This window comes from Nonomuraea wenchangensis, assembly GCF_900111685.1.
Lineage (GTDB): Bacteria > Actinomycetota > Actinomycetes > Streptosporangiales > Streptosporangiaceae > Nonomuraea > Nonomuraea wenchangensis.
Genome location: NZ_FOHX01000008.1, coordinates 273,787 through 329,240, shown reverse-complemented (window position 1 = coordinate 329,240; position 55,454 = coordinate 273,787). Strand labels below are relative to the sequence as shown.

General features: G+C 74.0%; 54 protein-coding genes and 2 pseudogenes (2 of these 56 only partly in view). 34 read left to right on the top strand and 22 right to left on the bottom strand.

All coding sequences use genetic code 11. The annotated features are described in order from the left end of the window. Both BMW85_RS25755 and BMW85_RS25750 read left to right on the top strand, forming a co-directional pair. Positions 1-270 carry the end of a GMC family oxidoreductase gene (locus BMW85_RS25755; protein WP_091086087.1) on the top strand. 1,158 nt of this gene lie to the left of the window's left edge, so only the last 270 of its 1,428 coding nucleotides appear in the window; its start codon lies beyond the left edge, outside the window; the stop codon is at positions 268-270. A 54-nt stretch (positions 271-324) separates the two neighbouring features. Further along, on the top strand, positions 325-2,223 hold the full coding sequence (locus BMW85_RS25750) for a DUF2264 domain-containing protein (protein WP_245775058.1): 1,899 nt from the start codon (positions 325-327) through the stop codon (positions 2,221-2,223). On the opposite strand, the gene BMW85_RS25745 is transcribed toward BMW85_RS25750, so the two are convergent. Beyond that, positions 2,163-2,864, bottom strand: coding sequence for a hypothetical protein (locus tag BMW85_RS25745; RefSeq protein WP_177240883.1), 702 nt, complete (start codon positions 2,862-2,864; stop codon positions 2,163-2,165). The genes BMW85_RS25750 and BMW85_RS25745 overlap by 61 nt on opposite strands. An 81-nt stretch (positions 2,865-2,945) precedes the next feature. After that, positions 2,946-3,584 carry an HNH endonuclease family protein gene (locus BMW85_RS25740; protein WP_091086085.1) on the bottom strand — a complete coding sequence of 213 codons (639 nt, stop codon included), beginning with the start codon at positions 3,582-3,584 and terminating at the stop codon, positions 2,946-2,948. Between the two features lie 84 nt (positions 3,585-3,668). On the opposite strand from BMW85_RS25740, the gene BMW85_RS25735 reads away from it, so the two are divergent. Both BMW85_RS25735 and BMW85_RS25730 read left to right on the top strand, forming a co-directional pair. Then, a complete protein-coding gene (locus BMW85_RS25735) occupies positions 3,669-4,034 on the top strand; it encodes a hypothetical protein (RefSeq protein WP_245775057.1) in 366 nt (121 codons plus the stop codon). Then, entirely contained in the window at positions 4,034-5,125 is a 1,092-nt protein-coding gene (locus BMW85_RS25730) for a bifunctional WXG100 family type VII secretion target/C40 family peptidase (RefSeq protein WP_218155924.1), read from the top strand. The genes BMW85_RS25735 and BMW85_RS25730 overlap by 1 nt, the downstream gene beginning before the upstream one ends. Here the strand turns inward: BMW85_RS25730 and BMW85_RS25725 are convergent. Next, positions 5,118-6,068 (bottom strand): cation diffusion facilitator family transporter, encoded by a 951-nt coding sequence (locus tag BMW85_RS25725; protein ID WP_091086079.1) that lies wholly within the window; start codon positions 6,066-6,068, stop codon positions 5,118-5,120. The genes BMW85_RS25730 and BMW85_RS25725 overlap by 8 nt on opposite strands. Before the next feature lie 150 nt (positions 6,069-6,218). Here BMW85_RS25725 and BMW85_RS25720 point away from each other — a divergent pair, with 150 nt between their 5' ends. Together BMW85_RS25720 and BMW85_RS25715 are read left to right on the top strand one after the other, a co-directional pair. Next, on the top strand, positions 6,219-7,439 hold the full coding sequence (locus BMW85_RS25720) for a cytochrome P450 (RefSeq protein WP_091086076.1): 1,221 nt from the start codon (positions 6,219-6,221) through the stop codon (positions 7,437-7,439). A 63-nt stretch (positions 7,440-7,502) separates the two neighbouring features. Next, entirely contained in the window at positions 7,503-8,183 is a 681-nt protein-coding gene (locus BMW85_RS25715) for a TetR/AcrR family transcriptional regulator (RefSeq protein ID WP_091086073.1), read from the top strand. A gap of 50 nt (positions 8,184-8,233) precedes the next feature. On the opposite strand, the gene BMW85_RS25710 is transcribed toward BMW85_RS25715, so the two are convergent. Further along, positions 8,234-10,339: a hypothetical protein gene (locus BMW85_RS25710; RefSeq protein WP_177240882.1), complete on the bottom strand. Its 2,106-nt coding sequence runs from the start codon at positions 10,337-10,339 to the stop codon at positions 8,234-8,236. A gap of 226 nt (positions 10,340-10,565) precedes the next feature. Between BMW85_RS25710 and BMW85_RS49715 the strand changes: the two genes are divergently transcribed. The 4 genes from BMW85_RS49715 (at position 10,566) to BMW85_RS25690 (ending at position 12,321) form a co-directional block, all read left to right on the top strand. After that, positions 10,566-10,934: an STAS domain-containing protein gene (locus BMW85_RS49715; RefSeq protein ID WP_177240881.1), complete on the top strand. Its 369-nt coding sequence runs from the start codon at positions 10,566-10,568 to the stop codon at positions 10,932-10,934. 112 nt (positions 10,935-11,046) lie between these two features. Continuing rightward, positions 11,047-11,445: an ATP-binding protein gene (locus tag BMW85_RS25700; RefSeq protein WP_177240880.1), complete on the top strand. Its 399-nt coding sequence runs from the start codon at positions 11,047-11,049 to the stop codon at positions 11,443-11,445. A gap of 101 nt (positions 11,446-11,546) precedes the next feature. Then, positions 11,547-11,912 carry a winged helix-turn-helix domain-containing protein gene (locus BMW85_RS25695; protein ID WP_091086067.1) on the top strand — a complete coding sequence of 122 codons (366 nt, stop codon included), beginning with the start codon at positions 11,547-11,549 and terminating at the stop codon, positions 11,910-11,912. Positions 11,913-11,931: 19 nt separating this feature from the next. After that, on the top strand, positions 11,932-12,321 hold the full coding sequence (locus BMW85_RS25690) for an STAS domain-containing protein (RefSeq protein ID WP_091086065.1): 390 nt from the start codon (positions 11,932-11,934) through the stop codon (positions 12,319-12,321). Positions 12,322-12,354: 33 nt separating this feature from the next. On the opposite strand, the gene BMW85_RS25685 is transcribed toward BMW85_RS25690, so the two are convergent. Then, a complete protein-coding gene (locus tag BMW85_RS25685) occupies positions 12,355-13,821 on the bottom strand; it encodes an AAA family ATPase (protein WP_218155923.1) in 1,467 nt (488 codons plus the stop codon). Positions 13,822-13,985: 164 nt separating this feature from the next. Between BMW85_RS25685 and BMW85_RS49710 the strand changes: the two genes are divergently transcribed. Further along, positions 13,986-14,141 carry a hypothetical protein gene (locus BMW85_RS49710; RefSeq protein WP_177240879.1) on the top strand — a complete coding sequence of 52 codons (156 nt, stop codon included), beginning with the start codon at positions 13,986-13,988 and terminating at the stop codon, positions 14,139-14,141. A gap of 72 nt (positions 14,142-14,213) precedes the next feature. On the opposite strand, the gene BMW85_RS25680 is transcribed toward BMW85_RS49710, so the two are convergent. The 6 genes from BMW85_RS25680 to BMW85_RS25655 all read right to left on the bottom strand — a co-directional run bounded on the left by BMW85_RS25680 (position 14,214) and on the right by BMW85_RS25655 (position 20,237). Continuing rightward, on the bottom strand, positions 14,214-14,468 hold the full coding sequence (locus BMW85_RS25680; protein WP_020540236.1) for a hypothetical protein: 255 nt from the start codon (positions 14,466-14,468) through the stop codon (positions 14,214-14,216). A gap of 56 nt (positions 14,469-14,524) precedes the next feature. Next, complete coding sequence (locus tag BMW85_RS25675; protein WP_091086063.1) at positions 14,525-15,574, bottom strand: AF_0692 family protein; 1,050 nt, start codon at positions 15,572-15,574, stop codon at positions 14,525-14,527. A 62-nt stretch (positions 15,575-15,636) separates the two neighbouring features. Further along, complete coding sequence (locus BMW85_RS25670; protein WP_091086360.1) at positions 15,637-16,230, bottom strand: response regulator transcription factor; 594 nt, start codon at positions 16,228-16,230, stop codon at positions 15,637-15,639. A 32-nt stretch (positions 16,231-16,262) separates the two neighbouring features. Continuing rightward, positions 16,263-17,351, bottom strand: a complete 1,089-nt coding sequence (locus tag BMW85_RS25665) for a sensor histidine kinase (protein ID WP_091086060.1) — start codon at positions 17,349-17,351, stop codon at positions 16,263-16,265. 112 nt (positions 17,352-17,463) lie between these two features. Beyond that, positions 17,464-18,465, bottom strand: coding sequence for an endo-1,4-beta-xylanase XynA (locus BMW85_RS25660; protein ID WP_091086057.1), 1,002 nt, complete (start codon positions 18,463-18,465; stop codon positions 17,464-17,466). A 227-nt stretch (positions 18,466-18,692) separates the two neighbouring features. Continuing rightward, positions 18,693-20,237 carry an MDR family MFS transporter gene (locus BMW85_RS25655; RefSeq protein ID WP_177240894.1) on the bottom strand — a complete coding sequence of 515 codons (1,545 nt, stop codon included), beginning with the start codon at positions 20,235-20,237 and terminating at the stop codon, positions 18,693-18,695. 168 nt (positions 20,238-20,405) lie between these two features. Here BMW85_RS25655 and BMW85_RS25650 point away from each other — a divergent pair, with 168 nt between their 5' ends. From BMW85_RS25650 to BMW85_RS25630, 5 genes are all read left to right on the top strand, one after another. Further along, positions 20,406-20,990, top strand: a complete 585-nt coding sequence (locus BMW85_RS25650) for a TetR/AcrR family transcriptional regulator (RefSeq protein WP_091086052.1) — start codon at positions 20,406-20,408, stop codon at positions 20,988-20,990. Between the two features lie 29 nt (positions 20,991-21,019). After that, the gene (locus BMW85_RS25645) at positions 21,020-21,466 is read left to right on the top strand and encodes a GNAT family N-acetyltransferase (protein WP_218155922.1); all 447 of its coding nucleotides are present in this window, start codon (positions 21,020-21,022) and stop codon (positions 21,464-21,466) included. A 171-nt stretch (positions 21,467-21,637) separates the two neighbouring features. After that, a complete protein-coding gene (locus BMW85_RS25640; RefSeq protein ID WP_091086049.1) occupies positions 21,638-22,441 on the top strand; it encodes a DUF1275 family protein in 804 nt (267 codons plus the stop codon). 58 nt (positions 22,442-22,499) lie between these two features. After that, positions 22,500-23,660: an FAD-dependent oxidoreductase gene (locus BMW85_RS25635; protein WP_091086046.1), complete on the top strand. Its 1,161-nt coding sequence runs from the start codon at positions 22,500-22,502 to the stop codon at positions 23,658-23,660. A gap of 68 nt (positions 23,661-23,728) precedes the next feature. After that, positions 23,729-25,132 carry an MFS transporter gene (locus BMW85_RS25630; RefSeq protein ID WP_091086045.1) on the top strand — a complete coding sequence of 468 codons (1,404 nt, stop codon included), beginning with the start codon at positions 23,729-23,731 and terminating at the stop codon, positions 25,130-25,132. A gap of 199 nt (positions 25,133-25,331) precedes the next feature. Here BMW85_RS25630 and BMW85_RS25625 read toward each other — a convergent pair whose 3' ends face one another. After that, positions 25,332-26,618 carry an AI-2E family transporter gene (locus tag BMW85_RS25625; RefSeq protein ID WP_091086042.1) on the bottom strand — a complete coding sequence of 429 codons (1,287 nt, stop codon included), beginning with the start codon at positions 26,616-26,618 and terminating at the stop codon, positions 25,332-25,334. Positions 26,619-26,787: 169 nt separating this feature from the next. Between BMW85_RS25625 and BMW85_RS25620 the strand changes: the two genes are divergently transcribed. Then, positions 26,788-27,303 (top strand): XdhC family protein, encoded by a 516-nt coding sequence (locus tag BMW85_RS25620; protein ID WP_091086041.1) that lies wholly within the window; start codon positions 26,788-26,790, stop codon positions 27,301-27,303. A 95-nt stretch (positions 27,304-27,398) separates the two neighbouring features. On the opposite strand, the gene BMW85_RS25615 is transcribed toward BMW85_RS25620, so the two are convergent. Beyond that, on the bottom strand, positions 27,399-30,116 hold the full coding sequence (locus BMW85_RS25615) for a hypothetical protein (RefSeq protein WP_091086038.1): 2,718 nt from the start codon (positions 30,114-30,116) through the stop codon (positions 27,399-27,401). A 131-nt stretch (positions 30,117-30,247) separates the two neighbouring features. Here BMW85_RS25615 and BMW85_RS51320 point away from each other — a divergent pair. The 5 genes and pseudogenes from BMW85_RS51320 to BMW85_RS25595 all read left to right on the top strand — a co-directional run. Then, positions 30,248-30,367: pseudogene (locus tag BMW85_RS51320) on the top strand (early set domain-containing protein); the annotation flags it as partial. After that, positions 30,367-31,998 carry a malto-oligosyltrehalose trehalohydrolase gene (gene treZ, locus BMW85_RS25610; protein WP_245775056.1) on the top strand — a complete coding sequence of 544 codons (1,632 nt, stop codon included), beginning with the start codon at positions 30,367-30,369 and terminating at the stop codon, positions 31,996-31,998. The pseudogene BMW85_RS51320 and the gene treZ, both read left to right, overlap by 1 nt. A 4-nt stretch (positions 31,999-32,002) precedes the next feature. Continuing rightward, positions 32,003-33,844 (top strand): 4-alpha-glucanotransferase, encoded by a 1,842-nt coding sequence (gene malQ, locus BMW85_RS25605; RefSeq protein WP_091086036.1) that lies wholly within the window; start codon positions 32,003-32,005, stop codon positions 33,842-33,844. A 234-nt stretch (positions 33,845-34,078) separates the two neighbouring features. Continuing rightward, positions 34,079-36,028, top strand: a complete 1,950-nt coding sequence (locus BMW85_RS25600; protein ID WP_091086034.1) for a glycoside hydrolase family 71 protein — start codon at positions 34,079-34,081, stop codon at positions 36,026-36,028. A gap of 96 nt (positions 36,029-36,124) precedes the next feature. Next, entirely contained in the window at positions 36,125-36,415 is a 291-nt protein-coding gene (locus BMW85_RS25595; RefSeq protein ID WP_218155921.1) for a hypothetical protein, read from the top strand. Positions 36,416-36,487: 72 nt separating this feature from the next. Here BMW85_RS25595 and BMW85_RS25590 read toward each other — a convergent pair whose 3' ends face one another. Continuing rightward, positions 36,488-37,513, bottom strand: coding sequence for an ArsR/SmtB family transcription factor (locus tag BMW85_RS25590; protein ID WP_091086031.1), 1,026 nt, complete (start codon positions 37,511-37,513; stop codon positions 36,488-36,490). 170 nt (positions 37,514-37,683) lie between these two features. On the opposite strand from BMW85_RS25590, the gene BMW85_RS25585 reads away from it, so the two are divergent. Further along, positions 37,684-38,664, top strand: coding sequence for an endonuclease/exonuclease/phosphatase family protein (locus BMW85_RS25585; RefSeq protein ID WP_091086029.1), 981 nt, complete (start codon positions 37,684-37,686; stop codon positions 38,662-38,664). 676 nt (positions 38,665-39,340) lie between these two features. Continuing rightward, on the top strand, positions 39,341-39,907 hold the full coding sequence (locus BMW85_RS25575; protein ID WP_091086025.1) for a hemerythrin domain-containing protein: 567 nt from the start codon (positions 39,341-39,343) through the stop codon (positions 39,905-39,907). Positions 39,908-39,937: 30 nt separating this feature from the next. Here BMW85_RS25575 and BMW85_RS25570 read toward each other — a convergent pair whose 3' ends face one another. Next, positions 39,938-40,882: a TauD/TfdA dioxygenase family protein gene (locus BMW85_RS25570; RefSeq protein ID WP_091086023.1), complete on the bottom strand. Its 945-nt coding sequence runs from the start codon at positions 40,880-40,882 to the stop codon at positions 39,938-39,940. A 134-nt stretch (positions 40,883-41,016) separates the two neighbouring features. On the opposite strand from BMW85_RS25570, the gene BMW85_RS25565 reads away from it, so the two are divergent. From BMW85_RS25565 to BMW85_RS49705, 5 genes are read left to right on the top strand one after another with little or no spacing between them, the layout of a single operon-like run. Then, on the top strand, positions 41,017-41,307 hold the full coding sequence (locus tag BMW85_RS25565) for a hypothetical protein (RefSeq protein ID WP_091086020.1): 291 nt from the start codon (positions 41,017-41,019) through the stop codon (positions 41,305-41,307). Positions 41,308-41,309: 2 nt separating this feature from the next. Next, the gene (fdh, locus tag BMW85_RS25560; protein WP_091086355.1) at positions 41,310-44,555 is read left to right on the top strand and encodes a formate dehydrogenase; all 3,246 of its coding nucleotides are present in this window, start codon (positions 41,310-41,312) and stop codon (positions 44,553-44,555) included. Then, positions 44,555-45,385 (top strand): 4Fe-4S dicluster domain-containing protein, encoded by an 831-nt coding sequence (locus BMW85_RS25555; RefSeq protein WP_177240878.1) that lies wholly within the window; start codon positions 44,555-44,557, stop codon positions 45,383-45,385. Before fdh ends, BMW85_RS25555 begins: the two co-directional genes overlap by 1 nt. Beyond that, positions 45,382-46,467, top strand: coding sequence for an NrfD/PsrC family molybdoenzyme membrane anchor subunit (gene nrfD, locus BMW85_RS25550; RefSeq protein WP_091086018.1), 1,086 nt, complete (start codon positions 45,382-45,384; stop codon positions 46,465-46,467). Before BMW85_RS25555 ends, nrfD begins: the two co-directional genes overlap by 4 nt. A gap of 25 nt (positions 46,468-46,492) precedes the next feature. Then, positions 46,493-46,636, top strand: a complete 144-nt coding sequence (locus tag BMW85_RS49705; RefSeq protein WP_177240877.1) for a hypothetical protein — start codon at positions 46,493-46,495, stop codon at positions 46,634-46,636. Positions 46,637-46,657: 21 nt separating this feature from the next. On the opposite strand, the gene BMW85_RS49700 is transcribed toward BMW85_RS49705, so the two are convergent. Next, on the bottom strand, positions 46,658-46,828 hold the full coding sequence (locus BMW85_RS49700) for a hypothetical protein (protein WP_177240876.1): 171 nt from the start codon (positions 46,826-46,828) through the stop codon (positions 46,658-46,660). 218 nt (positions 46,829-47,046) lie between these two features. On the opposite strand from BMW85_RS49700, the gene BMW85_RS25545 reads away from it, so the two are divergent. Continuing rightward, a complete protein-coding gene (locus BMW85_RS25545) occupies positions 47,047-48,960 on the top strand; it encodes a cytochrome c biogenesis protein CcsA (RefSeq protein WP_091086010.1) in 1,914 nt (637 codons plus the stop codon). A 21-nt stretch (positions 48,961-48,981) separates the two neighbouring features. Here the strand turns inward: BMW85_RS25545 and BMW85_RS25540 are convergent, their stop codons facing one another. Together BMW85_RS25540 and BMW85_RS25535 are read right to left on the bottom strand one after the other, a co-directional pair. Then, positions 48,982-49,380 carry an STAS domain-containing protein gene (locus tag BMW85_RS25540; RefSeq protein WP_177240875.1) on the bottom strand — a complete coding sequence of 133 codons (399 nt, stop codon included), beginning with the start codon at positions 49,378-49,380 and terminating at the stop codon, positions 48,982-48,984. A 126-nt stretch (positions 49,381-49,506) separates the two neighbouring features. Next, a complete protein-coding gene (locus BMW85_RS25535) occupies positions 49,507-49,872 on the bottom strand; it encodes an STAS domain-containing protein (RefSeq protein ID WP_143082400.1) in 366 nt (121 codons plus the stop codon). On the opposite strand from BMW85_RS25535, the pseudogene BMW85_RS52350 reads away from it, so the two are divergent. Beyond that, positions 49,775-50,197, top strand: a pseudogene (locus BMW85_RS52350) (hypothetical protein); the annotation flags it as partial. The gene BMW85_RS25535 and the pseudogene BMW85_RS52350 overlap by 98 nt on opposite strands. On the opposite strand, the gene BMW85_RS52345 reads toward BMW85_RS52350, so the two are convergent. Next, entirely contained in the window at positions 50,161-51,261 is a 1,101-nt protein-coding gene (locus tag BMW85_RS52345) for a glycosyltransferase family 2 protein (RefSeq protein ID WP_143082399.1), read from the bottom strand. The pseudogene BMW85_RS52350 and the gene BMW85_RS52345 overlap by 37 nt on opposite strands. 133 nt (positions 51,262-51,394) lie before the next feature. On the opposite strand from BMW85_RS52345, the gene BMW85_RS25520 reads away from it, so the two are divergent. Beyond that, positions 51,395-51,904 carry a GNAT family N-acetyltransferase gene (locus BMW85_RS25520; RefSeq protein WP_177240874.1) on the top strand — a complete coding sequence of 170 codons (510 nt, stop codon included), beginning with the start codon at positions 51,395-51,397 and terminating at the stop codon, positions 51,902-51,904. Here the strand turns inward: BMW85_RS25520 and BMW85_RS25515 are convergent. The 3 genes from BMW85_RS25515 to BMW85_RS25505 all read right to left on the bottom strand — a co-directional run bounded on the left by BMW85_RS25515 (position 51,894) and on the right by BMW85_RS25505 (position 54,225). Beyond that, positions 51,894-52,598 (bottom strand): DUF4097 family beta strand repeat-containing protein, encoded by a 705-nt coding sequence (locus tag BMW85_RS25515; protein WP_091086004.1) that lies wholly within the window; start codon positions 52,596-52,598, stop codon positions 51,894-51,896. The two genes, BMW85_RS25520 and BMW85_RS25515, sit on opposite strands and share 11 nt — an antisense overlap. A gap of 102 nt (positions 52,599-52,700) precedes the next feature. Then, positions 52,701-53,618 carry a GlxA family transcriptional regulator gene (locus BMW85_RS25510; protein WP_091086002.1) on the bottom strand — a complete coding sequence of 306 codons (918 nt, stop codon included), beginning with the start codon at positions 53,616-53,618 and terminating at the stop codon, positions 52,701-52,703. Between the two features lie 7 nt (positions 53,619-53,625). Then, complete coding sequence (locus BMW85_RS25505) at positions 53,626-54,225, bottom strand: cysteine hydrolase family protein (protein ID WP_091086000.1); 600 nt, start codon at positions 54,223-54,225, stop codon at positions 53,626-53,628. A 123-nt stretch (positions 54,226-54,348) separates the two neighbouring features. Between BMW85_RS25505 and BMW85_RS25500 the strand changes: the two genes are divergently transcribed. Beyond that, on the top strand, positions 54,349-55,149 hold the full coding sequence (locus BMW85_RS25500) for an aminotransferase class IV family protein (protein WP_091085997.1): 801 nt from the start codon (positions 54,349-54,351) through the stop codon (positions 55,147-55,149). Between the two features lie 56 nt (positions 55,150-55,205). After that, positions 55,206-55,454 carry the 5' portion of an alpha/beta fold hydrolase gene (locus BMW85_RS25495; RefSeq protein WP_091085995.1) on the top strand. 621 nt of this gene lie beyond the right edge of the window, so 249 of the gene's 870 nt are visible here — the first part of the coding sequence; the start codon lies at positions 55,206-55,208; its stop codon lies off the right edge, out of view.

Below are 55,454 nucleotides of genomic sequence, written 5' to 3'. Positions count from 1 at the left end.
GAGGCGGTCGCCGCGCCCGGCGGTGACGCGGAGCTGGACGAGCTGCTGCGGGCGGGCACGTTCAGCCGCCTCGCGCTGCTCGGCGGGGCCGCGATGGGGCCGGAGGGCGACGCGGCGGCCGTGGTGGGGGAGGACTGCCGGGTGCGCGGCGTCGAGGGGCTGCGGGTCGCCGACCTGTCGATCGTGCCGGTGCCGCTGCGCTCGCCCACCGCGCTCGACGCCATGATGATCGGCGAGCACGCCGCCGGCCTGATCCTGGCCGGGCCGTGACCGGTCCGGGGGCTCGGAAACCGCTTTCCGCCGAACGGCGTAGGATCCCGTTCCATGCCTCTCCCGCCCCCCGACCTCCGCCTGTCCCCGCGTACCGGCTGGACCCGCGCGCACTGGGAGGCCATGGCCGACCGCCTGCTCGACGCCGTGGTCCCGTACGCCACCGACGGCTTCGCCCAGTACCGCCTGCCCGGCAGCCCGAGCCGGTCCGGGCCGGTCAGCGACGGCCTGGAGGGCTTCGCCAGGACGTTCCTGCTGGCCGCCTTCCGTATTGCGGGGGCCGGCGGCGACGTCCCGCCCGTGCTGCTGGAACGCTACGCCGAGGGGCTGGCCGCGGGCACCGACCCCGCCCACCCCTGCGCCTGGCCGCCGCTGGCCGACATGTCCCAGCCGCTGGTGGAGGCCGCCTCCATCGCGCTGGCGCTGCACGAGACCCGGCCCTGGCTGTACGACCGGCTCGCCCCCGCCGTGCGGGACCGGGTGCTCGCCTGGCTGGCCGGGTTCCTGGGGCGGCGCACGCCGGACAACAACTGGGTGCTGTTCCAGGTGGTCGTCGAGCAGTTCCTGGCCGAGGCGGGCGGCCCGTACGAGCCCGCCGAGATCGCCGCCGGCCTGGAGCGCATCGAGGACTGGTACACCGGCGACGGGTGGTACTCCGACGGCAAGGGCAAGAACTACGACTACTACACCGGCTGGGCGCTGCACCTCTACCCGTCGCTGTGGGCCAGGATGTCCGGCGACACCGCCCGCCAGGAGCGCTACGCCGCCCGCCTGCGCCTCTTCCTGGAGCGCTACCAGCACTTCTTCGCCGCCGGCGGCGGCCCCGTGCACCAGGGCCGCTCCCTCGTCTATCGTTTCGCGACCGTCGCCCCGCTGTGGCTGGGCGAGCTCACCGGCGCCTCGCCGCTGCCGCCCGGCCGCACCCGGCGCATCGCGAGCGGCGTCCTGCGCCACTTCGCCGAGCGCGGCGCGCCCGACGAGCACGGGCTGCTCACCCGCGGCTGGTACGCCCCCTTCCCGCCCGGCACCCAGGACTACTCGGGGCCCGCCTCGCCGTACTGGGCGAGCAAGGCGTTCCTCGGCCTGCTCCTGCCGCCGGACCACCCGGCGTGGACCGCCCCCGAGGAGGCCGCCCCGATCGACCTCGCCGACCAGGTCGTGCCCGTGCCACCGGCCGGCTGGCTGCTGCACGCCACCCGCGCCGACGGCGTCGTACGCCTGCTCAACCACGGCAGCGACCGCGACCGCGTCCAGCGCCGGGACGGCGAGCCCGACCCGCTCTACCTGCGGCTCGCCTACACCAGCCACACCGGGCCCGACTTCGCGCCGGGCGCGGCCGACAACCAGCTCGCCGTCGTGTCCCCGGAGGGCGTCCCCTCGCGCCGCCGCCGCATCGAGCCGCTGGCGGTGGGGGAGCGCGTGGCCGCTTCCGCTTACCAGGACGGCGACGTACGGGTGGTGACGACCTCGGTCGTGGACGGGCCGGCCGAGATCCGCGTCCACCAGGTCACCGCGCCCGCCGGCCACCTGGTCCGCGACGGCGGGCACGCCCTCGCCGACCGGCTGCCACCCGGCACCCACACCGAGGGCGTCCGGGCCGTGGCCCGGCGGCCGGACGGGTTGACCAGCGCGGCGCGCGGCCTGCACGGCTTCACCTCCGCCGGCGTCGTCACCGGCGACGGCGTCAACGCCTTCGGCCCCTGCTCGGCCACCCCGTACGTCACCTGCCCGGCCCACCCGGGCGGCACGGCCGTGTACGTCAGCCTGATCCTGCTCACCGCCGCCCCCGGGGAGCCGCCACTGCCGGAGGTACGGGTGACGGCGGACGAGGTCGTCGTCACCCCGTCCACCGGCGGGCCGGTACGCGTGCCCCTTCGCGAGGAGCCGGGAGGTCAGGAGGCGGTGGGGCTCTCCGACGGGCTCGGGGCGGGGGAGGACGTCGAGGGCTCGTGATGCCACCTGCCGTGGCCCGCGCCGCCGTCGCCGCCGCCCCAGTGGCCCTTGCCGCCCCAACCCCGGCCCCAGCCCTTGCCGGGCTCGCGGGCCGTGTTCGCGCGCTCGGTGACGTCGCGGACGACGACGGCGGTGGCCGTGCCGCCGTCCACCTTGGCGGCGACCATGACCTTCTGGCCGGTCTTGACGGCGTCGGCGCCGTCGCCGCCCCGGTTGATCCGGGTCTCGGAGGTGAGCGCGTACTCCTTGGTGTAGCCGTCCTCGCTCTTGACCGTGACGGAGTCCTGGTCGGCGGCGGTGACCTCGCCGTACTGGGTGGCGACCGTCACGTAGCCGCCGTCCTCGCCGCGGACCACGTACTCGCCGTGCAGGGCGGGCCCGCCGATCCCGGCCCGGTGGCCCCGGCCCCAGCCCTTGTCCTGCGAGGGCGAGGCGGAAGGCGACGCGCCGTCCCCGGCCGTCGCGCTCGGGGACGGGGACGGCGACGGGGACAGCGCCGCCGCCGTCGCGACCCCCGCTCCGGCGACCAGGACCGCCGCCGTGACCCCGGCCAGCACCAGCGAACGGGGGTACCGGCGCCTGGGCGGCTCCTCGCCGAGGATCTCCGCGGTGCTGAAGTCGTCCGGTCCAGGGGTTGTCATCGTGTCCTCCCGATACGGTTCGTATGACCACAAGAGTGCACGCATCCCATTAAAAGGGGCGTAAGCGCAGGTCAAGTGGCGTCACCGGCAGGTGCGCAGCATGTTGAGCAGCGCCACCCGTTCCCTCCGCGTGACGAACAGCCGGTAGTGGTGCTTGACGGTGATCCACGAGGTGGCGTACCGGCACCAGTAGGCGCGCCGCTGCGGCCGCCAGCTCTGCGGGCCCTGGCCGCCCTTGGCGAGGTTCGCGGAATGGCTGACCGTGATGAGCTCGGGACGGGTCAGGTCGTTGGCGAACGCCCGCCGCTTCGCCTGGCTCCACCGGCTGGCCCCCGAGCGCCAGGCGTAGGCGAGCGGCACCACGTGGTCCACGTCCACCAGCCGCTCGCTCTTCAGCCACTTGCCGTCGTACGGGCTGTACCAGACGCCCTTGACCGGGTGGCAGGCGGCGTTCTTGCGCACCCGCCGCCCGTCGCGGGCCAGCACCGTCTCGCGCGCGTCGCACGTCCCCTTGTGGTGCGCCCACCTCGGCATGAACCGCCGGTGGCTGTACCCGCGGATGGGCAGCGGCCGGGCGACCTTGAGCTGATCCAGCAGGCGACGTGCCCGCGCCGCCGAGCCCGCCTCGGCCGCGGCCGGTGGCGCGGCGGTGACGAGGACGATCGGGACGGTCAGGGACGCGAGCACGGCGGCCTCGGCCGCCCGCCTGAAAAAGATCATGCTTCCACCCTTACCAGCAATCCCCGCCCCATGGCGCCGATACGTGGGGACGACGGATCCGGTCCGACGGTACGGATGCGTCGCATGGGGACATTGCGGCAAGATGGATCCCGCACCAACGAAGATCACATCGAGCAACGGGGTGAGCTGGCGATGGGCGGGCTGGAAGTCCACTTCCAGGCGTTGGAGGACTGTGCGTCCGCCGCGCGGAGGGTGGCGAAAGAAGCGAAAGAGCTGGGCGGCGGCTATCCGGCCGGCGCCACGGACTCCTCGATCTTCGGCAAGCTGGCCGACTCCTCCGGGCTGGCCTCCGCCGTCGACGCGGTCGAGAAAGCGGCCGGCGAGGAGCTGGGCCATGCCGGCTCCAAGCTCGAAGGCGTCGAACGCGCGCTGGACAAGGTGCGGCAGAACCTCCGCAACGCCAACCTGGCCAGCGGGAGTGACACGTAATGGGCGTCGCCGAGCAGGTCGCCGCGCTGCCGGGCGGCGGGGAGCTGGCCGAACTGCTGCGCAAGGTCAGCGGCAGCCCCGAGTCCATCCGCGGCATCGCCAAGCGGTGGCGCGGCGCGGCCGGCAAGGTCAACGGCTACAGCGGGCGGATCGGCTCCGCGGTCCGCACCGTCGACAACGCGTGGAACGGCTCGTCCGCGGACGCCTTCGTCACCTACATGGGCGGCTACAACCGGGCGGGCGCCGCCCTCCACGACGCCCTGACCAACAGCGCGGGCGCCCTCGACAGCGCCGCCCAGGCGCTGGAGACGGCCAAGTCGAAGGTCAACGGGATCTGCAACACGCTGCTGAACGACGTGCAGGCGTGGAGGACGGCCCACCCCAAGGCCGACAAGAAGGAAGAGGACGCCGCGGTCACCCCCTTGGTCAACAGGGCGCTCTCCGACGCCCGGCCGCACGGCAAGGATGCGGAGACGGCCGTGACCCAGGCCATGAAGGACGTCAAGAAGCTCCTGGACGACCGGGCGGCGACGTTCGCCGCGATCAAGGCGCCGGGCGACCAGTCGTTCGTTCCGGGGCCCGGCCACACCGTGAAGTGGGAGCCCGCGCCGATACCGAAGACGACCCTGCAGGGCGACGGCGGCGGCGGGGGCGGCCCCGCGGGCGGCCCGTCCTCGGGCGGCCCGACCGGCTACGCCGGGGACGGCCCGCCGCCGACGCCCCTGCCGTTCGAGAAGGGCACCGCCACCGGCGACCGCATCGTGGAGGCCGCCAAACTGCACATGGGCAAGCCGTACGTGTGGGGCGCCAACGGCCCGTCGGCCTTCGACTGCAGCGGCCTCGCCTACTACGTGCTCAACCAGGCGGGCATCAAGATCGGCGACACCACCGCCGCCGGCTACCAGGCGAGCGGCACGCCGGTCAGCACGCCGCAGCCCGGTGACCTGGTCTTCTTCGGCAACCCCGCCGGCCACGTCGGCATCTACATCGGCGACGGCAAGATGATCCACGCGCCGCACGCCGGGTCGACCGTCAGCATCGGGACCGTCGCCAACGACGGCCGCGCCGTCAGCTACCGCCGCTTCACCTGATCCGGCCCTCGTCCTCCTCCCGCTCCCGCTCCCGCTGTACGGCGGGCGCGGGCGAGAGGTAGACGACGGAGGCGATCGGCACCCGGTCGCGGATGCGCCGCTCGGTCTCGCCGAGCGCCTCGGCGACCGCGTCGGACTCCCGGTGGCCGGCCACGGTGACGCGGGCGGCCACGAGCAGGTCCTCCGGCCCCAGGTGCAGGGTGCGGAGCTGGGTGTAACCGGCGATGACGTCGTCGGCCCTGAGCACGTCCTCGATGGAACGCTGGATCTCCGGGGAGGCCGCCTCGCCGATGATCATGCTCTTGGTCTCCCTGGCGAGCGTCACCGCCACGATGATCAGCAGGATGCCGATCGCGACCGAGCCGACCCCGTCGTAGACCGTGTTGCCGGTCACCAGCGCGAGGGTGACGCCGATCAGGGCGAAGGCCAGGCCGGTCAGGGCCGCGGCGTCCTCCAGCAGCACCACCGGCAGCTCCGGGGCCTTGGCGTCGCGGATGTAGCGGGTCCAGGACCGGTTCTTGCGCAGCCGGTTGGCGTTGCGTACGGCGGTCCGCAGCGACAGGCCCTCCATGACGATCGCGCCCAGCAGCACCCCGACCGCCCACGGCCAGCTCTCCAGCGGGTGGGGGTGGCTGATCTTCTCGTAGCCCTCGTACAGGGCGAACAGGCCGCCGCCGAAGAACAGCACCACCGACACGAGGAAGGCGTAGAAGTACCGCTCGCGGCCGTACCCGAACGGGTGGGCCGGGGTGGGCCCGCGTTTCGAGCGCGACCTGCCGAGCAGCAGCAGCCCCTGGTTGCCGGAGTCGGCGACGGAGTGGATGCCCTCGGCGAGCATCGACGACGAACCCGTGAAGAGGAACGCCACGAATTTCATCACCGCGATCCCGACGTTGGCCGCCAGGGCCGCCAGGGTCGCCTGTTGGGAACCGCCTCGGCTCACGCCGCCTCCTCTCGACCGGAAGCTCGCCAGTACCCAGAAGCGCGCGAGAACAACCTGCCTTCTAGCCCACGGTGGAGGGCGGACGTTGCCGGATTAAGATGATCATCTTATATTCGGAGGGTCGGAGTCACCGGCTGGAGGGCCAAAGCGATGGCTGACGAGATCCCCGCATACCCGTTCGACCGCCCGACCGCGCTGGAGCCGCCGCCGCGCCTCGCCGAGCTGCGCGAAGGCTGCCCGGTCGCGCACGTACGCCTGCCGAGCGGCGACGTGGCCACGCTCGTCACCCGCTACGACGACGCCCGCGCCGTGATGGCCGACCCGCGCTTCACCCGCGACCTGACCAGGGAGGGCGCGGCCCGGGTGGCCACCACCGAGGACGGCGGCCTGTTCAGCCGTCGGCGGGCCGGCGGCTCCGCCATCCGCGACGGGCAGGGCCACCTGCGGTGGCGGCGGCTGCTCAGCGGCTGGTTCACGCAGCGGAAGATGGAGGTGTGGCGGCCCCGCGTCCAGGCCATGGCCGAGGACCTGCTGGACGCCATGCTCGCCAAGGGCTCCCCGGGCAACCTGACGGCCGGGCTCGCGCTGCCCCTGCCGGTGCGCGTCATCTGCGCCCTGGTCGGGGCGCCGGCCGAGGACCAGGACAAGTTCGCGCACTGGTCGCGGGTGATGCTCACGCTGACCGCCCACACGCAGGAGGAGGTCGACCAGGCCTACCGCGAGTTCAACGCCTACGTGTCGGACCTCGTCGACCGCAACCGCGCCCACCCTGGCGACGACCTGCTCAGCGAGCTCACCCAGATCACCGACGCCGAGGACGGCCGGCTCGGCCGGGACGAGCTGATCTCCACCGTGCGCGGGCTGCTGCTGGCCGGCCACGAGACCACCTCCAACATGATCGCGATCATGACGGCCGTGCTGCTGTCCGAGCGCTCCCGCTACGAGGCCGTCGTCGACGACCCCGACCTGATCCCCGGCACCGTCGAGGAGGTGCTGCGCCTCGACAGCACGCTGTCGGTCATCGGCGGCGTCCCCCGGTACATCACCGAGGACGTCGAGCTGAGCGGCACCCTCGTGCCCGCGGGCAGCACGGTGATCCCCAGCACCCCGGCCGCCAACCGCGATCCGGCGAAGTTCCCCGACCCCGACCGGTTCGACCCGCAGCGGCCCAACGTCGCCCAGCACCTCACCTTCGGCGCCGGCCCGCACTACTGCCTGGGCCAGCCGCTGGCCCGCGTGGAGCTGCAGGTCGTGCTCGGCCTGCTGACCCGGCGTCTGCCCGGCCTCGGGCTCCGCGACCACCCGTCCGACCTGCGGCTGCGCACCGGCGGCATCGCGGGCGGGCTCCAGGAGGTGTGGGTGACCTGGTGAACAGGCCCCGTCCGTGGTGATAATCGGGGAAAGACTGCACCGAATTCATCATTAAGGACGGTCATGAACGTCAGCACGGCGGTCCCCGCGCCGTCCTCCCGGCCGTCCCCGCGCTCGCTGCGCGCCCGGGACAAGCTCATGCGGACCGCCGAGCGACTGTACGCCGAGCACGGCTTCGCCGGCGTCTCCATGCGGATGATCCGCGAGGCGGCCGGGCAGCGCAACAACTCCGCCGTGCAGTACCACTTCAGCTCACGGGACGAGCTGATCGTCGCCATCCTGGAGCAGCACGCGGCCGCGGTCGAACGGCACCGGTCCCGGCTGGTGGCCGTACTGGAGGCGCGGGGGCAGGCGTCGCCGCGCGAGTGGATCGCCTGCGTCGTCGAGCCCGGCATCGAGCACCACGTCGAGCTCGGCACCCCCTCCTGGTACGGGCGCTTCCTCGCGCAGGCCGTCGTGGAGCCGGGGCTGCGCGAGCACGCGCGGCGGGCGTACACCTGCACGCCCTCCTTCCAGCGCCTCGACCGCCTCCACCCCTCCGCCGGAGCGGGGCGGGACACCGAGCTCACCGAGCGGCACGCGGCCATGATCCGGCTGCTCCTCGTCCACATGAGCGCCGACCTGGAGACGGAGCTGGCCGCCGGGCAGGCCACGCGGGACGAGGCGGAACGGGCCTGGCGGCGCCTCGGTGACAACCTCGTCACCGCCGTCCTCGGCCTCAGCTCCGCCCTGCTACCTGGCTGACCCGCCTCACCGGCCTCACCACCTGGCCCGCCTCACCACCTCGTCCGGCCTTACCACCTCGGCGGGGGCGGGGGCGGGGGCGGGGGAGGGGGGACGCGTCTGCGGCGGAGCACCAGGAGGGCGACGACCCCCGCCACCACGAGCGCCGCGAGCAGCACCAGCAGCCCCTTGGCGAGCAGGGCGAGCGCGCCGGCCACCCGTGAGAGCATCCGCGCCCGGGGCGAGCGGTCCGCGCTCGGCGCGCTGCCCGTCAGCCAGCGCGTCTTCCCGGCCCCGGCCGTCGTCCTCCCCGCCCCGGCCGCCGCCGTCCCCGGCAGGCTGTCCCATCTGGCATGCAGGCCGGACTCGCCTGCCTGCCGGACGGTCAGCCGGCTGAAGTCGACCCCGCCGTAGAAGTACGAGTAGCGCAGGCCGCCGCGATCCCTGGTGACCTTGAACTCGCCCCGCTCGTACGAGCGCACATAGGCGTCGAACACCTGCCGCGGGCTCCACTCCTGCCGCGACCGCCACGGCCGCACGTCCCCCTTGTCCACCAGCGAGGCGTACGTCGTGGGCCCAGTCCTGCTGCGCCGGCGGTACCACTCGGCGGCCACCCGGCTCAGGTAGACCCGCCGTAGCGCCGCGTACTCGGGCGCGGTGTTCACCGCCTCCCGCACGCGCGGCAGGATCAGCGTCCGGAACACCCGCTCGGCCCGCTCGCCGTCGGCGGCCGACTGCCCCGCGCAGCTCTTGCCGAGCTCCCCGCCAGGCCGCCGCGCCGACAGGTATTCGTTCTCCAGCTTCACCTCAAGGGGCGCGTCGAGGATGTAGAGCTCGTCGCCCCGTTCGTGCACCGAGGCGGGGGCGGGCACGATCCACTGCCGGAACACCAGGCACTTGCCCCGGGTGCCCTCCCAGAACCGGCGGCCGAGCGCCGTGTCGGGGTGGATGAGCTTCGCCACGGTCTTCTTCATGTGCAGGTCCGCCTCCAGCAGGATGCGGCCCGCGTCGGTGGTGCCGAAGTCGGCGTCGATGATCCGGTCGGGCTCGGACGGGTTGAGGTTGACGGTGAACTTGTGGGCGGGCAGCGCCAGCCACACGAAGAAGGCGTCCGAAGCCTGCCGCGTCACCCGGAACCCGGCCCCCGCCGCCGGCTGGCCCTTGGTCTGCTTCGCCCCGGTCCCGGCGGGGGTGAAGCCGTACCTGATCCCGGCGGGGTCGTCGGTGCCGGCGTCGGCGAAGTAGCGCAGCTCCAGCGCGGAGAAGTCGACGCCGCCGAGGTCGTCGCCCTTCAGCGCGCCGGCCAGCGTGCCGTCGGAGCTCGGGGCAGATGAGGGCGGGGCGTTCGAGGGCGGCACGGGCGGGGTCACCATGTCGGGGCGCGGCCTGAAGATCGTCGGGATGCTCCGCCTGCCCTCCGCCGGGTCGGCGGCCAGCGCGTCCAGGTCGAGGGCGAACGCGTCGGCCTTGATCGTGTTGCCGAGCGCCTCCTTCAGCGCCGCCCAGAGCTGCCCCTGCGAGTCGGCGGAATGCACCACGCGCGCGTTGGTGCCGGCCACCAGCGCCCGGCAGTTCGCGCTGCTCGGACTGCACGGGGCGAGGTCGGTGTAGAGGACGAGCAGCCGCTCGACGGGCAGCTCACGGGCCCGGCCGCCTTTCACCACGCGCGGCTCGGAATGCTCGATGACGGTGCCGAACAGGCCCTTCGCCGTCTTGTTCGCATTGAAGCGGGGAATGGCGAGAATGGTGCGGGTGCCGGGCGGCAGCTCCAATTGCCGGAGTAGCGCCGGATTGGTGCGCTTGAGCGTTTCGACGCTCGTGACGAACCGGCTGTCGAAGGCGGCCGGATCGCAATCGGTGATGTCGAAGAAGCCGACCGCGACGTTCATGCTGCCGTTGAACGCCTCGCGCCCCGGGGTCTGGTGCGTGGGATCGACATCGCGTCCGAAGTCGGGGTCCACGTCCATCATGTCGCGATAGGTGAACGCGATCTGCGCGAGCGGGTCGGTGAACGCGATCCGCTCGGGTTTGGTCCCGGCGGCCGGGGGAAGGGGCGGCTGATAATGCTCCGGACATATGCCTTGAACTGCCGCGTAAGCGGGCGTGACGCCGGATGTCAGCGCCATTGCCGCGACGACGGCGATAATCGAGCGCGACCATTTCCCGGCGAGGCTCATGACGTCAATGGTGCCAAAAGAGCGGGCCACGAGGAAACATGATTGTCGACGACCAGTGAAGACAATTGTGGGCGATTCCCTGGCATACGGCGGCATGACGTGCGGCGCGACGGGCGTACCACGGGTGGCTCTTGCCCGCGTAGGCTTTCCGCCAAGCCGCCGCGGGGGTTCCGCGACGGCCCGGACGAGACGTCCGGCCTGGATCACGGACCATGAGGGGAAAGCGGTGACGGCTCTCGCGATCGAGGTGGAGCGCCGGTCGGGCTACTGGCTGCTGACCTTGCGCGGCGAGCTCGACAGGCAGACCCAGCCCGACCTGTCGCGCGCGTTCGACGAGCTGCTCGGCGCGGCGCCGCACGGCGCGGAGTGCCCGCACATCGTCTGCGACCTGGGCGGCCTGGTCTTCTGCGACTCCAGCGGGCTGCGCGCGCTGGTCATCGCGCAGGAGCGGGCGCGGGAGCGGAGCGGCGGCCTGCGGCTCATCGAGGTGAACCCGAGCATGGCGGCGCTGCTGGAGATCACCCGCCTGGAGGAGCAGCTGCCCGCCTACGACGACCTCGACCACGCCACGAACGGGCTGAGCCATCCGGAATGACCGCCGTGCCGGGATCAGGAGCACCCGCCTCCCTCTCCAGGGGGCGGGGGGACCCATACTGGACGGATTCGCCCGTGAGCCGCCGCACGTTGACGAGACGGGACATGAGACGTTGAGCGACCTGCTCGAACTGAGCCTCCCCACCGGCACGGACCTGGCCGCGGTCCGGTCGGCGCTCCGCGATCACGCCCTGACCTCCGGCATGACGGCCAGACGGGTGGAGCTGCTGGTCCTGGCCGTCAACGAGGCCGTCACGAACGTGCTGGACCACGGAGGGGAGGGCGGCAGGCTGGTCGCCCGCGCCGGCGACCGGGGCATGGTCGTCGAGATCCTGGACGAGGGCGGCACCCTCCTTCCCGAGCACCTGAGGCGGCTCCCGGCCCCCAACCCCACGCGCGGCATGGGCCTGTTCATCATCCGCAGCGTCTGCGACCGGGTCGACCTCGACCACCCGGGCGGCCACTCCCGGCTCCGCCTCTACATGGACTACGCCGGTCCGATCGCTCACTGAGCGGCGCCGCGTCCGACCCCGTCGACTTTCACGAAAAACTTTTCCGTAATAGGATTTCGTCAGGACGTGCGCACACTCATCCGCGACCACCAGGAGGATCAATGGAGCAGGTGCGTTCCTCCCCGGCGGACCGGTCCTGGACGTTCCTGACCAACCACGCCCGGGTGCTGACCGAGATCGCCCGCGATCCCGGCGCGCGAGTGCGCGACATCGCGGCCGCGATCGGCATCACCGAACGCGCCGCCCAGAACATCGTGACCGATCTGGAACGCGCCGGCTACATCACCCGCACCCGCGTGGGCAGACGCACTCGCTACAGCGTCGACGCCAGCCGCCCGTTCCGCCACCCGGCCGACGCCGACCACCAGATCGAAGGGCTGTTGTCCCTGTTCCGCGACGACCACCCGCCCGGCCAGGAGCGACCGGACGGAGACCCCGACCGCCGCGCCACCTCTCTACCGTCGTGACAGGAGCCACCCGGTGCCGATGACCACCGACGAATCCACGTACGAACTGCCCGGCGGTGGCACGCCCGACTGGCTGACCGTCCGGGTCGAGGAGCGGGACGGGCACGCCGTGGTGCGCCTCGACGGCGAGCTCGACCTCCTCACCCGCCCGCTGCTGAGCGCCGCCTGCGACGACCTGCTGAGCCGCGGCGTACGCAGGATCGTCATCGACGCGACCGGCCTGAGCTTCAGCGACTGCGCCGGGCTGAGCGCGCTGCTCGGCGTGCGGCGCGAGGCGTGGCGGCGCGGCGGCTCCCTCGTGCTGACCGGCGTGCACGGCATGCCGGCCCGCCTGCTCGCCATCACCGGCGCCGCCGCCACCCTGCTGCCCGCCGAGACCACAGGCCCGGCCCAGGCCGTCGGCGAGTAACCGGCCCCGCCTGGGCGGGTGAGCGGCGGCGGGTCAGCAGGTAGGTGGTGACAGGCGGGCCGGGGTGCGGGTGTCCTTCCGCTCGGTGGGAACCACCCCCTGCGACGCCCCTTCCCGCGAGCCCTCCTGCGACCCGAGGAGGGCTCTGGTGAGGGCCTGGTCGTCGCCCGCCATCGCCCGCAGCGCCGTGTCGAAGTGCTCGTCGGTGAGCGTGGGCGCGCCGGCGCGCAGCGCGATCATGATCACCCGCCGCAGCAGCTCCTTCACGAAGGACGCCGTCACGCCCTCGGTCGCGGCGACCACCTTGCCGGTGTCGGCGTCGATCTGCCGGCCGCGCGCGTACAGCCGGACCAGCCGCTCCCGCGCCGCCGCGTCCGGCCTGGGCACCTCCACCGCGAGGTCCACCCGTCCCGGCCGCTGGACCAGGGCCCGCTCCAGCGCCTCGACCCGGTTCGTGGTCAGCACGAACGTCACGTCCGCGTCCCCGCCGATGCCGTCCATCGCGTCCAGCAGGGAGAACAGCAGCGGGCTGGTCTCGTGGTGGCCGCGGTCCTCGGCGATGAGGTCGACGTCCTCGATGATCACGAGGGACGGCTGCAGCCTGCGGGCCAGCGCCACCGCGTAGTCGAGGCGCCGCATCGCCGGCCCGGTGATGAGCACCGCCGTGTGCTCGCGCAGGCGCCCGATCAGGTACCGGGTGGTGTGGGTCTTGCCCGTTCCCGGCGGCCCGTACAGCAGCAGGCCGCGGCGCAGATGCTGGCCGGCGGCGGTGAGCCGGTCGGCGAGCTCGGCGACGCCGACGATGTGCTCCTCGATGGTCTCCAGCCGTCCCTCCGGCAGCACCACCTCCTCGGCGGCCAGTTCGGGGCGGGGCAGGAAGGTGAGCAGCTCGTTGTCCCGGTGCTCGCTGAAGCCGAAGCTGAGCACCTGGCCGCGGAACGGGTCGTGCGCCCGCTTGAGCCGGTCGATCTCCTCGCGCACCGCCGTCGCGGTGCCTCGCTCGGTCGCGAGCACGGTGAGCAGGCTGTGCGGTTCGTAGTCCTCGCGGTCGCTCAGCGCGAGGACCACCGGCGTGCCGTCCGGCGCGACGGTGGCGACCAGGCCGAGCTGCACGACCTCGATCGTGGCGTCGGGCCCGACCGGGGCCGTGCCGTAGTCGGGGCGGCCGAGCAGCCGGCTTCCGTCGCGCATCGCCGCCAGGAGCATGTTGATGACGCTCTCCCAGCGGCGCTCGCCGCCGACGATGCCGAACCAGCGGGCGTCCGGGGAGTGCCGGTCGAGGTAGAGGTCGGTGGCGGTCTGCAGCGCGGCGTGCTCGTAGAGGCGGTATCTCTCCTCGACGACCACCACGTCACTGAGCGGGCAGCCGAGGTGTTCGGTCACCTTGGTGATCAGGGGGGAGGCGGCGTTGTCCGCGCCGATGCTCTCGGCCACGGCGGTGTAGACCTGCCGCAGGCTCTCGGCCAAGGCGCGCGCGCTCGCGGGATCGATGTCCGTCACGGTCGCCATCATGCCGCACGGGCTGACAGCCGCGCTTGGCGTTATTTAACGTGTTTTGTCGGCATCTTGGCCGCTCGGTCGTTCGTCGGTCTCCACTGAGGGCATCCGCGTGTACGGGGAGTAGCGAACCGCTTCTCTCCGTGACACGCAGAAAGGGAAGTCCGATGGCTCAGGACGCGCGCAAGCCGAAGAGCGGCGACAAGGACAAGAACAAGGGCAAGGCCAAGGGCACGATGCCGGGCCGCAACGGCGCCGACAAGAAGCCGGGCGCCGCCAAGCCCGAGGACTGGAAGAACAACGTGCCGGGCGACCAGGGCTGACGCCTGACGTGCGGGTGCCCTGCGGCTTCTGCCGCAGGGCACCTTGCGTTGTCCGGGATGACGCTGGCGGGATCAGTCGCCGGACTCGCTCATCAGCCGGGTCCAGAAATGCTGCAGCTCCTCGGCGATGTAGCGACGGTAATGAATGCGCTGCCGGCCGTCGTCGTCCCGGTAGACCGAGACCTCGGTATAGGGCGTCCCATCGTCGATGAAACCCGTATGGAGCTGCGCCCAGTCTTCCGCGCGCGGTGTCCACTCCGGAAAAGCCAGCGTAGCGGCGCGGTCCCGGATGGCGATGTGCCAGCGTTCTTCCCCCAATATGGCCATACTCCACGGTGCCAGAGTGACGGTCAGGACCGGGCAAAACACCCCGCCGCAGAGGGTCAGAGCGTGGCCGTCTCCGACGTCCCGCGCGCCGCCGCCCGGACCCGGGACCAGGCCACGGCCAGCAGGACGACGGCGGCCACCGAGAAGGCCGCGTTCCCGGCCAGGTCCACCGCCGGGGTGGCGGGCAGGGCCGGTGGCTGCAGGAAGGAGTGCCAGGCGTAGGTGAGCAGCCAGCCCGCGCCCAGCGCGAACCGCTGCGCCAGCCCCCAGCCCGCCCGCCTGGCCCAGCGGGCGACGAGCGCGTACGCCGCCGCGTACAGGACCAGGTTCGCGGCCACGGCCGGCCACGCGCCGAGGGTGTCGATCGTCAGCGCGGCCAGCCAGAAGGCGAGACCCGCCACCAGCGTGAGCCCCAGCACCGGCCACGGCCCCGGCACCCACCCCCGCACCTGCCCCCGCGCCCCCTCCGCCACTTGCTCTGGCGCCTGCCCCTGTGCCCGCTCCGCCACTGGCTCTGGCGCCTGTCCCCGTGCGCGGCGCAGGGCGAGGGCGGCCAGCAGGGCCGCCACCACGGCCGCCCCCGCGAGCTGCCCGGCCGACGGGCGGTAGACGTCCGGGTTCGTCAGCCCGGTCGCCACCGCGCCCAGCACGTACAGCACCCCGGCCACGACCAGGCCGGGCCGGCCCAGCCACGGCTCCTCCGCCCTGGACGGCACCAGCGCCTCCATGACCGCGATCGGCGCGAGAACGCTGCCCGCCGCGTGCACGCCGCCCAGCACGAACGTCGTCCACCAGGCGCTCATGCCCACGCCCGGCAGCCACGCGTACGACGCCAGGTCCATCCCGGCGAAGTGCGGGTCGAACAGGGACCGGGTGAGCAGGCCCTCCTCCACCACCCCGTACGCGACCGCGAGCAGCACCATGCCCGGCCAGCCCGCGCCCCCGCGGCGGGCCAGCTCGCGGATGAGCAGGGTGCCGCCCCCGTACAGCGGGGCCAGGACGATCAGCGCGGGCAGCGCGGTGACGGGCAGGTTCCCCAGCAGGAACTCACCTGCCAGCGGGGACAGCACGAAGAGCCCGAGAGCGGGCAGAAGGCGTTTTCCCATGCCTCCAGCGTCGCCGGGGCCGGTCGGGGCCGGTAGTGACGTTCGTCAGCAGGGCGCGCGGGTCAGAGCCAGCCCTTGGCCTCGGCGGCGCGGGCGGCCTCGGCGCGGTTGCGGGCGCCGAGCTTGCCGATGGCCGACGACAGGTAGTTGCGCACGGTGCCGTCCGACAGGTGGAGGCGGCGGGCGATGTCGGCCACGGTGCCGCCTTCCGTGGCGGCCCGCAGGACGTCCCGTTCCCGGCCGGTCAGCGGGTTCGCGCCGGTGGAGACGCTGGCGGCGGCCAGCCTGCGGTCGAACACCCGGCCGCCCGCGTGCACCCGCCGCACCGCGTCGGCCAGCTCTCCGGCGCGCGCGTCCTTGACGACGTACCCGGCGACGCCGGCGTCCATGGCCCGCCTGAGGTAGCCCGGCCGGCCGAACGTGGTCAGGATGATCACGCGTACGCCCGTCAGGTCCCCGGCGACGGTGAGGCCGTCGCGGCCGGGCATCTCGATGTCGAGCAGCACCACGTCGGGGCGGAGCGCGGTGACGGCCGGGGCCACCTCGTCGCCTCGGCTCACCTGGCCGACCACCTCCAGGTCCGGCTCCAGGCCGAGCAGCGCCGCCAGCGCCTCGCGTACGAGGTGCTGGTCGTCGGCCAGGAGCACCCGGATCACGCGGGTCACGTCGGTCATGTCGGTCACGCCGGTCATGCGGCCGCGCCCGTCAGCGGCAGGCGGGCGCTCAGCCGGAAGCCGCCGCCCTCGGCGGGACCCCCGTCCAGGACGCCGCCCGCCACCTCGACCCGCTCGGCCAGCCCCCGCAGCCCGTTGCCTGCCGCGCACGCGACGTCCGTACGGCATCCGCCGCCGTCGTCGCTGACCTCCGCATACGCCTCCCCACCCCGCACCCCCAGCCGGATCCGGCAGTGGCGGGCCCCGCTGTGCCGGACCACGTTCGTCGTCCCCTCCCGTACCACCCAGGCGAGCACCGGCTCCACGTCGGCGGGCAGCGGCCCGGCGGCCACCTCCAGCCGCACCCCGGCGGTGGCGAGCGCGCGCCGCGCCCCGTCCAGCTCGTCGGCCAGTGACAGCTCCCGGTAGCCGGTGATCGCCTCCCGCACGTCCGTCAGCGCCTGCCGGGACAGCTCCTCCACCTCCTCGGCCTCCGCCCGCGCCCGTTCCGGGTCGGCGGTGACCAGCCGCGCCGCGAGCTGGCTCTTCACCGTCATGACCGCCAGGCTGTGACCGAGGAGGTCGTGCATGTCGCGGGCGAAGCGCAGCCGCTCGTTGTCCACGGCCAGCCGCTCGACCTCGGCGTTGGCCTGGCTGAGCGCCCGGTTCGCCGACTCCAGCCGGAGGAAGGCGCGCATCGCGAAGGCGAAGATCACGCCTTGCAGCGGGAACCACCAGCGTTCGGCCAGCGACAGGTCGAGCAGCAGCGGGAACGCCAGCGTGACGGCCAGGATCGTGGCCCCGGCCGCCACCGGCAGCGCCCGCTCAGGCAACGACACGGCCACCGCCGCGATGAGGAAGAACCACATCGACAACAACCACAGCTCGCCCAGCAGCGGCGTCATCGCGGCGGCGACCACGTACAGCAGGGCCAGCGCGACCAGGCCCCCCGTCTGGCGCGAGCGCTCCACGCACCACATGACCCACAGGTAGAGCCCGATGAAGGCGGCCAGCCCGGCCGCCGCCAGCGCCACCCGCCCGGGGGAGGGGGAGGAGGCCAGGAACGTGGGCAACGGCCACACCAGGACGACGAGGTAGAGACAGTTCCACAGCCTGCCCTTCACGCCAAGCAGCCTATACAGCCCGCCGCCGGCCGTCCCCTGACGAATGTCACCTCACACCGACGAAAGCGGACGCGGCGGCCGGTCCGGCCGCCGCGTCACGGAAGGGGGGACGTCAGCTCGCGCTGCAGGAGACCGTCGGCCAGGTGTAGTTGCCGTTGTGCTGGATCGTCACCCCCCAGTTGTTGCCGCTGCCGTTGGGCCGGGCGGTGAGGGTCTGGGCGTTCGGGTAACTGGCGCTGATGTTCCAGGTGGCGATGACCTTCGCGGGGGAGGGGACGTTCATCGTCACGGTCCAGTTGCTGGATCCGCTGACGGCGACGTTGAGGTTGTAGCGGTCGCTCCACTGCTGACCGGCGGAGAGCGTCGCGGAGCAGCCGCCGGTGCCGCCACCGCCACCGCCGCCCCCGCCGCCTCCGGAGGAGCTGCCGATCGTGATGTTGGAGTTGCCGCTGCTCTGGTAGCCCTCCGTCGCCAGGATCTGGTAGTCGTGGCTGCCGAGGCTCATGCCGTTGCGGGCCCAGGCGTCGAAGTGGTTGCCTGCGGTGATGGTCCCGCCGGTCCGCTTCGACTGCCGGACGCTCCAGTACTGGTTGAAGGTCTTGTTGCCCTCGATGGAGGGGGCGTTGTAGCGGGTGGTCTGGTAGATGTCGTACGTGCCGCCGTCGCTGGTCACGGTGCCCTTGTACGTCCCGGTGGGCCGGTAGGTGCCCCAGTTGTCGACGATGTAGTACTCGATGAGCGGGTTTCGCGTCCACCCGTAGAGGGTCAGGTAGGCGTTGCCCGACGGGTTGAAGCTGCCGGAGTAGGTCACGGTCCTGCGGGCGCCGGTGCTCCAGCCCTTGCCGGCGACGAAGTTGCCGGTGTTGCTCCAGGACGTGCTGTAGTTGCCGCCGGAGCCGAGGTTCATGGAGACGGTGCCCTGGCTGTCGGTCCAGAACGAGTAGAAGTAACCGTTGTTGGTGCCCGTCTGGTTCGAGGTGACGGTCGTGTCGGCGCCGGCGGTGCCGGGGAGGACCAGCGCGGACAGGATCAGCGCGAGGGCCGAGGCGCCGCCGAGTAGCAGCCGGAGACGGCCGCCGCGGCGGGATCGGTGACGGGTCGGGACGTCGTTCATCGGATCTCCTCCACCACAGTTGCCATCGAAAATATCGGCGAACTGGCGAAAGTATCGAACCCGTCAAGAGGGCTGTCAATGGCTCGAATGGTCGTGGCTGCCCCGGCTGGACGTCCACGGTTTCCGCGATCAGGGATAATGCCTCCGACAGCTCTTGAAAGTTTCGGATAGTTTCCGAACAAGGAGAAGGCCGCGCCCCTCAGGAACGCGGCCTTCTTGATCGAAGGTCAGGCCTTGCCCGCGACCTCCTGCTCGGCGGCCTCACCGGCCGGCTCGGGCAGGTCCAGGCTGTCGCGCAGCTTGGCGGGCCGCAGGAACGCCGCGGCGATCAGGCCGACCACGGCGATGCCCGCCGAGACGAGGAAGATGTGGCCGGTGGCGTCGCCGTACGCGGCCCGGACGATCTCCTTGATCGGCTCCGGCATCTCGGCGATGTTGAGGCTCTTGCCCGCCTGGCTTCCCGTGACCGGGATGCCCGCCTTGGCGAGGCCCTCGGTGATGCTGGTCGCCACCCGGTTGGCCAGGATGGCGCCGAGCACCGACACGCCGACGGTGCCGCCGAGCGAGCGGAAGAACGTGATCGCGCCGCTGGCCGCGCCGATCTCGCGCAGCGGGACGGTGTTCTGGATGACCAGCACCAGGTTCTGCATGGACATGCCGACGCCGACGCCGACGGCCAGCATGTAGAGCGACACCAGGACCAGGGACGTCTGGTGGTCGATGGTCGACAGCCCGACGAAGCCCGCCAGCAGCACGACCAGCCCGACCAGGATGTACGGCTTCGTCTGCCCGCTCCTGGACACCATCCGGCCGCTGATCGTCGAGGAGAACAGCACGCCGACCATCATCGGGATGGTCAGCAGGCCCGCGGCGGTGGGACCGTACCCGCGGCCGATCTGGAAGTACTGGCCGAGGAACACCGCGCCGCCGAACATCGCCATGCCGACCGCGAGGCTGGCCAGGATGGCGAGGGCCGGGTCGCGGCGGCGGACGACGTGCAGCGGCACGACCGGCTCGCGCACCTTGGACTCCACCAACGTGGCCAGGGCGAGCAGCACCACGCCGCCGCCGACCATGGCGGCCGTCTGCCAGGACAGCCAGTCGAAGGAGTTGCCGACGAAGGTCACCCAGATGAGCAGGACGCTGACGCCCGCGGCGATGAGGGCGGCGCCCCAGTAGTCGATGCTCACGTCCGTGCGGCGCACGGTGGGCAGGTGCAGGGTCTTGGCCAGCAGCGCGAAGGCGGCGACGGTGAACGGCACCGCGATGAAGAAGCACCAGCGCCAGCCGAGCCACGAGGTGTCGGCGATGAAGCCGCCGAGCAGCGGGCCGCCGACGGTGGCCACGGCCATGACCGCGCCGAGGTAGCCGTTGTAACGGCCGCGCTCCTTCGGGCTGATCATGGCGGCGATCACGACCTGGGCGAGGATCTGCAGCGCGCCCATGCCGAGGCCCTGGAGCGCGCGGAAGGCGATGAGCTGCCCGGTGTTCTGGGCGAAACCGCAGGCCAGCGAGGCCACCATGAAGATCACGATGGCGATCTGGAGCAGCAGCTTCTTGTTGAACAGGTCCGCGAGCTTGCCCCAGATCGGGGTCGAGGCGGTCGAGGCCAGCAGGGACGCGGTGACGACCCAGGTGTACTGCGACTGGCTGCCGTTCAGCGCGCCGATGATCTGCGGGAGCGCCACCGAGACGACGGTGCCGCTGATCATGGCCACGAACAGCACGAGGAGCAGGCCGCTCAGTGCTTCGAGTACCTGCCGATGGGTCATCGGCTCCGCCGCGGACGGCGCTGCCGGCTGTGCGCTCACGCGCAACCTCCTGTGGGGGAACGAACGTCAGGGAATGGTCCCGGATCGCGGGACCTGGACACCCTACATGCACATCGGGAAACTTTGCGCACTGGGCATATATTCCCGGCGGGTAGACTTCTCTCCATCATGAGCAGCACGCCAGGGCTGCGTGAGCGCAAGAAGGCCGAGACCCGCCAGGCGGTTCACGAGGCAGCGCTCCGGCTCACCCTCGAACACGGACTCGACAACGTCACCGTCGAGGCCATCGCCGACGCCGCCAACATCTCCCGCCGCACGTTCAGCAACTACTTCGCCGGCAAGGAGGACGCCCTCCTGTACGGCGACGAGCAGCGGTTCGGCACGCTCGTGCGGCGCGTACGCGACCAGCCGCCCGAGCGGACCGCCTGGCAGGCGCTGCGCTCCGCCCTGGAGGTCCTCTACGACGAGGCCGGCGGCGGCGACCGCGAGCTGCTCGTACGCACCCGTCTCGCCATGCGCCACCCCTCCCTGCTGGCCCGGCAGCTCACCGTCCGGGTCCGGCTGGAGAACGAGCTCAGCGAGGCGGTCACCGGCCGCGCCCTGCCCGACGGCGTACGCCCCGAGGTGATCACCGCGGCGTTCCTGGCCGCCCTGCGCGTCGCCACCCAGTGGTGGTGCGCGGGCAACGACGAACGCGACTTCCGCCAGCTCATCGACCAGGCACTCGACCAGATCGCGGGCCGGTTCCGCTGACCCCGGCCCGCCGCTCTACGCTGGTCCGCGTGCTGATCCGCCCGAGAACCCCCGGTGACCTGGAGGCGTGCGTCAAGGCCCTCGCCGGCGTGCACGCCGCCGACCGCTACCCCGTGGACTGGCCGGACGACCCCGGCGGCTGGCTGACGCCTGGCGGGCTGGAGCGGGCATGGGTGGCCGCCGAGGACGGGGCGGTGCTCGGGCACGTGGGGCTGACCGCTGACCTGGAGGTCACCCGGCTGTTCGTCGTCCCGGCCGCGCGGGGGCGGGGGCTCGCCGAGCTGCTTCTCGACGCCGCCCGCGCCGCGGCGCGCGGGCGGCCGGTCACGCTGGAGGTCTCCTCCGAGGGGACGGCGGCCATCGCCCGCTACGAGCGCTCCGGCTGGCGCCGCACCGGCAGCAGCCGCGCCACCTGGCTGAACGCGGCCGGCGAGCCCGCACTCCTGCACCACTACGTGAGCCCGCCCCCGCACTGACCCGCCCCCGCACCGATCCCCCGCAAAGACCTGGCAAGGTTCGCGCCCTCCGGGTCGGGCCGCGTCGCCGGACGGGGTAGACGTCCCGGGAAGCGGGACGAACGCGGAGGCGAGGATGAGGCTCACCGTGGCGCGAACGGCGCCCGCCGCCCGCACGCCCGCACCCGGCTGATGCCCGCTGGCCCGGCGGGACCGGCCCCGCCGGCCGGGGGCGGCCACCCGGCCGGAGGCGGTCACTCGGCTGGAGACGCCGCCGCGCCCCAGGACGGCCCGCCGTCCGGCGGCGGGTGGCTGACCCTGCTGGCCGTCACGCTCACCATCGGCACCGGGACGCTGGACGTGGCCGGCTTCGCCCGCCTCGGCGGCGTGTTCAGCAGCGTCATGACCGGCAACCTGGTGGTGTGCGGGTTCGCGATCGGCACCGCCGCCTTCGCGCAGCTCCTGACCGGGGTCACGGCCATCGGCGGTTACGCGGCGGGCGTCCTCGCCGGCACCCGCCTCACCAGCCGGTTCCGCGGCCGACGGGAGGCGGCGGCGGGCGGGGCCAGGTGGAGGTGCCCGCGAGGGGTGATCGTGGCGCTGGCGGCGGAGCTGGCCGTGCTCGCCGTGTTCGCCACCGGCTGGGTGGTCGCCGGCGTCAGGCCCGCCGCCGGGCCGCTGCACGCGCTGCTCGCCCTGGCGGCCGGGGCGATGGGCCTGCAGAGCGCGGCGATGCGCGGGCTCGGCGGCGGCCACAGGGTGTCGACGACGTACCTGACCGGGACGCTCACCGGGGTCGTCGCCGCGCTCATCACGGTCGGCCGCCCGCAGGGGGCCCGGCTGCGCGACCTGTCGGTCCTGGCCGCGGTCCCGGTCGGCGCCGCCGGGGGAGCGCTGGTCCTCGCGTACGCGCCCGCCGCCCTTCCCGCCATCCCTCTGGCGACGGTGCTGACCGCCGTGACGGTGTCGACCCTCCTGCACCGCTCCGGATCATGAACCGCGGACCCCTTGTGCTCTACTAGATGTAGTACTACGAAAAGTAGAGGGATGGGTCATGCGCATCGTCATCGTGGGAGCCGGCATCGCCGGGCTGGCGGCGGCCAGGGGATTACGTACGGCGGGACACGAGGTCACCGTCCTCGAACGCGCGCCCGCCCTGCGCGACGGCGGCTATGCGATCGTCCTGTGGAGCAACGGCACCGCCGTCCTGCGCGACCTCGGCGTCCCCCTGGACGGCCTGGGCCGGCGGCTCGACGCCCTGGAGGTGCGCAGCGCCCGCGGCCGGCCGGTGATGACGGTGGACACCGCCCGGCTGGAACGCGAGCTCGGCGCGCCGACGATGGTCGTCCCCCGCCGCACCCTGATCGCCCGGCTCGCCGAGGGCCTGCCGGAGGACACCGTACGCTTCGGCGCCCGCGTCACCCGGCTCCACGACGACGGCCGGACCGTCCGCGCCGAGACCGAGGACGGCACGGAGCACACCGGCGACCTGCTCATCGGCGCCGACGGCGTCAACAGCCCGGTCCGCGCCGCCCTCTTCGGCGCCGCCCCCGGAACCGGCGCCCGCCCGACCGGCGCGGCCACCTGGCAGGGGCTGATCCCCGCCCCCTTCGACCTCGGCTCCCGCTCCCGGCTCTTCCTCGGCCGCCACGGTCTCGTCGGCCTGCACCCGGCGGGCGACGGCATGCTGCAATGGCTCATCGACCTGCGCCTGCGGCCCGGCGACGAAGCCGGCCCCGAACGCGCGCTGGCCGAGCTGCGCGAGCGGTACGCGGCCTACGCCCCGCCCGTCCCCGCCCTGCTGGCGGCGCTGTCCGAGAAGGACCTCGAGCTCTTCCCCCACACCCGGCGCCGCGCTTCCCTCCCCTGGGGGCGCGGGCGCAGCCTGCTCATCGGGGACGCGGCGCACGCCATGCCGCCCATCCTGGCCCAGGGCGCGGGCCAGGCGCTGGAGGACGTCGCGGCGCTGGCCCACACCCTCGCCGGAGCTACCGGAGAGGACGCCGCCGCGGCGCTGCCCGCGTACGAGCGCGCCCGCAGGCGGCGGGCCGTCCTGGCCTCGGCGGCCGCCACCCGGGGCGTCGCGACCGCAGGGCCGCGTACGGCGTTCCAGACCGAGACCGCCCTGCGCGGCGCCGTCGCGCTGCCCGACCGGCTGGCCACCTGGCTGTTCGGCCGGCTCGTCACGGGCGTCAGCAACCGGCTCGGCCGCTGACCCGCGTACCCGCCCGGGCCGCAAGGATCTTCAAGACCGGGCGGGCCCGCACGCCCGATGCTGCGGGGATGACCACTCTCGTTCCCCCGCCCGGCACGGCGCTCCGGCCGGGCCGGATGCTGGCCGTGCTGCTCACCGGGCAGGCCATGGCGTCCATGGACGGCTCGATCGTGTCCGTGGCGGCCGAGACCATCCGCGCCGAGCTGCACGCGGACGGCGCGGCCGTCCAGCTCGTCGTGTCGGGCTACCTGCTGACCACCGGCGTGCTCCTGGTCACCTGCGCCAGGATCGGCGACCTCGTCGGCCACCGGAGGGCGTTCCTGCTCGGGCTCGCCTGGTTCACGGCGGCGTCGCTGCTGTGCGGGCTCGCGCCGGGACCGGCCGCGCTGGTGGCCGCCCGGGTCGCGCAGGGGATGGGGGCGGCGCTGCTCACGCCGCAGATCTTCTCCCTCATCCAGCTCCACCACGAGGGCGCGGCCCGCCGCCGGGCGATCGGCGTCTACAGCATGGTGCTGGCCCTCGGGGTCGCGCTGGGCCAGGTCGTGGGAGGGCTGGTGGCTGGGGCCGACCTGTTCGGGCTGTCGTGGCGGCCGGTGTTCCTCGTCAACGTGCCGGTCGGCGTCGCCGTGCTGCTGGCGGGGCGGCGCGTGCTGCCGCGTACGCGGACCTCCGGGCCGGCCCGGCTCGACCCGGCCGGCGTCGCCGTCCTGACCGTCGCGATGACCGCGCTGACCGTTCCGCTCATCTTCGGCCGGGAACAGGGCTGGCCCGCCTGGGCGTGGCTCTCGCTCGCCGGCGGGGCTGCGCTGCTGGCGGCCTTCGCCCGGTACGAGGCCCGGGCCAGGCACCCGCTGCTGGACCCGGCGGCGCTGCGGCCGGCCGGGGTCAAGCCGGGCCTGGCCGCCTGCTGGATCGTCATGGGCTGCTACACCGTGTTCCTGCTCACGCTGACCCTGCACCTGCAGTCCGCGCTGAGGTTCCCACCGCTGCTCGCCGGGCTGGCGTTCGTCCCCTACGCCGTCGGCTTCGGCGCGCTCAGCCTCACCTGGGCCCGCTACCCGCGCCGGGTCCAGGCCGCCCTGCCGATCGCCGGGCCGCTCGCGTTCGCCGCCGGAGCGCTCCTGCTCGTGCTGCTCCTCCGCGACCGGTGGGAGCCGGTCGCGGCCGTCCCGCTGCTGCTCCTCGCCGGAGCCGGGCACGCCGCCGCGTACAGCCCGCTCATCGCCAGGATCACCACGCTGGTCGAGCCGCGGCTGGCGTCCGCCGTCTCGGCGCTGAACGCCACCGGGCCCGTGCTCGCCGGGGTGACCGCCGTCGCCGGGCTCGGCAGCGTCTACTTCGCCGCGCCGGCCTCGGCCGACGGCCTCCTGCGCGTCGTGGCCGCCGTCGCCGCCCTCCTCGCGGCAGGAGCGGCGTGCGCCGCCCGGGTCGCCGTGGCCGCCCGCGCCAGGCGGGCACTCGCGGACGACTGAATCGCCCGCTCCGCCCGCCTGCTCGCGGCTGATCAGCGTTTCATCCAGCGCCGCCCCGGCGGCAGGAACAGCGTCACCAGGGCGGCGGCCACGGCGAGGGCGAGAACGAGCAGAACGCGACGCATTGACTTCTCCTATGGGTGAAAACTGGCTGACAGACCACGAATACCCACAGTAGTTGTCCGATTACACCTGCCGATCAGTGCCGGTCCTGTCGCGGCAGCGTCACCTCGTACAGGACGAGCTGGATCGCCGCCGCGATCGGGATGGCCAGCAGCGCTCCCACGACGCCGAGCAGCGCCCCGCCGATCAGGGCCGCGATGATGGTGACCGCGGCCGGCACGTCCACGGACGACATCATGATCCGGGGTGCGATCAGGTAGTTCTCGATCTGCTGGTAGACGATGAAGAAGATCAGGCAGGCGATGCCCGTCGGCAGCGACACGAACAACCCGACGAGCGTCCCGATGGCCGCCCCGATCGTGGCGCCGACCAGGGGGATCAGGTCGGTGATCGCCACGATGAGGGAGAGCGCGAGCGCGTACGGCACGCGCGCGATCGACAGGAAGACGAACGTCGTGACGCCCGCGATCAGCGAGATCAGCAGGTTGCCCGCCACGTAGCCGCCGATCCGCTTGATGACCTCGTCGCCCAGCAGCCGGACGCGCTCGCGGCGGCTGGCGGGCACCAGCCGGTAGCCGAGCGAGGTGATCGAGCGCAGCGACGCCAGCAGGTACAACGTCAGGATCAGCACCGTCAGCGCCGAGAACACGGCGCTGACCACCACCCCGGCCGCGCCCAGCAGCCCGCCGAAGACCTGCCGCCCGAGATCGCCGCTCAGCAGGTACTGCTGCAGCCGGTCGAGCAACTGGTACTGCTGGTCGAGCGCGCGGACCTGCGGATGGTTCTGCAGCTCGCCGATGTAGGCCGGGAGCTGCGTGACGAAGTCGCCGGTCTGCGTGGCCAGCGGAGGCACCACGGCCACGCCGAAGCCGACGAAGAAGACGATCACAGCGGCGAAGACCGCCGTGATCGCCCACTGTCGCGACAGCCCGCGCTCCTCCAGCCGGGTCACGGCCGGGTTGAGCCCGATGGCGAGGAACAGCGAGACCACGATGAGGATCAGCACCGACGCCGACGCGGCCAGCGCCTGCACCAGCAGCCACGCGCTCAGCACCCCCAGCGCGGCGGTGAAGCCGAACGCGAACGGATGGCCGGTCAGGGCGCGCCCGGGGCGGCCGAAGTAGCCTTCGACCTCGCCGCGCCGCCCTCGCGAGGCGGCGGGCTCGCCCCGCACGTCGTCGGCGAGCAGACGGTACGCGTCCCGGTCGGCCGCGTCACCGGCCGCGTCACCGGCCGCGTCACCGGCCGCGTCGCCTGGGGCGCCGGTTGCGCCGGCCGGGGCATCAGCGGGCCCGTCGGCGGCGGCGCCGGCGGGGCTGGGGTGATCGGCGCCAGGGCCGGTCGGGGGGTGCGGGCGCGTCATCAGGAACCTCCGGGGAGACCCTCGCCTGCGGCCTCTTCTACGGGCCCCAGCCGGGGAGAACCGGCATGGCTACTTCCCGGCCGCCGCCGGATATTCACCCCGTGATGGAATCGTTGCCGGACGGCCAGGGCACCCCCTGCGGCCCGCCGTCACGTGTCACACTGCGGACATGACCCACACCCACGACGAGGACCCGGCCTGCGAGGTGGCCCACGGCGACGCCCCCGCGCAGGAGACCGGGCGCACGCTGGTCGCCGTCTTCGCGTCCCCGGTGGCCGAGTGCCTGCTGCGCCTCGGCGCCGAGCTGGGCTTCCGGCCGGTCCTGCTGGAGCCCGACCCGGCGCGCGGCCTCGACGGCTTCCCCGCCGTACGCGAGATCGGCGAGCACGTGGACACCACGGCCGACGTCGTGCTCACCGACCACCACCGCGACGAGATCGGCCCCGTCCTGCGCGACCTGCTCAAGTCGCCGGCCCGCTGGATCGGCATCATGGGCAGCCCCCGCCACGTCGGCCCGCACGTGCGGGCGCTGGCCGACCTCGGAGTGCCGCCCGAGGAGGTGGCCCGCGTCCACCGCCCGATCGGGCTCAACATCGGCTCCCGCACCCCGCCGGAGATCGCCGTCGCCACCCTGGCCGGGCTGCTCGCCGACCGCAACGGACGCCCCGGCGGGTTCGCCTTCTAGCGATGCCGCCCGGTGCCGCTCGCTCCCAAGCCGCCGCGCGGCCGGTCGGCAAGTGCTCGCGCCGGCGCACGGTGTGGACCCAGGGCGGCTGACGGTCAACGGCAGGCGTCCTCCTGCGCGAGCTGCCCGTGCAGCCGGCGGGCCGCGCGGACGAGCCCGCTCGACCCGGTACGCGCGGCGATGGCCGCGACCTCGGGGATCACGCCACGCGCCCCGGCCCACCCGGCCACCTCGGCGGCGAACTCCAGCATCCGGGTGTGGGCGGAGGTGGCCCGTTCGCCCGGCCCCGGCAGGTGGACCGGCAGCAGGCCGCTCATGATCTGCCAGACCTCCCTATGGACGCCCTGCCGCGCGCACTCGTCGAGTGCCCGCACCACCACGGCCGGTCTGACGCGGTCGAGCAGGCGCAGGCACCGCCCCAGTTGCCGGCCGCACTCGACGGCGGGCAGGGAGCCTGTGGCGACCGCGCGCAGCAGCGGCTCCCTGCAGCGTTCGGCGGACCAGCCCTCCTCGCCCAGCAGGATGCCCAGCAGCAGCGCCATCCCTTCACCCACCGGCCCCTCCTGGTGGCAGAGCCGGGAGATCTCCGGCTGCAGGCCGCCCGGCCCCCGCCAGTCGTCGTACAGATAGGGGACGAGGTGCATGGCCATGACCTCCCGGTCGGAGGGCAGCACGAGCCACCACACCGACTGGTAGTAGCTCACCCAGCGGCGGGACGGCGGGTCGCGGAACAGCGTGTCCACGAACGCGATCCCGGTCGGCTCGTGCCGGACGCGCGCCAGCGGGCGGACGCCGGGCGTCGCCGACCACTCGACGCCGGTCACGGGCTCGGGCCGGTGGGTCAGCCAGCGCGTCAGCGTGGCGCCCGCCTCGGAGGTAAGCCGGCCGGCGCGGGCCACCACGTCGGGGTCCACGGCGCGCGGCAGCCTCAGCAGCGCCTGCCCCAGATCGTCGGGCAGGGGCCGGACGCCGTCACGCTCGTAGCCTTCGAGCCTCGCGACCAGCTCGGCCGGGTCCAGGTGACCGGAGGTGCAGGTGGGGGTGGCCAGCAGGTAAGGCGGCAGCGCCCCCTCCACCAGCGCGGCATGGACCTCGGCGCAGCGCCGCAACAGGGCGAAGTGGAGCGGCGCGATCTGCCCCGGGCCGGGCAGCCGCCCCTCGGCGGTGAGCGCGACGGCCTCCCCGGCGGCGGCGCGGAGCAGGACCTCCGTCCACTGCTCCAGGCACAGCCACTCGCCCACCAGGCGCAGGTCCGTCACGTCGGCCGGCGCCCTCCTGGCGTGCGGGTGCCGGACGAAGCCGTCGAGCCAGCGCTCGAAGGCGAACTCGTGATCCAGCCGGTTGAAGGTGCCGGCCAGCGCCTCCATCGCGGGGCGGACCGGACGGCGGGCGGGCGCGTCGAACTTGGGCGGCTCGCCCGGCTCGAAGGCGTCGGCGGGCGCGGCCTCGGTCTCGACCGCGCCGTAGCCGGGGGCCAGGCGGGCCGCGAGGTCGGGCGGCAGGACGGCCGCCGCCTCCCGCACCGTCTCCGCGCCCACGGCCGACAACCGCCGCGCGTGCTTGACGGCCCAGCGGACCGCGCGCTCGCGCACCTCGTACGACTCGCACAGGAACGCCGAGGCGAGCGCCGGCGCCAGGTCGTCGAGGTCGCCGGCGGTGTCGCGGGCGGCCCGGTCGAGCAGCGTCAGCCCCGCCCGTACGAGCTTGCTCTCGGGCCGGAACAGCAGCGCCGTCACCGCCTCGCCGACCTCCTCTCCGCTCAGCGTGACGCCGGGCCCGCGCAGCATCCGCAGGGCCAGCTCGGCGACCGGGCCGGGGGCGGCGGGCAGCAGCCGCAGGTAGTCGCGGACCCGTTCCTGGTCGGGGGCTGGATCGAGCAGGTCGTGCAGCCGTACGAAGAAACGCAGGTCGACGGCGGTGCCGCCGCGCAGGAACCGGCGCAGGCAGCCTTCCACGAGCTGTTCGCGGCCGACCAGCGAGGTCTCGGCGAGCGGGCGCAGCCAGGACCGGCCGGAAGGGTCGTCGGCCCGGTCGTCGCGCAGCACCCGGCCCACGCCCTCCACCTCGAACAGCCGGGGGATCAGGTGCGGGGCGAGCGGGTCGGCGGTGAGGTCGGGCGCGGTGGACGCCCAGGCCACGACCAGCGGCTCGTGCGCGGGCGGCGCGCCGCCGGTGCGGCGCAGCAGCTCCAGCGTCAGCCCGGCGGTGCCGTTGTCGAGCTGGGCGCGGGTGCCGCGCAGCCGGGCGGCCAGGCGGGCGGCGAGGTCGGCCTGCCACTCCGCGGGCCGGGCGGCGACGACCCGCAGCAGCGGCTCGATCGGCATCCTCTCGCTCCATTCGGCGAAGTCGCGCCGGAGCAGCCAGTCGGTGACCGCCGCCGCGCCGCCCAGCGTGCCCGCTCCCGCGACGCGGAGCGGCGCGATCCAGACGTTGCGCATGCGCCAGTCGACGACCTGCTGGTGGTGGTGGTAGGGCCCCTCCCACCACCAGCCCTGCGCGACCTGCTCGGCCACGCCCCGGTCCACGTGCTCCCTGACGAACTCCCGCTGGGCCCGCTCCTCCGCCTCCTGCGCCCGCTGCCGGGCCGCGTCGAACCGGGCGTGGGCGGCCTGCCGCGCCTCGCCCACGTACGCGCGCAGCCGGCCCGCGATCTCGCGGCGCTCCTCGGCGCCGAGCCGCAGCACCACGTCGGCCGTCGCCGCCGCGTCACCGGCGGCGACGGCGCGCCGGACGGCGTCCCATCCGCTCAGGCTCGCGGAGATCTCGTCGGGGGGTGGGCAGGCGCGCTCGGGCGCCCGCTGAGCAGTCGTCATGGGCACGCACACTAGAGATCACCACCGACAGATCGAGGGAAGGGCTTGCCGGAGGCGGGAGCGGGTAGGAACCCGCGCGCCCGGCCTTCCGCCCGCCCCGGGACGGAGCGCCAGGCGTTCGCCGCGGATGGATGCCGAGTGGGGGAGCACGGGTGGCGCACGAGTTCCGGGTGTGGGCGCCTGGGCGCGAACGGGTGGAGCTGGTCCTGGGGGAACGCGCGCTCCCCATGCGGCCCGCGGCCGGCGGCTGGTGGGAGCGCACGGTGGAGGAGGCCGGGCCGGGCACGGACTACGCGTACGCGCTGGACGGCGGCCCGCCGCGGCCCGATCCGCGCTCGGCGCACCAGCCGTACGGCCGCACGCGCACTCCCGGACCGTCGACCACGCCGTCTTCCCCTGGACGGACGCCGCCTGGCGGGGCACCCCGCTGCCCGGCGCGGTCCTGTACGAGCTGCACGTCGGCACCTTCTCGCCCGAGGGCACCTTCGACGGCGTGATCGAGCGCCTGCCGCACCTGGCCGCGCTGGGCGTGGACGCGATCGAGCTGATGCCGGTCGCGGAGTTCTCCGGTCGCCGCGGCTGGGGCTACGACGGCGTCTCGCTGTACGCCCCCCATCACGCCTACGGCGGCCCCGACGGCATGAAACGCCTGGTGGACGCCTGTCACGCGCACGGACTCGGCGTCGTCGTGGACGTCGTCTACAACCATCTCGGCCCGTCGGGCAACTACCTGCCGGAGTTCGGCCCGTACTTCACCGGACGCCACACCACCAACTGGGGCGACGGGGTCAACTTCGACGGGCCGGGCAGCGGCGAGGTACGCGCGTTCGTCATCGACAACGCCCTCATGTGGCTGCGCGACTACCACTGCGACGGCCTGCGGCTCGACGCCGTGCACGCCATCGCCGACCACTCGGCCGCGCACGTCCTGGAACGGCTCGCCGAGGAGGTCGCGGAGCTGGCCGCGCACGTGCGCCGCCCGCTGTTCCTCATCGCCGAGAGCGACCTCAACGACCCCCGCTTCGTCCGCTCCCGCGAGAGCGGCGGCTACGGCCTCGACGCCGCTTGGGCCGACGAGTGGCACCACGCCCTGCACGCGGCGCTGACCGGCGAGCGCGACGGCTACTACATGGACTTCGGCCCGCTCGGCCTGCTCGCCAAGGCCCTGCGCCAGGCGTGGGTGTACGACGGCACGTGGTCGCCGCACCGCGGCCGGGCGCACGGGAGGTCACCGGCGGGGCTGTCCGGCCACCGGTTCGTCGTGTGCGCCCAGAACCACGACCAGGTCGGCAACCGGGCGCGGGGCGAGCGGTCCGGCGCGCTGATGAGCGAGGGACGGCTGCGGGTCGCCGCCGCGCTGCTGCTCACCGCCCCCTTCACGCCGATGTTGTTCCAGGGCGAGGAGTGGGGGGCGAGCACCCCGTTCCAGTACTTCACCGACCACGAGGACCCCGAGCTGGGCCGCGCGGTCAGCGCGGGCCGCCGCAGGGAGTTCGCGGCCTTCGGGTGGGAGCCGGGGCAGGTGCCCGACCCACAGGACGCCGCCACCTTCGAACGTTCCCGCCTGGACTGGGGCGAGCCGGGCGAGGAGCCGCACGCCCGCCTGCTCGCCTGGCACCGCGAGCTGATCGCGCTGCGGCGGCGGCTGCCCGTGCTCACCGACGGCCGTCTCGACCGGGTGCGCGCCGACTGCGACGAGGCCGCCGGGCTGGTGTCCGTCGAGCGGGGTCCGGTCCTGGTCGCGGCCAACCTCGGGGACGGTACGCGGGTCGTGCCCGCCCGGGGCCGCGCCCGCCTGCTGGCCGCGTCCGATCCCGGGATCACGCTGTCCGGGGACGACCTGACCCTGCCGCCCGACACCGTGGCGATCCTGGAAGGCTGAGCCGATGACCGACGCGTGGGGGATCGACCACGAGTACGAGGACGCCGCCGGCCGCCACCAGCGGGTGCCTCCTGAGACGGTCGCCGCCCTGCGCGCCGTCATCGGCGTCCCGCCCGACTTCAGCGGCGGCCCGGTGGAGCCGGAGACCCTGGTGATGCGGCGCGGCGACCGGGTCGGGGCCGCCGACCTCGTCCTGGAGGACGGCGCCGAGCTGCGCGTCGACGGCGCCCTTCCGCCCGACCTGCCGTACGGCTACCACACGCTGCGCCGCCCCGGCGAGGACACCGCGCACCGGCTCATCGTCAGCCCCGGCCGCTGCCGGCTGCCCGCCCGCCGGGCCTGGGGGTGGGCGGTGCAGCTCTACGCCGCCCGCTCCCGTACGAGCTGGGGCGTCGGCGACCTGGCCGACCTGCGCCGGCTCGCGAGCTGGGCGGCGGGATGCGGGGCCGGGTTCCTCCTGGTCAACCCGCTGCACGCCGCCGCGCCGGTCGTCCCCGTCCAGCCGAGCCCGTACTATCCGGCCAGCCGCCGCTTCCACAGCCCGCTCTACCTGCGGATCGAGGACGTGCCCGGCGCCGCGGCGGTCCTGGACGAGGAGACCGTGGCCCGCGGGCGCGCGCTCAACGACAGGCCCGAGCTGGACCGCGACGCCGCCTGGCGGCTCAAGCTCGCCGCGCTGGAGGGCATCTACACCGCCGCGCCGCCCGGCGGCGACTTCGAGCGGTGGCGGGCCGCCCGTGGCCGGGCGCTGGAGGAGTTCGCGACGTGGTGCGCCCTCGCCGAGCGGCACGGGCCGAGCCGGCGGGCCTGGCCCGCCGAGTACCAGCGCCCGGACGGTCCCGCCGTGGCCCGCTTCGCCCGCGACCACGCGGACCGGGTCCGCTTCCACGCCTGGCTGCAGTGGCTCACCGGGCGGCAGCTCGCCGCGGCCGTCGCCGAGCTGCCCGTCATGCAGGACCTCCCCGTCGGCGTGGACCCGGACGGGGCCGACGCCTGGTCCTGGCAGGACCTGCTCGCCGAGGGCGTCAGCGTCGGCGCGCCCGGGGACGAGTTCAACGCCGCCGGGCAGGACTGGGGCCTGCCGCCGTTCGTGCCGTGGAAGCTGCGCCGGGCCGGGTACGCGCCGTTCGCGGAGAGTGTCCGCGCCGCCATCGCCGCCTCCGGCGGGCTGCGCATCGACCACGTGATGGGCCTGTTCCGCCTGTGGTGGATCCCGTCGGGCGAGAGCGCCGGCCGGGGCGCCTACGTCCGCTATCCGGCCGGCGACCTGCTCGACATCGTCGCCCTGGAGAGCCATCGCGCCGGCGCGCCGGTGATCGGCGAGGACCTCGGGACGGTCGAGCCCGGCGTGCGCGAGACGCTCGCCGGGCGCGACCTGCTGTCGTACCGCCTGCTCTGGTTCGAGCGGGACGACCCCGCCGCCTGGCCCGAGCGGGCGATGGCCGCCGTCACCACCCACGACCTGCCCACGGTCGCGGGTCTGTGGGACGGCGGCGACCTGGCCGAGCAGCGCCGGCTCGGGCTCGAACCCAACGAGGAAGGCTCACGCGCCCTGCGTGACGCGCTCGCCGCCCACGGCGGCCTCGAACCGGACGCCGGCGCCGCCCAGGCCGTCCTCGCCGCCTATCGGCTGCTGGCCGAGGCGCCGTCACTGCTGCTGACGGCCACCCTCGACGACGCCCTCGCGGCCCGGGGCCGGCCCAACATCCCGGGCGCCGACGGCCTGCGCCCCAACTGGCGGCTGCCCCTGCCGGTGCCGCTGGAGGAGCTGGAGCGGCTGCCCCTGCCCCACGAACTGGGCGACCTGCTGTCCGCCGCGGTCCGCGACAGCGCCAAGGGGCGGTGAACGGCCCCGGTCAGCCAATAAGCGAGAGAGCCGTCACCAACGCCGGCATGAGCCGGCCAGGTGATGCGGACAGTCACGCGCCGCAACCGAAGTGTCGCCGACGGAATATGGTGACGTTCCAAAATGAGGGTTTTGCGCAAAACTCCCGAATGCTGTTCGATCTTGCTCCATCCTGGCCCGTGACAACCGCGGGTCCGCCGCGCCGGGCCCGCGCAGCCGCGCAGAGGGAGCTCAATGATCAACCGATATCGGACGCTGCTCACGGCGGTGACCGCCCTGGTCACACTGGCGACCGTCGCCGTCGCCCCGGCGCAGGCGTCCGCGCCTGTCAGCGTGACCTTCGCCGCCACGGAGGACGTCTTCGTCAGCCAGGCCGAGCCCGCCAAGAGCTTCGCCACCGCCACCTGGCTCAGCGTGTGCGGCGCCGGTTGCGGCAGTGCCACCGCGGGTCAGCGCCTGGGTCTGACCCGCTTCAAGGTCACCGGCATCCCGGCGGACGCCGAGGACGTCAAGGTCACCCTGGACGTCGTCTCGGCCAGGACGACCGCGACCACCGTCTCCGTCCGCGAGGTGACCGGCTCGTGGACCGAGGCCGCCACGACCTGGAACACCCGCCCGGCCGTCGGCACGGGCGTGGTCGGCTCGCACACCGGGTTCACCGCCGGAGCGACGGCCAAACTGGACGTCTCCTCGGCCGTGGACGGCGACGGCACCTACGACTTCGCGCTCACCGGGACGTCCGACACCACGACCGTGCTGATGTCCTCCCGCGAGACCGGCGACCGCGGCCCGAAGCTGACGGTCACCTACACGCCGGGCTCCGGGGGCGGGCAGACGGCCGGTCCGCTGCCGTTCACGCTGCCGGGCACGGCGGCGCTGCGGGCCTCGGGCAAGAAGGTCTTCGCGCACTACTTCACGCCCTACCCGCTCTCCCTCGACAATGCCGCTCCGGAAAACGATTACTACGCCCGCAACTACCTCAAGCCTGAAGGGGAGAGCGGCAAGCACGCCGCCTACGGCGGGCTGCTGCGCGACCGGCCGACCGGCCGCGACCCGATCAGCGGCGACTACGCGCTGGCCGACCTCAAGGCCGAGGTCAGGCAGGCCGTCGCGGCCGGCCTCGACGGCTTCACCGTGGACATCCTGTCGGTGACCAGCGCCCACTGGACGCGGGTGCAGAACCTCGTCAAGGCCGCCGAGGCCGTCGACCCCGGTTTCAAGATCGTGCTCATGCCGGACACGAACGGCCTGGCCTCGGTCGACGCCGCCACGCTCGCCTCGGCCATCGCCAAGCTGGCCGCCTCGAAGTCGGTCCTCCGGCTCGCCGACGACCGCCTGGTGGTGGCGCCGTTCAAGGCCGAGGGGCGGACCGCCGCCTGGTGGGCCGACTGGATGAAGACCATGGAGAGCGCGCACGGCATCAAGGTCGCCCTGGTGCCCTGCTTCCTCGACTTCGGCAAGAACCGCGACGCCTTCGCCCCGATCAGCTACGGCTTCTCCAACTGGGGTGGCCGCAACCCCGCTGTGAACGCCAACCTGACCGCCAACATCACCACCGCCCACAGCCTGGGCAAGATCTGGATGCAGCCGGTGTCCGTCCAGGACGAGCGGCCCAACCAGGGCATCTTCGACGAGGCCGGCAACACCGAGAACCTGCGGGCCACGTGGAAGGGCGCGATCGACGGCAAGGCCGACTGGGTGCAGCTCACCACCTGGAACGACTACTCCGAGAACACCCAGTTCGCCCCCTCCAGGAACGCCGGGTGGACCTACCTGGACATCAACGCCTACTACCTGACCTGCTACAAGCTCGGCTGCCCGAAGATCACCAACGACGTGGCCTACCTCACCCACCGCGTCCAGCCGGTGGCGGCCGCGCCTTCGTACGCGCAGACGAAGCTGATGAAGCTGCGCGGCGGCAGCACCGCGGCCCGTGACACGGTCGAGGTGCTGAGCATGCTCACCGCCGCGGCCAAGGTGTCGGTCACGGTCGGCGGCACGACGCAGACCTACGACGCCCCCGCCGGGGTGTCGGCCAGGACGTTCCCGCTCAAGCCGGGCACCGCCTCGGCCACCGTCACCCGGAGTTCGGCGACGGTGGCGAAGGTCGTCTCGCCGTACGCGATCAGCGCGACGCCGTACGTCCAGGACCTGCACTACCGCGCGGTCTCCAGCGACCGCTGACCACAACTGATCTACAATGTAAAGGCTGCGGGACGCTTGCTCGATCATGGGAGAGAAACGGAGGCCGCGCTCAGGGCGTGAGGCGGCGCCGACGTCGTGCTCAACGCCGCCCCGTCCACCGAGGCCGCGACCGCACTGCTCACCGGTCTCGCCCCGGACGGCACCCTGCTGCTGTGCGGCTACGACGCGACGCCGCTGACCCTGCCCTCCCAGCCCATGGTGCTGAACCGGCTGCACGTCATGGCCTCGCCGTCCGGCTCGCCGCACGACCTGCGCGACACGCTGGCCTTTTCGGCGCGGCACGGCATCCTGCGGCGGGTGACGTCGATCGGCCTGGACGAGGCGCCCGCGGCACTGGAGGCCATGGGCGCCGGGCCCGGCGGGTGATCACCTTCGCCTGACAGCCCGCCGGCCCCGGCTCGCTCAGGCGGAAGTCTTGGTACGGCAGGCGCAGGTCGTCTAGGTCTGCCTCGGACGCGGCGGCGGGCTCGCCACGATCTCACCCTCCAGCAGGGCCGTTCCCAGCGGGGTGCGGGTGTGCAGGACGGCGGTGCCGTCGCGGCGGGTCTCGATCAGCCCGGCCTCGCGCAGGACGGTGGCGTGCCGGCTGGCGGTGGCGGGGGAGACGCCCAGCATGCGGGCGAGCTGGGTGGTGGTGGCGCCGTGGTCGAGCGCGCGCAGCGCGGCGGAGCGGCTGGCGCCCATGAGCGCGCTCAGCCCGGCGGCGCCGGCCCGTCGCGCGGCCGGCCGCCACCGGTGCCGCTGCTGGATCGGGTAGATCAGCACGGGCGGCAGTCCGGGGTCGGCCATCGACAGCGGCGTGCGCTGGCAGAAGTACGACGGCACGAGCCGCAGCCCGCGCCCGCCCAGCGCCAGGTCCTGGTCCACGACGTAGTCGACCTCCAGCACGGGCGGCGTCCAGCGGATCGGCGGCCCGAGCCCGGCGAGCAGCGCCTCGACGCCGCCGCCGAGCACGTCCCTGACCCGGCTGTCGCGGTCGGCGGCGAAGGCGGCGTCGATGGACTCCTGGAACGGGGCGACTGCGGCGGCGTGATAGTCACGCAGGGCGTCGGCGAGCGCGGCGAGCGCGCCGGTGTCGCCCTCGGCGAGCGGCCGGGCCCAGCCGGGCAGCGGCCGGTGGCGGGCGAGCCGGCCGAGTTCGGTGGCCAGCCGCCGCCCGGGGGTGCGGCGCAGCGCCTCCAGCCCGTGGCCGAGGCCGCGGGCCGCCTCGTGCGGAGTGAGGAAGTCCGGGAAGTACGGCCCGGCGGGGGCGAGCGCGTCGAGCAGGAGCGCGCCGGGCCGCATGCGGGCGGTCCTGGCCGGCTCGGCGTGCAGGGCCGCGAACCAGGGCCGGAAGGTCAGCGGGCGCACCCGGTCGCGGAGCCGGAAGCGGGTGAAGACGACCTCCCAGAGGGGGTCGGGCTGGTCGGCGAGCGTGACGCGGGCGAGGTCGTCGGCGGTGAAGTGGATCCTCAGGGTCCCCATGCGGCCCCTCGCGCCTTGACTGTGCCTGTCATCCCGTACGACACCATGGGGGCAACCGGCCGTCAACCCGAAATGTGGCGTTTGTCGTGTTTGCGGCCAGGTGTAAAGGCTCTACCGCCCGGCCCCTCCCGCCGGACACCATCGATCGCGTCGGAAGGAGGCGACCCCTTGTGAGGATCCCGCGTTCCGCCCGCCGTCTGACGGCCGCCGTGGCCGCCGTGTGCGGGCTCGTCCTGGCTCTGGCTCCCCCGGCGAGCGCCGCGCCCGCCCCCGTCACGGTCGGGCCGCTGCCCGTCAGCGCCGTCGCGCCGATGGGCGCCAAGGCCGCCGCACTGACCGCCCGCGCCCGCGCCGGCCGGGCCCGCGCCGCCGCCCCCGCCGGCGCCGCACGGGAGGAGCGCGCGGGGACACTGGCCGCCCGCCGCTTCCACGAGCTGCAGCTCAACCTCTGCAACAGCGGGCACGCGGGCTGCTACGCCGGCGGTCAGGCCGTCTACGAGGGCGGTGACCTGATCTACTACCTGGCGCCGGACCTGGTGACGCTCAACGAGATCTGCGCCGGCGACCTGCCCGCCTACCTGCAGCCGTCGCTCGCCGAGGCGTGGCCGGACGACTGGACGTACTCGCTCTTCTACCCGGCGCTGAACAAGCAGACCGGCGCCCCGATCACCTGCACGAACGGCGACCGTTTCGGCAACGCCGTGCTCGGCCGGGTCCCGGCCGCGCTGTGGCAGGGCGTCAACGGCTGGGCCGGCGAGTACACCGCGCAGGACGGCGGCACCGAGAAGCGCACGTTCGCCTGCGCGTACGCGATCGGCGACCACCTGGCGTGCGCCACCCACCTGAGCGCGGCCAGCGAGCCGATCGCGCTGGCGCAGTGCCAGGCGCTGATGTTCAGCGCGGTGCCGGCGATCAGGTCGGCGGAGGGGATCACGGGCCGGACCGTCGTCGGCGGCGACTTCAACCTCGAGTACGACACCTCGGACCCGGAGAACGCCCAGAACTGCGTGCCGGGCGGCCACATCCGCAAGGGCGACGGGGACGTGCAGCACGTGATCTTCAGCAACGACCTCACCTTCGGCAGCACCGCCAAGTACGGCCTGAGCTACACCGACCACGACGGCTTCCTGGTCCGCCTGACGAAGCCTTGATCATCGGGGGCGGGCGAGAGCCCGGGGCGCGCCATCGGCGCGGCCCCGGGCTGCGCTCATGCGCCGCTCTCGGCGGCCACCGGAACCGGGGCCACCGGAACGGGGGCCGCGGGGACCGGATCCGCGGAGACCGAGGCCGCGGGAACCGGGGCCGTCTGGTTCGGGAGGGCGGGATGGGGGGCCCGGCGCTCGGGACGGCGCGGGCGCGGGACCGCCGTCCGGTGCGCCCGGCGATGCGTACGCCGGCGCGGGGCGTGCGGAGCGCTCGCGGCGCTCCCGGTGCTTGCTGCGCTTGCGGTGCTTGCGGTGCTTTCGGTGCTTGCGGTGCTTGCGGTGCTCGCGGTGCTCGCGGGGGAGCCGGGGCGTTCGACGTCGGCGGGAGCCGGGGAACCGGTTCCGGGGGAGACGCCTTCGGGGATACGGGGGCCGGATGCCGGGGCGGAGGAGTCCAGCAGCGTCTCCTCCAGGACCTGCATGAGCATCAGGCCGATGAGGGCCAGGATCGGGATGGCCAGTGCCACGACGAGGATGATGTTCACCTCCCACGGGACGTCGCGTCTTCGCCCGCCCTGCCGGCCGGGCGTCGTGGGCCACTACCTCGGATAATTCCAAATAAACCGGACATCTTGCGGGAATGAGGAGGGCCCGGTCCCGGGACACCGAAGGGGGAGCCGACATGGCCGAGCAGCGCGACGTCATCGCGGTGCTGACGCACGACCACCGCGAGGTCGAACAGATGTTCTCCGAGCTCGAAAGCATGCGGGGCGCCATCGGCGAGCGGCCCAAGCTGCTGGCCGAGAACGTCGTCATCGAGCTCGTCCGCCACTCCGTCGCCGAGGAGCAGTACCTCTACCCGGCCGTGCGCGAGCACGTGCCCGGCGGCGACGAACTGGCCGACTACGAGATCGCCGAGCACGCCGCGGCCGAGCGGACGATGCATGACCTCGAACACCTGGAGCCCGGCGACGACCGGTTCTGGCCCGAGCTGGACCGGCTCATGGCCGAGGTCCGCCACCACCTCCGGGAGGAGGAGGACGAGCTGTTCCCCCGGCTGCGCGAGGCGTGCGACCAGGCACAGCTCGAAGAGCTGGGCGCGAAGGTCGAGCGGGCCAAGAAGACGGCCCCGACGCGCCCCCACCCCTACGCGCCGGACACCCCGCCGGGCAACCGCCTGCTGATGCCGGGGGCCGGGCTGGTGGACCGCATCCGCGACGCCATCACCGGCCGCGGCCGGTCCTCCTGACCGCCCCGGCCGCCGCGCCGGGGGCCGCGCTCACCAGGTCCCCGGCGGGGGACCGATGATCGGCTCCGAGGGGCGGCCGTCCACGCCGACAGGGACCTCGCCGCGCAGCATGACCCGGTGCATGACGCGCGGCTGCGCGAGCTGCCCGGTGTCGGTCGGCGCGAGGTGCATGGTGGCGCGGTTGTCCCAGAAGGCCACGTCGCCGGACTCCCACCGGAAGCGCACGGTGTACTCCGGGCGGGTCGCCTGCCCCAGCAGCAGCTCCAGCAGCGGCCCGCTCTCCAGCCTGGAGACCTCCGCGATCCGCTCCAGGTAGTAGCCGTTGACGAACAGCACCCGTTCGCCCGTCTCCGGATGGACCCTGACCAGCGGGTGCAGGGTCGCGACCTGGTGGGAGAGCAGGTGCCGGAGGTAGGCGTCGTCGCCGGCGCGCGGCTGGTAGCCGACGCCGAGGCGGTGCTCGGCGCGCAGGCCGTCCACGAAGCGGCGCACCGGCTCCGACAGCCCCTCGGGGGCGGCCACCAGGTTCGCCCACGTCGTGTCGCCCCCGTACGCGGGCACGCTCTCGGCCCGCAGGATCGTCGCGGCCGGCGGGTCCATCCGCGCGCCGTGGTCGCAGTGCCAGCCCCGCAGGTGCGAGTGCCGCCGCCGCTCCAGCCACTCCGCGCGCTCCATGCCGTACCGGCCGGCCAGCTCCAGCCGGTCGGCGGTGGTCTCCACCTCGGGGAACCCCTCGGGCGATGCCGAGCCGCGCCGGGCCGGCACCACCGGCTCGCCGAAGCGGCGGGCGAGGGCGACGTGCCCGGCGTGGTCGAGCCGCTGGCCGCGGAAGAACACCACCTTCCACCGGTGCAGCGCCGCCCTGATCGCCGCCACGGCCGCGTCGTCGAGCCCGGCCGCCAGGTCCACTCCCTCGATCTCCGCGCCGATGTGCCCCGCCACCGGCCTGACCCGCACGCCCGTCTCCACCGTCACGCGGCATCTATACCCCGCCGCTTTGCCGGAACATGCACCCGTACGGGCGGGTCGATGGTTTTCCGTAGATCGATGGCCGGGAACGGGACGATCTGCAACCCACGGGACGAGACGGACGAGGCGGAGGCGGTGACATGCCGAGCAAGGAGCAGGTGCTGCGGCTGCTGGCCCTGGGGCACGGCTACGGCGAGATCGCCCGGCGGCTGGACGTCCCCGCCGGGCAGGTGTACCTCGTCGCGACCGGCATCCCGGCCGACGGCGGCGGCACCGTCACCCGCGCCCAGCGGCAGCGGCCCGGCATGCTGCGCTCCCGTACGCAGCGCCTGGTCAACCCGCGCGAGGTCAACCCGGTCGCACGGGAGGACGTGCACGCCTGGGTCCGCGGGCGGGCCCGGAGCGAGCGGCCCGCGGAAGAGAGCCGATGACCATGAACCTACCTGGCGGGCTGGGCTCCTGGCCGCTCCTTCGGCAGCTCGTCGGCCCCGACCGGTCCGGGCGGGGCGCGGCGGTCCGGTCGGCGCGCACCGACCACCTCAGGGCGCGTACGGCCGACGCCGACCGCGTGGTCAAGTCGGTGTGCCCGTACTGCGCTGTGGGCTGCGCGCAGAACGTCTACGTCAAGGACGAGCGGGTCGTGCACATCGAGGGCGATCCCGACTCCCCGGTCAGCCGGGGCAGGCTGTGCCCGAAGGGCGCGGCCACGCTCCAGCTCACCACCGGCGAGAGCCGCCTGTACCAGGCGCTCTACCGGCCGCCGGGCGCGGCCGACTGGCAGGAGATCGACCTCGACACTGCCATGGACATGATCGCCGACCGGGTGATCGCCACCCGGCGGGCGACGTGGGAGTGGGAGCAGGCCGGCAAGCGCACCGCCCGCACGATGGGCATCGCCAGTCTGGGCGGCGCCACGCTGGACAACGAGGAGAACTACCTCATCAAGAAGCTGCTCACGTCGCTCGGCGTGGTGCAGATCGAGAACCAGGCCCGGGTGTGTCACAGCTCCACGGTGGTCGGGCTCGGCACGTCGTTCGGGCGGGGCGGCGCGACCACGTTCCTGCAGGACCTCCAGCACTCCGACTGCGTGATCATCCAGGGCTCGAACTTCGCCGAGGCGCACCCGGTCGGCTTCCAGTGGGTGATGGAGGCCAAGGCGCGCGGCGCGGTGATCATCCACGTGGACCCGCGCTTCACCCGCACCAGCGCGCTGGCCGACCTGCACGTGCCCATCAGGGCGGGCTCCGACGTGGCCTTCCTCGGCGGGATCATCAATCACGTCCTGAGCAACGAGCTGTACTTCCGCGAGTTCGTCCTCGCCTACACCAACGCGGCCACGATCCTGCGCGAGGACTACCGCGACAGCGAGGACCTCGACGGCCTGTTCTCCGGCTTCGACCCGGACCACCGCCACTACTCCAGCGAGACCTGGCAGTACGAGGGCATGCTCACCGTGGCCGCCTCCGGCCAGCGCGACCAGGCCTACGACAGCGACTACGACGAGCACGTGGCCGGCGGCTCCGAGACGCACGGCGCGATCGGCCACTCGATGGAGGGCACCCCGCGCCGCGACGACACCCTGACCGACCCGCGCTGCGTGCTGCAGGTGCTGAAGCGGCACTTCGCCCGCTACACGCCGGAGCTGGTCGAGCGCGCCTGCGGGGTCCCGCCGGAGCTGTTCGAGCGGGTGTGCCGCCACCTGACGGAGAACTCCGGGCCCGAGCGCACCGCCGAGTTCGTCTACGCGGTCGGCTGGACCCAGCACAGCGACGGCTCCCAGTTCATCCGCGCCGCCTGCATCCTGCAGCTCCTGCTCGGCAACATGGGCCGGCCCGGCGGCGGCATCCAGGCGCTGCGCGGGCACGCCAGCATCCAGGGCTCCAGCGACATCCCGACGCTGTTCAACCTGCTGCCGGGCTACATCCCGATGCCGCACGCCCACCGGCACGAGACGCTGAACGCCTTCCTCATGGCCGACGCCGCGCACAAGGGCTACTGGGCCGACATGCCCAACTACCTGGTCAGCCTGCTGAAGGCGTGGTGGGGGTCGTCGGCCCGCGCCGACAACGACTTCCGCTTCGACTGGCTGCCCAGGCTCACCGGCAGTCACAGCACGTACGACACCGTGATGGCCCAGCTCGACGGCTTCTGCAAGGGCTACTTCCTGCTCGGCGAGAACCCCGCGGTCGGCTCGGCCAACGCGAAGATGCAGCGCCTCGGCATGGCCAACCTCGACTGGCTGGTGGTGCGCGACTTCAACCTCATCGAGTCGGCCACCTGGTGGAAGGACGGCCCCGAGATCGAGACCGGCGAGCTGCGCACCGAGGACATCGGCACCGAGGTGTTCTTCCTGCCCGCCGCCACCCACACCGAGAAGAGCGGCAGCTTCACCAACACCAACCGCATGCTGCAATGGCACCACCAGGCCGTCGAGCCGGCCGGCGACGCCCGCAGCGAGCTGTGGTTCATGTACCACCTCGGCCGCATCATCCGGGAGAAACTGGCCGGCTCCACCGACCCGATGGACGCGCCGGTGCTCTACCTCACCTGGGACTACCCGGTCGAGGGCGGCCAGGCCGAGCCGGTCGCCGAGGCCGTGCTCGCCGAGATCAACGGCTGGGACGAGCACGGCGACCCGCTGCCCGGCTACGCCGCGCTCAAGGCGGACGGCTCCACCTCGTGCGGCTGCTGGATCTACTGCGGGGTCTACAAGGACGGCGTCAACCAGGCCGCCCGCCGCAAGCCCGCCGAGGAGCAGAACTGGATCGCCGCCGAATGGGCCTGGGCCTGGCCGGACAACCGGCGGCTGATGTACAACCGGGCCTCGGCCCGGCCCGACGGCAGCCCCTGGAGCGAGCGCAAGAAGCTCGTCTGGTGGGACGCCGCCCAGGGCCGCTGGACCGGCTACGACGTGCCCGACTTCGACGCCACCAAGCCGCCCGACTACCGGCCCGCCCCGGACGCCCTCGGCACCGACGCGCTGTCCGGCATCGACCCGTTCATCATGCAGGCCGACGGCAAGGGCTGGCTGTTCGCCCCGGCCGGGGTGGTGGACGGCCCGCTGCCCGTGCACTACGAGCCGCAGGACTCGCCGGTGCGCAACCCGCTCCACCCGGACCGGCAGCGCAACCCGGCCCGCATGCTCTTCCCGCACGAGCACAACCGCGCCAACCCCAGCGGTGACGAGCCCGGCGCGGCGCTCTACCCGTACGTCGTCACCACCTACCGGCTGACCGAGCACTTCACCTCCGGCGCGATGAGCCGTACCGTGCCCTACCTGGCCGAGCTGCAGCCCGAGATGTTCTGCGAGGTCTCGCCCGAGCTGGCCGCCGAGCGCGGGCTCGTGCACGGCGACTGGGCCACGATCGTCACCGCCCGCAACGCCATCGAGGCGCGGGTGCTGGTCACCCGCAGGATGCCCGCCCTGCACCTCGACGGCAAGGTCGTGCACCAGATCGGGCTGCCGTTCCACTTCGGGCCCAACGGTCTGGTCACGGGCGACGCCGCCAACGAGCTGTCGTCGATCACCCTCGACCCGAACTCCCACATCCAGGAGGTCAAGGCGTTCTCGGCCGACATCCGGCCCGGCCGCCGCCCGCGCGGCCCCGGCCTGACCGACCTCGTCCGCGACCAGCAGCGCCGGGCGGGCGTCACCGAGCACACCGGCATGGAGATCTGATGAGCGTCGACCCGGCGACCGCGAGCGGCTACACCGCCCACCCCCAGCGGATGGGCTTCTTCACCGACACCAGCGTCTGCATCGGCTGCAAGGCGTGCGAGGTGGCCTGCAAGGAGTGGAACGCCGTCCCCGACGACGGGATGACCTTCACCGGCATGTCCTACGACAACACGATGAGCCTGAGCGCCGACACCTGGCGGCACGTCGCGTTCATCGAGCAGCCCCGGCCGCTCGGCCACCAGGACCCCGGCGTCGAGGGCATGGACTTCCGCTGGCTCATGGCCTCCGACGTGTGCAAGCACTGCACCCACGCGGCCTGCCTGGACGTCTGTCCCACCGGCTCGCTGTTCCGCACCGAGTTCGGCACCGTCGTCGTCCAGGACGACATCTGCAACGGGTGCGGCTACTGCGTGCCCGCCTGCCCGTACGGGGTGATCGGCAAGCGGGAGACCACCGGCGTCGCGGCCAAGTGCACGCTCTGCTACGACCGGCTCGGCGTCGGCCAGGAGCCGGCCTGCGCCAAGAGCTGCCCCACCGACTCCATCCAGTTCGGCGAGCTGGACGAGCTGCGCGAGCGCGCCGCGCGCCGGCTGGAGCAGATGCGCGCCGCGGGGGTGGACTCCGCCCGCCTGTACGGCCACGACCCGGACGACGGCGTCGGCGGCACGGGCGCGTTCTTCCTGCTGCTGGACGAGCCCGAGGTTTACGGGCTGCCGCCGGACCCGGTGGTGACGACGAGGGACCTGCCGTCGATGTGGCGGCAGGCGGGCATCGCGGCGGCCGTGCTGCTGGCCGGCATCGCCGCGGCCACATGGGGGAGCCGCACATGAGCGAGGACCGACCGGCCGACCAGACCGACGTCCGCATGGACGACGACCTCGCGCTGCGGCCCGAGCGCGAGGCCACCGTGGGCTCGGCGGGCGGGCGCGAGCCGCGCGGCGACGGGAGGCGCGGGGACCGGCGGCGGGGCGAACGGCGGCGCGGCGACCGGGCGATGGTGCCGGAGGCCGACTTCCGCTCCTACTACGGGCTGCCCGTGCTCAACGAGCCGACCTGGCACGACTACGACATCGCCGGCTACCTGTTCCTCGGCGGCCTGGCGGGGGCCTCCTCGATCCTGGCGGCGGCGGCCGGGGTGACCGGCCGGCCGCGGCTCGCGCGGGCCGGCAAGGTGGGCGCGCTCTGCGCGATCGGCGGCTCCTTCTACGCCCTCATCCACGACCTCGGCAAGCCGTCCAGGTTCGTCAACATGCTGCGGGTGTTCAAGGTGACCTCGCCGATGAGCGTCGGCACGTGGATCCTCAGCGCGTACGGCCCGCAGGCCGGGCTCGCCGCCGTCACCGCCGTCACCGGCCGCTTCCCGCGCCTCGGGCGGGCCGCGAGCGCCGGGGCCGGGCTGACCGGGGCGGCGGTCGCCACGTACACGGCGGTGCTGGTCGCCGACACCGCCGTCCCGCTCTGGCACGACGGGCACCGCGAGCTGCCGCTGCTGTTCGCCGGGTCGGCCATGGCCGCGGCCGGCGGGCTCGGGCTGCTCGCCGCGCCGCTCGCCGAGGCGGGCCCGGCCCGCGGCACGGCCCTGCTCGGCACCGCGCTGGAGGCCGCCGCCTACCTGCGCATGGAACGCCGCCTCGGCCCGGTCGCCGAGCCGCTCAGGCGGGGCAAGGGCCGCCTGGTCCGGCTCGGCGAGGGGCTGTCGGCGGCGGGGGCGCTGCTCGGCGCGACCGCCGGCCGCCGCAGCCGGGCCGCCGCCGTCGCCGCGGGCGCCGCGCTGCTGGCCGGCTCCGCCTGCACCCGGTTCGGCGTCTTCCACGCGGGCATCGCCTCGGCGAACGACCCCGCGTACACGGTGGAGCCGCAGCGCGCCCGGCTGGCCGCGCGGGAACGGCAGCGGAACGGCGTGCCTGAGTAGGCGTTTCCCGGGCAGGAACCTCGCCATGGACCCCCTCGGCATCCTCGCCCTCGTCGCCCTGTTCGCCGGCATCCTGGTGGCGCTCTCGCAGAAGGTGTGGCCGGTCGCGCTGCTGTGCTCCGGCCTGTTCCTCGCCGTGCTCTCCGACGCCGGGATCATCGCGGGCTGACCCCGCCCGCCGCCCCCCGCGTCACGGGCGGCGGCGCCTGCCGCGGGCGAACGCGCGCCGTACGAGGTTGACGACGACCACGCCCAGCAGGAACCGCTCCATGAGCTTGCCGAGCAGCCGCCACGGCCCGCCCGGTGGCGCGTCGGCGCCGCGACGGGCGGCCCGCTTGTTCGTGTCGCCTGCGTCGTCCATCAGGCCCCCGTCCCCCCTCGTGGCGGAGCCGCCACGTCCTTCCCCCGTCCGTAGCCTGCCCCGCCCGACCGGCCGCCATGCCCACCGGGGCCGGGGCTCGCCACGCCAGCATCATGGGGAAACTTGTCCCTGCTTGCCCGAGACGCGATCATGGAACTGCTTCCCCCGCCGAAGTCGTCACGGGAGGAAGCCGTGCCCGCGAGCCGAATCGAGCGAACGTGACCGCCGCGCTCGGCACCGCCGCCCTGTGGTGCGGGCTGCCGGCCTCGCTGGTCTCCGCTCTCGCCTGGCAGCGCGCCCGTCCCGCCGCCCTCGCCGTACGGGCCGGGCGGGCCGCGCTCGGGTGCGCCGTGCTGGCCGTGGCGCTCCAGGTGACCGGGCTGATCGGGCATGGAGGGCATGGCGTGCACGGCGTGCCGCTCTCCTACATGGTGACGAGCCTGTGGTCGGCGCTCGAAGCCTCGCTCCTGCTGTGGCTGCTCGCGCTCACCGGCGTCGCCGCCGTCGCGGGGCGGCGGCGCCGGCCCGGCGACCGGCTCCAGTCCGTCGCGATGGCGGCCGTCATGCTGGTGTGCGCCGTGTTCTTCGCCGTCAGCGCCCTCACCGGGCCGCCCGTCGTCCCCGCCGCCGCCGACGGGCCCGGCCCAGGCGCGCTGCTGCACCTCGGCTCCGCCGCGCTCGCCGTGCCCTTCGGCCACGGCGTGGCCTGGCTGGTGACCGGCCGTACCGAGACCGGGACGATCCGGCGCTGGACGCTCGCCGCCTGGGTGCCGCTGACCGCCGGGATCGTGCTCGGCGCGTGGTGGTCGTACCGGGCGCTGGGGTGGGGCGGCTCCTGGGAGTGGGACCCGGTCGAGAACGGCGCCCTGATGCCGTGGCTGCTGGCCACCGCGCTGCTGCACGCGGCCCCGTCCCGCGCCATGCGGCCGTGGGTGGCGCCGCTGGCGCTGGCCGCGTTCCTGCTGGTGCCCTTCGGCATGTTCCTGGCCGCGCACGACACCGCGCCACCCGGGAGCGCGCTGCCGGTGACCGTGCTGCCGGTGACCGCGCTCGCGGGGGCCGCCCTGCTGGCGGCGCTGACGGTGACGCTCGCGGGGGCCCGCGCGCTGCTCGCCCGGTGCGAGCCCCGCCACCCCGCCCGTCCGGATCCGCTGCTGCTGCTCGGCTGCGCGCTGCTCACCGTCCTGGCCGGGACGGTGCTGCTCGGCCTCCTGCTCCCGCCGGCCGCGGAGCTGCTGCGGGGCGAGCGGGCGCAGGCGGGACCGCCGTACTACGAAGGGACGCTCGTCCCCGGCCTGCTGGCCCTGCTCGCGCTGATGGGCGCCGCCGCCCGCGTCCGGCACCCGCGCGACGGCACCGCCGGGGGGACGCGGCACTGGGGCACCGCCGGGGGGACACGGCACTGGGGCACAGCCACGGGGGCGCGGCGCGGGCTCGCCTGGCCGCTCGCCGTGGGCGCCGGCACCGTCGCCGCCCTGGCGCTCACGGGGCCGCCGCCGGTCATGGCGCTGGCCGTGTTCGGGCTGGCGGCGTTCGTGCTGGCCGCGGTCGCCGGGCGGCTGCTCGCCAGGACCGGAGGCGAGCCGATGGGGCTGCGCCGCGCGGGCGGCCTCGTGGCGCACGCCGGGATCGCCCTGGCCGCCGTCGCCGTGGCCGCCTCCTCCGGCTACGCCGAGGAGGCCACGGCCCGGGTGTGGACCGGCGGATCCGTGCCGGCGGGCGGCTACACCGTACGGCTCGAAGCGGTCGAACGCGACGCCGACGCCACGGCGACGACGATCACCGCCGTGGTCAGCGCGGCCCGCGAGGGCACGGTCGTGGACGTCCTGCGCCCGTCGCTGACTTCCTACCCGGCGAGCGGCGGCCCGCCGGTCGCCCGCCCGGCCGTGCGCAGTGTGCTCCTCCACGACCTGTACGTCTCCGTGACCGACGTCGGCGACGACGGCCGGTCGGCGGTGCTGCGCGTCGCGGTCAACCCGTTCATGAGCCTGCTCTGGGCGAGCGGCGCGATCATCGCGCTGGGCGGCCTCCTGGCGCTGATCGGCGGCCGGGGCCGCCCCCGCACGCCGCCTCCGGGCTCCCACGGCCGGCGCGCTTCGGTGCCGCGCCCGCGGCGGGCGGCGGCGATGTGAGGCGGCCGGGCGAGGGGGCTGTCAGGCGCAGGTGGTCCTGGCGTCGTCCGGGCTCGTCAGCAGTGACGCGGCGGCGGCGACGTCGTCGGCGGCGGCGAAGTGCTTGTCCAGCCCGGTCACGAGCAGGAGCCGCGACAGCCGGGGACGCAGCCCGCTGAGGACCAGCCGGCCGCCCGCCGACTCCACGGCGTTCGAGGCCCGGATCAGCGCGTTGAGCCCCGAGGAGTCGCAGAACTCCACCGCTCCCATGTCGGCCACGACCAGCGGCGGCGCCGCCTGCGCGATCGCCTCCGACAGCCCGTGGTGGAACTCGTCGGCCGAGGCAAGGTCCAGATCCCCTGTCGCGCTCAGCACGGCGACGCCGTCCTGTTGGGTGACGATCCAGGAGAAACCGGATTCATCAGCGTCTGCGTGCATCATGACGCTCCTCCGTCTCTCACGGTAACCGGCCGCCCGCGCCGGTGCGCGGCGGCCGTAGTCCATCTTTGCACAGTGCAATAAGGTCAACGGGGACGAACGCGCCACCTGAGCCGCGCCGGCACCGGGTCACGGCTTCGCCCTCGCCAGCTCGGCGAGTGCCTCCTCCAGTGTGGCCCGCGTCTCCACGTCGTCGAGCGGCCGGGCCGCGTCGGGCCCGTCGGCGACGATCAGCCGGCCGCCGGCCTCGCGGGTGTGCCGTCCGGCGGCGGCGACGACGAGCAGCGCCTCGGGGTCGATCTCGCCCGCCCTGCGGGCGTTGAGCACGACGAGCGGGACGCTGCGCCGGGCCAGGGCCGTCGTCAGGCTCCGCCGCAGCGCGAGCACCTCCGGCCCGATGATCGGGCCGACCAGGTCGATGACCACGACCGTGCCGCACATCCACGGGCGCACCCGGGCGGAGGTGCCTCCCTCTCGGGCGGAATCGGATGTCATCGTGAGCTTCCTCTGCGGCACGGCGAAACGACGCCGACCAGGCTTCCCGGCTCACCTCGAATGCCACCGTAGCAGAGCATTGCCTGGTGCAAGAATCCCCGCCCCCCGGCCTGTCCCCGCGTTTCCGCTGGTGCACGTGGGGCAGTCGGCGACCGTGCAGGACGACGGGGTGCAGGACGACGACGGGATGCAGGACGACGTGGTGCGTGGCGACGGTGGCGACGTGGTGACCGTGACGCCGTGCGAGGACGGCCCGCTGCTGGTCCGGGGCGCGTTCATGCTGGTGACTCAGGACGGGGAGCCGATCGACCCGGGGCGGGCCACGGTGGCGCTGTGCCGGTGCGGGGGCTCGTCGACCAAGCCGTTCTGCGACGGCTCGCACAAGGCGATCGGCTTCCGCGCCTCCAGCGAGCCGGACCCGCCCCCCGCCGCCTGACGGCGCAGCCACCGCGACGGGTGGGCGGCCACCTTGAGCCTGCGCCCGGCGTACGGGACCCCGCCGCGCAGCGCGGCGGCGACGGCGAGCCAGCTGCACGTGCCCCGCTCCAGGATCCACACCGGGGCGAACAGGGACGCCACCCACGGGAACATCCGCCGGCCGCCCGCGCGCCGCCGCCCCGCCTCGGCCAGCGCGACCGCGACGGCGGCCCCGGCGGCCGGCAGCCCCGGCCTGCGCCGCAGGAGCGCGGCGGCGCAGGCGGGCAGCACCGACAGGAACAGTGCCAGCCGCACCGGCTGCGCCAGGTCGTCGTACGCCTGCCGGACCCGCTGCCCCCAGAAACGGGACGCGGCGGGCGGCAGGCGGCGCACGTACAGGCCGGGCGGCGCCAGCTCCACGCCGCCGTGGGCGCGGACGGTCCGGATCAGCTCCAGGTTCTCGAACAGCACGTCGCCGTCGTAGCCGCCCATCCGCTCGAAGAAGGAGCGGCGCACGCCGAACGTGCCCGGGTAGTCCGCGCCCACGGCCCGGTTGAGCAGGGTGCGCGCGGTGTCCCAGCGGGCGTGCCAGGGCAGCGGGGAGAAGTAGTTCTGGGGGCGTACCAGGTCGGCGTGGCCGAGCAGGCGGCGGACCGCGTTGAGCCCGTCCGGGTCGTAGCGTACGTCGTCGTCGGCGATCACCACGTGCTCGGCGCGGGCCAGCCGCATGCCCGTCAGCACCCCGGCGACCTTGCCGTTGGCGCAGGCCAGGGCGGGGTCGGGCGGCACGTGGACGGCGAGCCCGCGCCAGCGGCGGGCGTGCCGGGCGAACAGCGCGGGCGGGCTGCCGTCCACGACGACGATCGCGGCGTGCCGGGACAGGCGGCGCAGGTACGCGGTCAGCTCGTCCAGGCCGGCGTCGTCGTCCCAGCGCAGCGGCAGGACGTAGGCGAGCTCCGGCGGGCTGGGCATCGGGCGGCTCCGGGCAGGCGGCGGACGGTCATGTGCGTACGGCGCCGCGCCGCCCCGGGGCCGGCGATGCTCCCACCGTCTGGCGATACGGGCTGCCCGGGCAGGAACCGCTCAAACGGCTATGATCTTCGCCATGACCGCCCTGCGCCCGCTGACGGACGCCGACGCCGCCGTGATCGCCTCGTGGATCGACAGCGACGAGGCGCTCGTTCTGTGGTCCGGGAAAGCCGGCTTCACCTGGCCGTTCGACGGCGGGCAACTGCTCGCCTTCCGCGCCGCAGACCCCGCCCGCAGGCTCCTCGTCGCCCCGGGGCCGGACGGCAGGCCGGTCGGCCACGTCATGCTCCGCCCCGACGGCACGCCCCGCTCGCTCCGACTCGGCATGGTCCTCGTCGCCCCCGACGCCAGAGGTCGCGGCCACGGCGAGGCCCTGGTCCGGGCCGCGCTCGGCGCCGCCTTCGCCGGGCCGGACGTCGAGCGGGTCACCCTGGGCGTCTACGCGCACAACCACGGCGCCAGGCGGCTCTACGAGCGGCTCGGCTTCCGCGAGGAGGAGGTCCACGGCGGCTCCGTCCAGGTGGGGGAGACGTGGTGGACGTCCGTCACCATGGCACTGCCCCGGCCGGCCCGGCTCAGGGGGTGAGCACCTCAAGGTCGCCGGAGTCGCTGGAGACCTTGATCGAACGCGCCGCCGACGCGTCGTTGTCGGCGGTGATCCGCTTGTCGCCGGAGTCCGTCTTGGCCACCACCCGGTACGGCCCCGCCGGCACCCGCACCACCGTGTGGCCGGAGTCGTTCTCGGTCGTCACCTCGTCAGGCTGCCCCGTGAAGGCGAGCGACACGTCCCCGGAGTCGGACCTCGCCGTGACCCGGCCGCCCGCCAGGCCGTCGGCCTGGATCGTCCCCGAGTCGGAGCTCACCAGCACCTCACCGGACAACCCCGACAGCGTCAGGTCCCCCGAGTCGGAGGTCACCTCCACCCGTACGCCCTTCGGCACCTCCACGCGGTAGCTCACTTCGCACTCGACGCCGATCGCGCCCACCCCGAACGTGGAGGGGCACTCGTGCTCCAGGTTGAGCGTGCCGCCCCGCACCTCGTGGCTGGTCTCCGGCTTGTGCTTGCGCCAGGCCAGCCGCTCGGTCACCCGCACCGTACGCCGGTCAACGCCCGTCAGCTCCACGGTGCCCGAGTCGACCTGGACCCGCAGTCCCGTCACGTCACCGGGGACCTCGTAGGAGGTCCTGGCCTGGGAGTCGGGGCCCGCGATCCCGCATCCCGCCGCCGTCGCGGCCAGCCCCAGCACGCCTGCGATCAAGATCGTCCTCTTCATGGTCATGTCGCTCGATTCTGGCTCGACGGACCGGTACGTCACCGACTCTAGGGACGGCCCGCCGAACCCGGCATTGCCGCCGTCCCCCGATGGATGGTAGGGCCAGCACTACCACGGGCGGGGCTGGGCGCGCAGCCGGCGCAGCATGCGGGCGTCCTGGAAGCCGACCGCGTGGGCGGCCGCCTCGACCGTGGCGCCCTGGCCGATCAGGTGCTCGGCCCGTTCGCGCCGCAGGAGCTGCTGGTAGGCCAGCGGCGTCAGCCCGGTCGCCCGCGTGAACAGCCGGGTGACCGTGCGCGGGCTGCATCCGGCGGCGGCGGCGAGGCCCGACAGCGGGAGCGGCTCGGTGAAGCGGGCGTCGATGAGGTCCTGGACGCGGTGCACGGTGTCGCTGAGGTGGGCGCGGTGCCGGAGCATGGCGCTGGCCTGCCGCTCGTCGCCGTTGCGTCGGGCGTAGACCACCATCTCGCGGGCCACCCGGGCGGCGGCGGCCGGGCCGTGGCGGGTGGCGACGAGATGCAGGGCGAGGTCGATGCCGCTGGCGATGCCCGCCGAGGTGATGACCCGGCCGTCCTCGACGTAGAGGACGTCGCGGACGACCGACGCCTTCGGGTAGCGGGCGGCCAGCTCGTCCTGCAGCTCGTGGTGGGTGGTGCAGCGCCGCCCGTCGAGCAGCCCGGCGCGGCCCAGCGCGTCGGCCCCCGCGCACACGCTGGCCACCGTGCCCCCGGCCGCGTGGTGGGCGCGCAGGGCGTCCAGCGCGGCCGGGCCGAGCTCGCCCCACCCGGCCGGCGTGGACGTCGCCCGCCAGCCCGGCACGACGAGCAGGTCACCGGCGGCCGGCTCGGGCCAGGTCGTCCCGGCCGTCAGCGTGAGCCCCTGCGCGGTGGGCACGGACGGGCGCTCGGCGACGTACGTCAGCGCGTAGCCGAGGCCGTGGTCGCCGGCCGTGGAGAAGACCTGGGCGGGGCCGGCGAGGTCGAGCAGGTGCAGCCCGGGCACGAGGAGGAAGGCGACGCGGGTCACGATCCGGTCAGTTTACGGGGGTCGGGGCCCCGGCCAGCTCCGCCACCGTCCTGATCGTCGCGAAGCGGCCGGCGAGCGCGTACTCGGTGCGCTCGACGATCGCCTCCACGCCGAGCGTGCGGGGGTCGGCGAGGATCTCCTCCACCGACGCCTCCGGCGGCGCGTCGCGGTGCGGGATCGGCGTCGTCGCGGTCGCGTCCGTGACGAAGGAGACGCCGAAGCCCAGGTCGCTGCCGATCCTGGCGGTCGTCTCGCAGCACTGCTCGGTGCGGATCCCGCACACGACCAGCTCGCCGACGCCGCGCTGGGTGAGGATCTGCTGCAGGTTGGTGGTGGTGAAGCAGTTGTGCGAGGTCTTGGTGATCCGTTCCTCGCCGGGCAGCGGGGTCAGGCCGTCCATCGGGCGGACGTACCCGAGCGCCGGGTCGAAGACGTCGCCGGTGCCTGGCTCGCTGTGCAGCACCCAGACGACCAGGTCGCCCTCGGCGCGGGCCACGTCCACCAGCCGGGAGACGGGCCCGGTGATCCCGGGGTTGTACGCGGCCCGCCACAGGGGCCGCCGCAGGAAGGACTGCTGCACGTCGATGACGAGGAGGGCTCTGTTCACGCATCCAGTCTCGGCCGGTCCGCCGCCCCGCCGTAAGGCCGGATCGGGCCCCGATGCGGACGGATCCGGTCACCGGCATCCGGCCCGTGCGAGGATCGTGGACGATCAGGAAGGAGCCCCGCCATGCCGTCCTCTTGGGCCGCGCACCTCGACGGCCGCCCGGCGAGCGCCGTGGACCTCGCCCCGCTCGCCTTCGCCGGCGACGCCCACTTCACCGCCATGCAGATCCGCGGCGGTCGCGTACGCGGTCTCGACCTGCACCTGGCCCGGCTGCGCCGGGCCTCCGCCGAGCTGTTCGGCCGCGACCTGGACGGCGAGCGGGTGCTCTCCTGCCTGCGGGCGGCCGTCGCGACCGGCCCGCCCGACCTGTCGCTGCGGGCCACCGTGTACGCCGCCGGGTCCGAACTGCGGATCCTGGTGCGTACCGGGCCGCCGGCGACCCCGCCGGAGGGCCCGCTGGCGCTCGCGGTGGCCGAGCACGAACGTTTCCTGCCCGCCGTCAAGCAGACCGGCGAGACGGCCAAGTCTTATCTCCTGCGCCGGGCCGTGGCGGACGGCTATGACGACGCCGCCTTCGTCGACCGCCGGGGCCGCCTCAGCGAGGCCACCATCTGGAACCTCGCGTTCTGGGACGGCTCCGCCGTGGTGTGGCCGGTGGCCGGCCGGCTGGAGGGCGTCACCATGGCGATCCTGCGCCGCCGGCTCGCCGCGCTGGGCGTCCCGCAGGCCGACCGCGAGGTCACCGTCGCCGATCTGCCCAGGCTGTCCGGGGCCGTGGTCATGAACTCCTGGACGCCCGGCGTCCCCGTACGCCGCGTCGGCGCGACGGACCTGCCCGCGGCCGAGCCGTTCGTGGAGCTGCTGCACGGGGCGTATCTGGACGAGCCGCCGGTCGGACTGGAAAAATCTCGCTCTCCCCGATGAGTATTTCTGTCGGCGCGGGTCCATATGGTGCGAGCGTTTTCCCACAGGAGGCAATGATGCGAGACTTCAAGACCCACTCCCTCGACGTGCCCGGCGCGGTTCTGCACTACGAGGTGCGCGAGGCCGTCGAGGCGTCGGGCAAGCCCGTGCTGCTGCTGGTCGGCTCGCCCATGGGGGCCGCGGGGTTCGTCGCGCTGGCCGAGCGGCTGCCGGAGCGCACGATCGTCACCTACGACCCGCGCGGGGTCGGCGAGAGCCGTAAGACCGGCGAGCCCGGCACGTCCACCCCCGAGCAGCACGCCGAC

Coding starts and splice junctions, on each gene's coding strand:
- BMW85_RS25600 (WP_091086034.1), top strand. CDS start 34,079: ATGATCAACCGATATCGGACGCTGCTCACGGCGGTGACCGCCCTGGTC.
- BMW85_RS25715 (WP_091086073.1), top strand. CDS start 7,503: ATGAACGTCAGCACGGCGGTCCCCGCGCCGTCCTCCCGGCCGTCCCCG.
- malQ (WP_091086036.1), top strand. CDS start 32,003: ATGACCGACGCGTGGGGGATCGACCACGAGTACGAGGACGCCGCCGGC.
- BMW85_RS25720 (WP_091086076.1), top strand. CDS start 6,219: ATGGCTGACGAGATCCCCGCATACCCGTTCGACCGCCCGACCGCGCTG.
- BMW85_RS25620 (WP_091086041.1), top strand. CDS start 26,788: ATGACCCACACCCACGACGAGGACCCGGCCTGCGAGGTGGCCCACGGC.
- BMW85_RS25535 (WP_143082400.1), bottom strand. CDS start 49,872: ATGACATCCGATTCCGCCCGAGAGGGAGGCACCTCCGCCCGGGTGCGC.
- BMW85_RS25735 (WP_245775057.1), top strand. CDS start 3,669: ATGGGGACATTGCGGCAAGATGGATCCCGCACCAACGAAGATCACATC.
- BMW85_RS25630 (WP_091086045.1), top strand. CDS start 23,729: ATGACCACTCTCGTTCCCCCGCCCGGCACGGCGCTCCGGCCGGGCCGG.
- BMW85_RS25710 (WP_177240882.1), bottom strand. CDS start 10,339: ATGAGCCTCGCCGGGAAATGGTCGCGCTCGATTATCGCCGTCGTCGCG.
- BMW85_RS49710 (WP_177240879.1), top strand. CDS start 13,986: ATGGCTCAGGACGCGCGCAAGCCGAAGAGCGGCGACAAGGACAAGAAC.
- BMW85_RS25515 (WP_091086004.1), bottom strand. CDS start 52,598: ATGACCATGAAGAGGACGATCTTGATCGCAGGCGTGCTGGGGCTGGCC.
- BMW85_RS25540 (WP_177240875.1), bottom strand. CDS start 49,380: ATGATGCACGCAGACGCTGATGAATCCGGTTTCTCCTGGATCGTCACC.
- BMW85_RS25660 (WP_091086057.1), bottom strand. CDS start 18,465: ATGAACGACGTCCCGACCCGTCACCGATCCCGCCGCGGCGGCCGTCTC.
- BMW85_RS25655 (WP_177240894.1), bottom strand. CDS start 20,237: ATGACCCATCGGCAGGTACTCGAAGCACTGAGCGGCCTGCTCCTCGTG.
- BMW85_RS25615 (WP_091086038.1), bottom strand. CDS start 30,116: ATGACGACTGCTCAGCGGGCGCCCGAGCGCGCCTGCCCACCCCCCGAC.
- BMW85_RS52345 (WP_143082399.1), bottom strand. CDS start 51,261: ATGCCCAGCCCGCCGGAGCTCGCCTACGTCCTGCCGCTGCGCTGGGAC.
- BMW85_RS25555 (WP_177240878.1), top strand. CDS start 44,555: ATGAGCGTCGACCCGGCGACCGCGAGCGGCTACACCGCCCACCCCCAG.
- BMW85_RS49700 (WP_177240876.1), bottom strand. CDS start 46,828: ATGGACGACGCAGGCGACACGAACAAGCGGGCCGCCCGTCGCGGCGCC.
- fdh (WP_091086355.1), top strand. CDS start 41,310: ATGAACCTACCTGGCGGGCTGGGCTCCTGGCCGCTCCTTCGGCAGCTC.
- BMW85_RS25675 (WP_091086063.1), bottom strand. CDS start 15,574: ATGGGAAAACGCCTTCTGCCCGCTCTCGGGCTCTTCGTGCTGTCCCCG.
- BMW85_RS25575 (WP_091086025.1), top strand. CDS start 39,341: ATGGCCGAGCAGCGCGACGTCATCGCGGTGCTGACGCACGACCACCGC.
- BMW85_RS25695 (WP_091086067.1), top strand. CDS start 11,547: ATGGAGCAGGTGCGTTCCTCCCCGGCGGACCGGTCCTGGACGTTCCTG.
- BMW85_RS25565 (WP_091086020.1), top strand. CDS start 41,017: ATGCCGAGCAAGGAGCAGGTGCTGCGGCTGCTGGCCCTGGGGCACGGC.
- BMW85_RS25680 (WP_020540236.1), bottom strand. CDS start 14,468: ATGGCCATATTGGGGGAAGAACGCTGGCACATCGCCATCCGGGACCGC.
- BMW85_RS25500 (WP_091085997.1), top strand. CDS start 54,349: ATGCCGTCCTCTTGGGCCGCGCACCTCGACGGCCGCCCGGCGAGCGCC.
- BMW85_RS25640 (WP_091086049.1), top strand. CDS start 21,638: ATGCCCGCTGGCCCGGCGGGACCGGCCCCGCCGGCCGGGGGCGGCCAC.
- nrfD (WP_091086018.1), top strand. CDS start 45,382: ATGAGCGAGGACCGACCGGCCGACCAGACCGACGTCCGCATGGACGAC.
- BMW85_RS25750 (WP_245775058.1), top strand. CDS start 325: ATGCCTCTCCCGCCCCCCGACCTCCGCCTGTCCCCGCGTACCGGCTGG.
- BMW85_RS25625 (WP_091086042.1), bottom strand. CDS start 26,618: ATGACGCGCCCGCACCCCCCGACCGGCCCTGGCGCCGATCACCCCAGC.
- BMW85_RS25730 (WP_218155924.1), top strand. CDS start 4,034: ATGGGCGTCGCCGAGCAGGTCGCCGCGCTGCCGGGCGGCGGGGAGCTG.
- BMW85_RS25650 (WP_091086052.1), top strand. CDS start 20,406: ATGAGCAGCACGCCAGGGCTGCGTGAGCGCAAGAAGGCCGAGACCCGC.
- BMW85_RS25740 (WP_091086085.1), bottom strand. CDS start 3,584: ATGATCTTTTTCAGGCGGGCGGCCGAGGCCGCCGTGCTCGCGTCCCTG.
- BMW85_RS25635 (WP_091086046.1), top strand. CDS start 22,500: ATGCGCATCGTCATCGTGGGAGCCGGCATCGCCGGGCTGGCGGCGGCC.
- BMW85_RS49705 (WP_177240877.1), top strand. CDS start 46,493: ATGGACCCCCTCGGCATCCTCGCCCTCGTCGCCCTGTTCGCCGGCATC.
- BMW85_RS25745 (WP_177240883.1), bottom strand. CDS start 2,864: ATGACAACCCCTGGACCGGACGACTTCAGCACCGCGGAGATCCTCGGC.
- BMW85_RS25590 (WP_091086031.1), bottom strand. CDS start 37,513: ATGGGGACCCTGAGGATCCACTTCACCGCCGACGACCTCGCCCGCGTC.
- BMW85_RS25690 (WP_091086065.1), top strand. CDS start 11,932: ATGACCACCGACGAATCCACGTACGAACTGCCCGGCGGTGGCACGCCC.
- BMW85_RS25520 (WP_177240874.1), top strand. CDS start 51,395: ATGACCGCCCTGCGCCCGCTGACGGACGCCGACGCCGCCGTGATCGCC.